The sequence below is a fragment of the Lentibacter sp. XHP0401 genome, assembly GCF_025751535.1.
GTDB lineage: Bacteria > Pseudomonadota > Alphaproteobacteria > Rhodobacterales > Rhodobacteraceae > Lentibacter.
On sequence record NZ_JAOWLC010000002.1, the window covers coordinates 223,034 to 279,053 of the forward strand.

The following is a 56,020-nucleotide window of genomic DNA, read 5'->3' on the forward strand; positions in this document are numbered from 1 at the left end:
TTCGGCCATTGCTGCGCGGTTTGTTTCGAGCTTGCCAACTCTTTGGGAAGACTTTGTGCAAACTTTCATCAAGGGCGCTTTGTCCGGCTATGTTATCGGGTGCTCGGCGGCCTTTCTGACCGCGATTGCTGTTGACCGATCAGACTTTCTGAAGCGCGGGTTGCTTCCAATCGGGAACTTTGTGGCAGCGCTGCCGATCATCGGTATGGCGCCTATTCTGGTGATGTGGTTCGGCTTTGACTGGCAGTCAAAATCAGCGGTTGTCGTGATTATGGTGTTTTTCCCGATGCTGGTGAACACCGTCGCAGGCCTCAGTGCCAAGGATGCGATCCAGACCGATTTGATGAACACTTATGGTGCGAGTTATTGGCAGAGCCTGTTCAAGCTCGGGTTGCCTGCGGCTATGCCATTTATCTTTAACGGACTTAAAATATGCACCACGCTGGCCCTGATCGGGGCTATTGTGGCAGAGTTCTTCGGCTCGCCCATTCGCGGGATGGGCTTCAGGATTTCGACAGAAGTCGGGCGGCTTGCGCTTGATATGGTCTGGGCGGAAATAACAGTGGCGGCTCTTGCCGGGTCGGCATTTTACGGGACGATGGCCCTAATCGAGAAGGCTGTAACCTTCTGGCATCCATCGCAAAGAAACTAGAACGAATAAAACCAACAAGGAGAGAAAATATGAAGAACATGATCAAGGGGGCCCTTACCGGCGCGTTGATGTTTGGAGCCGCGGCGGCCCAAGCGGATGACGATGTCACGCTCCAGCTCAAGTGGGTCACGCAAGCACAGTTTGCGGGCTACTATGTTGCGCTCGACAAGGGCTTTTACGAAGAAGAAGGCCTGAACGTGACGATCAAACCGGGCGGCCCTGACATTGCGCCAGCGCAGGTTATTGCCGGTGGTGGTGCTGATGTTGTGCTGGACTGGATGCCATCGGCTCTGGCCTCGCGCGAGAAGGGCCTTGACCTTGTGAACATTGCCCAGCCTTACAAATCATCAGGTATGATGCTGACGTGCCGCAAAGATGCGGGCATTGAGACACCTGCTGATTTCCCCGATAAAACGCTGGGTGTCTGGTTCTTTGGTAACGAATATCCGTTCCTGAGCTGGATGAGCAAACTTGGCCTCAAAACAGATGGCTCTGAGGGCGGTGTGACCGTTTTGAAGCAAGGCTTCAATGTTGATCCGCTTCTGCAAAAGCAGGCGGCCTGTGTCTCGACCATGACATACAACGAATATTGGCAGGTGATCGACGCAGGGCTCACGCCTGAAGACCTTGTTGTTTTCAAATATGAAGACGAGGGCGTCTCGACGCTGGAAGACGGCATGTATGTTTTGGGATCAAACCTTGAAGATCCGGCATTCAGAGACAAGATGGTTCGTTTTGTACGCGCGTCTATGAAGGGCTGGAAGTATGCGGAGCAGAACACCGACGAAGCCGCAGACATCGTTCTTGAGAATGATGCTTCAGGTGCACAAACCGAGAAGCACCAGCGCCGTATGATGTCGGAAGTTGCAAAGCTGACGGCAGGCTCAAACGGCGCGCTGGACATTGCCGACTACGAGCGCACGGTTCAATCGCTTCTACAAGCAGGTTCGGATCCGGTGATCACAAAAGTGCCTGAAGGCGCTTGGACACATGAAATTTCTGACGCTGCTCTGAACTGAAAATAATGTGGAAAGCGGGGCAACCTGCTTTCCACGCCGCTTGCTTTTGAGCAAGGCGAAATCCGTTTACAGAATAAAAACAGCTTTTTATTCAAGCAACTATCTGCCCAAATCGAAATTGATATAAACGCAAATCTGCTTATGGCGGACTGCAAAAAACGTCGAATGCCGGAAACGTTTTCAGCGGTTTCACTGAAAACGATGAACAGATGCGATGCCTGACGCTCTGAAGAAGGGCTTACTTCCATAGCAAGCAATAAAGGCGCTTGAGCAATGGGAGGGGGGATTGCTACAAGTGGCGGACTTGAAAACAGGCTGGCCACATCCGGCCTCACACAATTTCGGGGTTTTATGCCAAAGACGAATCGACCCATTACCTTGCGGGACCGTTTGGAATACATTTCCATTGTCACGGTGATATCAATCGTGCGCGTCTTGCCCTTTCGCCTACGTAGCGCATTCATGGCATCGGTTATGTCTCGTGTTATCGCTCCTTTGGCAGGATACAGTAAACGGGTCCGGCAGAATTTGAAGCTTATCTGGCCAGATATGCCGCCCCACCAGCGGGACGTTCTGGTGCGTGAGGTCACGCGCCATTCCGGACGTACACTCTGCGAGCTGTTCTCGCCGCAGGACTTGAAGCGCATGGCGGAACAAACCGAACTGACAGGTCCCGGCCTTGCTGCTTTGGAGGAAGCCCGTGCGGCGGGGCGGCCTGCCATAGTGATCTCGGGCCATTTCGGTAATTATGATATTGTTCGCGCTGCCTTGATTGCTCATGGTTTTGATGTCGGTGGACTGTATCGTCAGATGAACAACCCCCTGTTTCATAAGTTCTATCTGGAGAATATTTCAACCATCGGGACACCTTTGTTCGAGCGCGGGCGCTCGGGCCTTGGGCACATGGTGCGCCACCTCAAGGGGGGTGGTGTCCTGGCTGCCCTGATTGATGTGCGGGCAAACAACGGCACGGCTCTGCCATTTTTGGGACAGCCCGCGCTCACGGCGACATCAATGGCAGAGTTGGCCTTGCGGTATAATGCGGTATTGGTGCCGGTCTATGGAACTCGAATGCCGGATGCCGAACATTTTACCGCATCACTCGAAGCGCCGATTCCGCTCACTGATCCTGAAACAATGACGATAGCGCTCAACCAGTCTCTGGAGGCGCGTGTTCAGCAAACACCCGAGCAATGGTTCTGGATACATAACCGCTGGAAAGGGGTTCCCAGTTGAGACGATTGCTGGCCAGGGCCAGCCGATAATACAATATCCCTATCGGGCCTTACGCACAGTGCGATGCCAGTGGAGTTTTACGATATAGTTGAGCCTGAAACGAACTGAACGCCATGCTTGCCGGAGTGCTGTGCGCAGCTTTACCTTGGTCGTATGGCGCCGCGCTTCCGTGATCGTGCCGGTTTCCGTGCTCAAAGTGCCGAAGCGAAGCGGAGAAGGTGACACCATGGAAATCCGCAAACCGAACTCCCAGAAATGTTTCAGGTCTTCGTCGACAGGGCGAGAGACAGGTAAGGTGCACTTCGCAAGCCGCGCCGCTGTTTCTCGACGGATTGCATAGCCCAGCGTGGTATTGGGCACTTTATAAGGCACTGCAATTTCGCGACCAGCCACAAGGGGGCGTTGATCCAGTAGCTTTTGCTCGCCCCGTGCAGAAAAAAGTTTGACGATGTCCCAATGTCCCTCATCGGCAGATACTGCGGCGAGCACTGCTGCAAGGTCTTCTGCGGCGGCAAAATCATCTTCAAGAATGATGCCGCCCGCCGCGTCGCCCGCCGCGATCTTTTCCCAAAGCGCAACATGGCTGAGGTAGCATCCTATTTCGGGGCCGATCATCGGGTGGCGTGCGCGTCTGAGGTTTGCAACAGGGTCATAAACCCTTGCCAGCTCATTTTCTGGAATAGCGCGTCCGTTAACGGCTTCAAAACGGGTAAACGAGATGCCGAGGCGTTCAAGCTCGGCCGCAGCATCGCTCATACGTTTTGTATTACCTGCCATGTTGATGACAAATACAGGCCAAGTCATTGCTTGGGCTCCAGCCAGTGCCGCCAATCGGGCGCAGTTTCGTCCAGTGCGGTGATCAAATCGGCCTGCGGAAACGCTGTTTCAATAGAGGCATCGCGCGCAACGCCAAGCCGCTCTTTCTTGTCAATGGATGCGCGTAGCCGCCGCAAGAGGCCAGGTGTTAGTCTGCTCTTCGTTTCGGAGATATCCCAAAGGGCGCCCGCTTGCAGCCGTTTACGCCGGCGCGCGTAGCGTGAGCCAGGATTGGATTCGAGTTCATAATTTGCAAAGCCACCACCTGATTTCAGGTATTTTAGATGCCAATAGAACCACCCTGCAAAGCAACGCTCGACACCGCCACGGGTAAACCGTTCAAACCGTGGGTCATGGGTAAAATGGGTATCACTGGTGACACGGAAGTACCCGATATCTCCTTTGCCTGAAACAGGGGCCACGGCAGGAACGTAAAACTTGTTATCGGCAGCTCGAATGAGATTGAGCCCGGAAAAACAGTGCATCTTACGGTCGTCGGCAGCCCCTGATCTGATTGCATCAACCATTTTCCGGACGGCGTCCGGAATGGCAAGATGGTCGTCATCGAGCTTTACTGCCCATTGGTGACGCGTCTGGCACAAGGCAAAATTTGAGTAGGTAACGAGTGAATCCGGCGCCTCTCCGGGTGTTTTTGCATGGCCTTCACTTCCGGCTGGGTGAGCTTTGGGAAGGTAGTGGAAGACCCGTAGTTTCGGCTCCAGTTCTTTTGAGAGCCGCAAAAGAATGTCTGCGGTGTCGTCAGTGCACTGGTTATAAACGGCGACAATCTCGTCATACATTTCGGCATGTGTGCGGATTGTCGCTTCGAGAAAATCAGCACCGTTGCGAATGCGCATGAAGGCGGAAATCCCGGGCAGGCGATCAGCGGGCGCCAGCATATCGGGGCTGAAACGGAATGTCTCGATGGTCTGGTTCATTTCAGCGCACCTCTGTTGGTTTATGCTTACACCTATCGGCGGTGCACGCTCGGGTCAACGGCCGTGTCCCGCAGGGATGCAGGGGGGGAGCAGAGTGAGGGACAGCTTGCGAAAGGTGTAAGATCACTCATATACAAGGTCAGCACCCGAGTTGATTTGAAAGGCAAGCTATGCGGATTTCTCTCAAGAAGTGGATACGACAAATTCGTGAGCCTTGGACAAAGGTGTTTTACACTTCATTTCGCCAATGGAGAGCGGACAAAATGGAGAAAACCCGTATGCAATTCTCCAATTTGGAAGCGAGTTCCGTCGTTTTTGATGTTGGCGGATTTCAGGGGAACTGGGCAGCCGATGTTCATGAACGCTATGGGTCTCACATCCATATCTTTGAACCGCACCCGACTTTTGCAGCAGCAATTCGTGACCGTTTCCAGGGAAACCCAGCGATTGTAATGCATGATTTTGCATTGGGTCGCTCGGAAGGGACTTTGACCTTGTCAGATGATGGGGATGCATCCTCGAGCTTCCGAAAGGCAAAGAATGTCGTAACGGGCCATATAAAGCCAGTTGCGCAGTTTTTTGAAGAGGTTGAAATCCCGCGCATTGATCTGATGAAAGTGAATATCGAGGGCGGAGAATATGACCTTCTGCCTGCGCTTGTCGAGAGTGATATCATGCCGCGTATTGGTCTCTTGCAAGTGCAATTCCATCTCTTTTCCGCTGCGGATATAGAACGGCGTAATGTCATCAGAGACATGCTGGCGAAAACCCATTCTTGCGACTGGAGCTATGATTTTGTTTGGGAGCAATGGTCTTTGCGTGCCTGAGGCATTGGCATACAGGTGCTCCTTCCACGACACACTAGGGTATCTTGCAGAGCAATTGTTGTGCAGCCTTGATACAGAATAGAGCAGCAATGATTATAATGCGTATGAAGGGCGGTCTTGGAAACCAGATGTTTCAATATGCTCTGGGCCGGTCTCTCTCGTTGAAAACGGGGTTACCGCTTGTCTTGGACCGGCGGCACTATGACCGCGAGCGTGAGCATGGCTTTGCACTTGATGGCTTCAAACTGGTGGATATGCCTTCAGACCCTGCGCTGCTACCTCCCGTACTAAAAGAGCGTCCGCTGGCCTATTTGTATGCCAAATTGAGCAGGCGTGGACCGTATTTGCTGCGTGAGCAGAGCCTCGGTTTTGACCCGGCGATTGCTGCGGTTTCCGGCCCAGTCTGGCTTGAAGGTTACTTTCAGTCTGAACGGTATTTCAATATGCACGCCGATGTTATCCGGGCCGAACTGACCCCCGCATCGGAACCCGATGCCGAGAATGCCCGTTGGCTTGCAGAGATAGAAGCGGAGCCGAATGCGGTGTCGCTGCATGTGCGCCGCGGCGATTACGTGCGCAACGCCAAGTTTGCGGCCCACCATGGCACCTGCACGCCCGATTACTACACGCGCGCGCTTGACCATATTGCGCAGCAAATGGGGGCCGAGCCTGTGATTTACGCTTTTTCCGACGATCCTGAATGGGTGCACGAAAACCTTCGGCTTCCTGCCGAAATCAGAGTGGTGGGGCATAATGATGCCTCGCGTAATGTTGAGGATTTGCGATTGATGAGCGCGTGCCGACATCACATTATCGCCAATTCCTCGTTTTCCTGGTGGGGCGCATGGCTAAATCCGCGCGCTGACAAGATAGTGACGGCACCTGCTGTCTGGTTTGCAGATCCGACCAATGTCAATCCCGACATCTGGGCGGAGGGCTGGGTGCGCATCGAGGGGTGAGTGGATTTCACCTATGCTTGGGCGCAATGCCTGTTTAGCCTGCCTCAAGAAGCGTTTTGGCCGCGCGTGGGTAGATATCCGCATATCCTATTGCAACATTGCGAGCAGCTTCCAGACCCGGCAAGCGGGAGGTGTAATCTGCCTCTGACATCTGTTCGACCGCGCGCTGTAGATCAGCCATTGTCTCACATAAAATCATGCCGCTGGTGTCAAAAAAATCGGCAATGTTCGGGCAGCCCCAATAAATGGGAACCGTATTGCACAGCAAAGCATCAACCAGCTTTTCAGTGAAGTAATTCTCTTCGCGCGCGTTCTCGATAACGATAGAATACCTGTATGGGGCCAAACCGGCCGATTTTTCCGAGAAAGGTTTGTAGCCCCTTCCCATGATGTCGATATCCTGACCGGTCTCGCGGCACCATTGCACCATGCTATGCCGCAATTTATGGCCTTCTTGTTTTGTCTTGCCTGACGCGATCAATGAACACATTGCGCGTTTGCTCAGGTCGGTTTTATGCCAGTCGGGAACCCAGGAACCAGCCGTCTGGAAGTGCACAGAGTTTGAGTTTTGAGAGAGAAATTTGCGATCTGATGTCAGTATACGGTGAAATCTGCGCCGGAAAAAATGCAACAGGACCATGTGCTTTTTGTGAACGGCCCGGGGTTCCATGATCATGACAGAGACGCGCGCACGGGTCCCGAAAGTCGGGCGGAAATACAATGACGAATGTGGCGGCGTCAGCAGATGATCTGTCGGCAAAAGATCGGCAAGCGTTTGCCCCTGGATGTCTTCGGGCACGCCAAGTGGCCAATGGAGTTCGGACAATGGAAGACGTGACGGGTGCTTACCTAAGCGTTGACCATATGGCAGCACGCACACTCTGGGTCGCCGGGACGTTCGCTTCTGTTGTTCCATTTGGTTTCTAACTTTTAACTCACGAGCGAAGGTGCATCGCTATGCGTCGCTTAATCACGCTTATTCTGCTTTGTATCCGGCCATCAACTCAAGCCAATTTGACTCTTGCCAGAACAACAATGGCTGCTTTGTGAGTTCTTTATCAAGTGATCGTTTCAAGCGCGCAAGGTTCTGCACCTTCCAGCCATCTTTTTCACGACGGCTGCACTTGTCGAAATCAATGAGCCATACGCGCATATCTGCATCCAGCAGGATATTACGGCAGTTCAGATCTGAGTGATGGACTCCCAATGTATGCATCTGGCATATCACAGCGCCGATTTTGGCCCAAACAGTTGCCGGTAACTCTTTTTCCACTAAAATATCTGCCAATGGACGCGAGTCTGGAATGCGTTCTGTGACCAGATCCGCACGATAACACAGGCCGACGGGCACATATCTTGCGGCAACGGGCCTTGGAACCGGTAGGTCGTGCTCAAGCATCCATTCAAGCAAGGAATACTCCTGATAGGCGCGGCTGGCTTTTGCTCCGAGGCGTAGGTACAAATCGGGATTGATCTTGCCGATCAATCCACCTCTTCGAAATGGTCGCAAAACCAACTCGCGTTCTTCAAAGCGTATGAAATGTGCAAAACCTCTGCCTGTCGCCCCCCCCCTGAGTTGGCCGTGTTTCCGATGCCAGTTAAGGTCAAAGAACGAGGGTTCAATCTGCGGCAACACTTGAGGATTAAACCAGATCACTTGCCCGTCGCTTTTTTTCACGGCAGTTGTTTTCATTCTATTGCTTTCCGGTTGTCTCAAACTGAAAACTCCTCTCGATGAAGGCAGTCCTTAAACCAGCGTCCTCTTGGACGCGAGCGGGGATGTACCGAAACCTCCTTCCCGGTGTTTCTACGTTAGCTCCAACAAAATCATAGGCATTTGCACAATGGGCACCACAAAACTCATCCCTGCGTGAGGGCAACAAGCAGATTGCCGGTTTTTGAAGCTGATGAATTGGCCTCAAGCACCAAGGCTCGCCCTTTTTTACCATCGTTCTTGTCATTTCCTTGCGCGATAATCTGAGCGAGGCGTGTGCCCAGCTCTGCTCCACTTGTCACGATTTCGGCCGCCCCCACGCGCGTAAATTCGGCGATGGCATCCTGATGGTTTTGAACATGCGGGCCGGTTAGAATGTAGCATCCGAAACACGCGGGTTCATAGGGATTGTGCCCTCCCTCAGAGCCAAATGAGCCGCCCATGAACACTATTTTGCTACAAGAAAACAGAACCCCCAGTTCACCAAACGTGTCAGCCAAATAGATTTGTGTTTCTTGGGTGATTTTTTGAAGTTTGCTCCGTTGGTGAACCATGAGGTCCGACGTTGCATCAAGTATGTTTTTAGCTCTTTGCGGATGGCGTGGAGCCCAGATCAGAAGCGTATCGCGTTTTTGGCTCAGCACATATCTACAGGCCTCCAGAATTTCGGCCTCGTCATCTGCATGGCTGGAGGCGGCGATCCAGACAGGGCGGTTTGAAATCGCGCTCTGTAATTCTGCCAAGGCTGATTTATCTACCGACAATGCAGGGACTGACGCACGTAGATCACCAAAGTAAAACAGCTTCTCCCGTGCGAGGCCAATTTTTAGAAACCCGTTAAGAACCTGTGTGGACTTGCAGGTGATTGCGGAAAAATTCTGAAGAAGGTAGCGATAGGACTTTGGTGCGCGCTCCCGCGATTTTGACGGGCGGGCGTTGACAAGAGCCAAGGGAATTCGGCGTGACGCCGTCTCTAAAACAAGACGGGGCCATATATCGGCCTCGATGAAAACCGCTAATTCAGGTGACCAGTTTTCCAAGAACCGGCTGACTGCCCGCGGCGTATCAAGTGGCAAATACTGGTGCACAACATTGGGGAGCGATTTTGCCACCCAATTTGCGCCACTCTCAGTGACAGTGGTGACGATCACTTTAAACCCATGCTCTTCTTGTAAATGTGCGACGAGCTGGGTGATCTGGCCGGCTTCGCCGAGACTTGCAGCATGGACCCATATCCAGCGGCCCTTGGTGCGCGCAACAGTGGCAACGCCCAACCTCTCTACAAAGCGCTCTTTGCTTATCCCTTGTTTGCTGTGCAGGCGTTTTGCCAAAACGTGAATAACAAAAGCAAAAACCCTGCTCAGAGCCAGCCAAAGTCGTATTATCAAGGGCATTTGAGGCTCTTTTTTCATGACATGCTTTGCCCTGTGGCTTTGCGAAACGCCAAGTGGCAGTTCTTTGCGATATTGACCCTGTATTCTGCATGAGTTCGGAGGGGAAACCAAGAGAAAGAGCCGGGCCTTCGGTTTCGTATTCCTGAATAGACCGTTGGCATAGATATAATCACCTCTCGTCCGCCCAATTTATGTGGTCCAAGCCGTGTGGCAAAGCGTATGGCTAAGTGTATGGCAACCCGTGGGGCAGGGTGGGGAGACAGAGATGAGCAGGACAGATCTCATTCTGGTCTTGGGTGACCAATTGAGCCACGGTTTGAGCGCGCTCGATGCTACGGCGCCCGAGAGGGCTGTTGTGCTCATGGCCGAGGTTGCCGAAGAGGCTGACTATGTCTGGCATCACAAAAAGAAACTGGCTTTCGTTTTCTCCGCGATGCGCCACTTTGCCGAAGAGCTACGCACGGCGGGCTGGGAGGTGCGCTATCGCAAGCTTGAAGACAAAGACAATAAAGGCTCTCTCGCAAAAGAAGTTGCGGCGCTTTTGGAGACGGGCGGTTTTGCGCGTGTCTTGATGACCGAGGCGGGTGAGCTTAGGGTCAATCGGGCTTTTGAAGAGGCGGGCAAGAGTTGGCCTGTGCCGCTTGAGGTGTTGGCCGATAACCGCTTTCTTGCGTCACATGAGGAATTCAGGAGCTGGGCCGAGGGGCGCAAGCAACTCAGGATGGAATATTTCTACCGCGAGATGCGTCGCAAAACGGGGCTTCTGATGCAGGGAGATACACCTGAGGGCGGGCAATGGAACTTTGATGCCGAAAATCGCAAACCGGCGAAGGCTGATTTATTCATGCCACGTCCACCGCAGACCGAGCCTGACGCGATCACTCAAGAGGTGCTTGAGATGGTCGAACGGGAGCGAGGCGGCCACTTTGGAGCGTTGACGCCTTTCTGGTTTGCGGTGGAGCGCAGTGGTGCGCTGGAGGCTTTGGAGGACTTCGCGCGCGAAGCCTTGCCGCGCTTTGGCGATTATCAAGACGCAATGCTGACGGGAGAGCCGTTTCTCTACCATTCGGTGCTGGCACAATATATTAACATCGGCTTGCTGGAGCCACTTGAGGTGTGCCGCCGTGTCGAACGCGCTTATTATGAGGGGCACGCACCGCTGAATGCTGTGGAAGGGTTTATCCGCCAGATTATCGGCTGGCGGGAGTATATGCGCGGGATCTACTGGCTGAACCCCGAGGGCTACACCGAGCAGAACTTTCTTGGGGCCAACCGCGATTTGCCTGCGTTTTACTGGACGGGTGACACGGATATGGCCTGCATGAAGGCGGCGATTGGCCAGACTATGCAAGAGGCCTATGCGCACCACATCCAGCGGCTGATGGTGACCGGAAATTTCGCCATGCTTGCAGGGATTGAGCCGAAACAGGTGCATGAGTGGTATCTTGCTGTTTATGCCGATGCTTATGAGTGGGTCGAAGCCCCCAATGTGATTGGCATGAGCCAGTTTGCCGATGGTGGCTTTCTTGGCTCAAAGCCCTATGCGGCGAGTGGCAATTACATCAACAAGATGTCGGACTACTGTGGCGGCTGCCGCTATAGTGTGAGCAAGAAGACGGGCGAGGGCGCGTGTCCGTTTAACGCGCTTTATTGGGATTTTCTGGCGCGCAACGAAAGCAAGCTGAAAGGCAATCCGCGCCTTGGGCAGATGTATGCCACTTGGGCGCGCATGAGTGAGGACACGCAGCGCGCCTATCGTGACAGTGCGGCTGCTTTTCTGGAGCGGCTCTGATGCGCAAGAGGACCGATCTGCCACAGAAAACCTGCGCGGCTTGCGGACGGCCCTTTAGCTGGCGCAAAAAATGGGAAAAGGTATGGGATGAGGTGCGCTATTGCTCGGAGCGGTGCAAGCGCGAGGGGCGGCGCAAATGACGCGTTGTTCTGCTCGCTGTCTGCGATAGGATGCCCGAAAAGGGAGACCCACTCATGAAATTATTACGTTATGGTGCCTTGGGGCAGGAAAAACCGGGATGCCTTGATGCGGCCGGAGAGATACGGGATTTATCTTCTGTTGCTGCTGATTTCGAGGGCGTGGGGGTGTCTTGCGAGGCGCTTGAGGCTCTGAAATCTGTTGACCTTGAGGCGCTGCCTGTTGTGGAGGACACCCCGAGGATCGGGGCGGCTGTGGCGCGGGTCGAGACGTTTTATGCTATTGGCCTCAATTATGCACAACACGCGGCAGAAGCGGGAATGAAACCGCCGGAAGAGCCGATTGTTTTTAACAAATCGGCTTCGTGTCTGGCGGGGCCTTATGATGCGCTCTCGTTGCCGAAAGGCAGCGAAAAGAGTGACTGGGAAGTCGAACTCGGGGTTGTCATCGGGCGGCGCGCGCAGAATGTGAGCGTTGAAGACGCGCTGAGCTATGTGGCGGGGTATTGCGTGATTAACGACCTCAGCGAACGCGCCTATCAGATCGAGCGTGGAGGACAGTGGACCAAGGGCAAGTCCGCGCCGGGATTCGGGCCTGTGGGGCCGTATCTTGTGACTGCGGATGACGTGCCTGATCCGCAGGCGCTTGGGCTTAGACTGAGCTTGAACGGGACGGTGGTGCAGGACAATTCAACGGCCGATATGATTTTCTCGGTGGCGGAGATCATCTCGCACATGTCGGAGTTTATGGCCCTTGTGCCGGGCGATGTGATCGCCACAGGAACACCAGAGGGCGTTGGCATGGGGATGAAGCCTCAGCGATTTCTGCGTGCGGGGGATGTGATGGAGCTTGAGATTGACGGGCTGGGGACACAGCGCACAGAGGTTGCCTGAGGGTGTCTGAAAAAACGGAACGCGGCCCGGGGGGCCGCGTGCTGGCCGGGTAAGAATGAGGGGCGCTGCCCCTCAAACTCCCCGGGATATTTTTAGCAAGAAAAAAAAACTAGGCGTTTGCTTCGCGGATCTTTTCGGCGGCGTCTTTGTTGTAAGTGATGCCGTTTTCTTCAAAAAGCGTGTCGAGCTCGCCCGAGAGGGTCATCTCGGTGATGATGTCGCAACCGCCAACGAACTCGCCTTTGACATAGAGTTGCGGCACGGTTGGCCAGTCGGAATAATCCTTTACGCCTTGGCGGATGGCTTCATCGGCGAGCACGTTTACGTCTTGATAGTCGACGCCCATGAAGTTGAGCACGCCAGCCACGCGGGATGAAAAGCCGCATTGGGGCATTTCTTTTGTGCCTTTCATATAAAGCACGACATCGTTGGCTTTGACGGTTTCATCAATCTGGGTTTTTGCATCGGTCATGGTCATCTCGCTTATTCGGGGGCTTTTGTTGTGAGCGCGAGCGCGTGAAGCTCGCCGTTTGATCCGTCCATTTTGCCTTTGAGGGCCGCATAGACAGCGCGTTGTTGCTGAACACGGTTTTTACCGCGGAAGCTTTCATCGACAACCATGGCGGACATATGCACGCCATCATCGCCCGCCACCGCGATTTGGGCATCGGGGAAGGCGGCGCGCAGGATGGCTTCAAGTTCGTCTACATGGATTGCCATTTTTGTCTCCCGTTTTCACTTACCAAAGAAGTAAGCATGGTGTTTCTTTTACGCAAGCCGCTTAGGCGAAGGTTTCTTCGAAGGCGCCGCGGTAGAGCGTTTGCAACTCGCTGAGGGGGGCGGAACTTGAGCCGAAGCTGACATCGGTTCCGGTGAATTTTCCAACTGAAGAAATCGGCACACCTGCGCGGATGGCGGCGCCCATGAGGGCCTCGGCCTGATCGAAGTTACAGGCGACAAGGTAGCGGGCCTGATCCTCGCCGAAGAGCATTTGCGTGCTCTCAGCATCAATTTGAACGCCCACATCAGATGCTTCGGCCATTTCGAAAGCCGCCATTGCGAGGCCGCCATCGGAGAGGTCAAGGCAGGCTGTGATCCATTCGTGGTTCTCGCGGATGAAATCGCCGTTGCGCTTTTCGGCGGCAAGGTCAACGGCCGGCGCATCGCCTTCGACGCGGTTGAAGACTTCTGCGAGCAGGGCGGATTGGCCGAGGTGACCTTCTGTTTCGCCGATGAGCAAGGCCACGTGACCTTCACGTGCATGACCCAGGATAGCTTGGTCTTCATGGGCGATGAGGCCGACTGCGGCGATTGTGGGTGTGGGCAGGATGCCTGTGCCGTCTGTTTCATTGTAAAGGCTGACGTTGCCGGAAACGATGGGCATATCAAGCGCTGCCACGGCCTCGCCGATGCCTTTGATCGCGCCGACAAACTGGCCCATGATCTCGGGTTTTTCGGGGTTGCCGAAGTTGAGATTGTCGGTGCTGGCGAGCGGCTTTGCGCCTGCGGCCGTGAGGTTGCGATAGGCTTCGGCGACAGCTTGTTTGCCGCCTTCAACGGGGTTGGCCATGACGTAACGGGGCGTTACATCGGAGGTGAAGGCAAGGAGCTTGTCTGTGCCGTGCACGCGCACAACGCCCGCGCCGAAGCCCGGTGTGCGCACGGTATCGGCCATGACCATCGTGTCGTATTGCTCGTAGATCCATTGCTTGCCTGCGTAGTTGGGTGAGGCGAGAAGGGCTTTGAGGCCGTCGATTGCATCAACCTGTGGCACATCTTCGTTGGCGAGCGGCTCGGCGGCAGGTGTTTCGATCCACGGGCGGTCGTATTCTGGCGCGGACCCCGAGAGGGTGGCCAGCGGCAGATCGGCTTTGAGGGTGTTGCCGTGCATGATGATGAACCGGTCTTCGGCGATGGTTTCGCCGACGATGGCGAAGTCGAGATCCCATTTTTCGAACACGGCGCGGGCCTCGGCCTCAAGCTCGGGGTTGAGCACCATGAGCATGCGTTCCTGAGACTCGGAGAGCATCATTTCGTAGGCGGTCATGTTGGCTTCGCGCTGTGGCACGTCGTCAAGCTGGAGACGCACGCCGAGGCCGCCTTTATCACCCATTTCAACGGCGGAGCAGGTAAGGCCTGCGGCGCCCATATCCTGGATGGAGATCACGGCACCCGTTGCCATGAGCTCAAGCGTGGCTTCCATCAGGCGTTTTTCTGTAAAGGGGTCGCCAACCTGGACGGTGGGGCGCTTTTCCTCGATGCTGTCGTCAAACTCGGCTGAGGCCATTGTGGCGCCACCGACACCGTCGCGGCCCGTTTTTGCACCAAGGTAAACCACGGGCATGCCGACGCCCGATGCTGCCGAGTAGAAGATTTTGTCAGCGTCGGCCAAACCGGCTGCGAAGGCGTTCACAAGGCAGTTGCCGTTGTAGGCCGGATCGAAGCGGACTTCCCCGCCGACTGTGGGCACGCCGAAGCAGTTTCCATAGCCGCCGATGCCTTCAACCACGCCATGCACGAGCTGGCGGGTCTTGGGGTGATCTTTCTCGCCGAAGCTGAGCGAGTTCATTGCGGCAATGGGGCGTGCGCCCATGGTGAAAACATCCCGCAGAATGCCGCCCACGCCTGTCGCGGCGCCTTGGTAGGGCTCGATATAGCTGGGGTGGTTGTGGCTTTCCATTTTGAAGATGATCGCCTGCCCATCGCCGATATCGACGACACCTGCGTTTTCGCCCGGGCCGCAGATCACTTGGGGGCCTGTCGTGGGCAGCGTGCGGAGCCATTTTTTGGACGATTTGTAAGAACAGTGTTCGTTCCACATGGCCGAAAAGATGCCAAGTTCGGTGAAGCTTGGCTCGCGTCCGATGATTTCGAGAATGCGCTCGTATTCGTCGGGCGAGAGGCCGTGTGCTTTGATGAGATCGGGGGTGATGGCAGGCTCGGTCATTGGCGGCAATCCTAGCAGGGCAGATGTATCGGTCTTTGGGCATGTCATAGGACAAGCGGGGCCGATGTAAAAGATGAAAGCTGCGTTTTTCTTGGGCTTTGGCAGCGGCTCTGCGCCGCAGTGAAGATGGCAGAGCGACTTGACGCGCTGGTCAATATGGCTTTCTGATACGGCTTGAAAACTCGAGGGTGAATTTTGTTTGAAAATCCTTTTCTAAAGACGGGTCTTGCTGACGATAGCCTGAAAGGCATTCCTGCACCGAGCGTTGATGCTGACGCACCGCGAAACTTGCTTAAACGATGCCCCGAAGCGGGGGAAACACCGCTTGTTGCACTTGGCGCATTTGCGGGGGCGGGTGAGGTTTTTGTGAAAGACGAACGCGCGCGCATGGGGCTTGGTAGCTTCAAGGCGCTTGGCGCGGCTTATGTGATTGCTTGTGAGGCCGGGCGCGGGCGAGCGGCGGGGAAAACATTTGTTTGTGCAAGTGCGGGCAACCACGGGCTGTCTGTTGCCGCGGGAGCATCGGCCTTTAAGGCGAAGGCGGTGATTTATCTCAGTCGCGCTGTGCCCGAGGCTTTTGCTGCGCGGTTGCGAGGATGGGGTGCCGAGGTGCGCCGTGTGGACGGGAGCTATGAAGACAGTATGGCCGCGGCGGCAGAAGCGGCGGCCAAGGAGGGCTTCAAGCTGTTGTCGGACAGTTCCTGGCAGGGATACACGGCATATCCGCATCGCCTGATGGAAGGCTACCTTGTGATGGCGGCAGAAGCTGTTGAGCAAATGCCCGAGCCGCCCACGCATATATTTTTGCAAGCAGGTGTTGGCGGGCTGGCGGCAGCATGTGCCGCATATTTCCGCAAGGTTTGGGGCGATGGGCCACGGATTGTTGTGGTGGAACCCGAGGCGGCACCTGCACTGATCGAGAGCGTGAAGGCAGGCAGATTTGTGAGCACGAGCGGGCCGGAGTCCTGTATGGGGCGGCTTGACTGCAAAGACGCCTCCCTGATTGCGTTGAAAGGGCTTGCGCGAGATGCGAGTGCTTTCATGACGATTTCCGAGGCAGAGGCCTTGTCCGTTTTGAAGCCGTTGGAGAACCTAGACCTTAAGACAACGCCTTCGGGCGGAGCAGCCCTTGCGGGGCTCTTGAGCCTGCCACAACTGGGGCAGGAGGCACGGGTATTGTGTATTGTGAGTGAAGGGCCAGAAGCATGAAGCGCGGATTTGAAACGGCGGAATACAAAGCGCGGGTGAAGGCGGCACAACTGGCCATGCAGCATCATGATCTGGCGGCCATCCTACTGACGACCGAGCCTGAAGTGAGGTATTTCACCGGGTTTCACACGCGGTTTTGGGAAAGTCCGAGCAGGCCATGGTTTGTTATTCTGCCCCAGAGCGGCGCGCCTGTGGCCGTGATCCCCTCGATCGGAGAGGCATTGATGCGGCGCGGGTGGATTGAGGATATCCGCACATGGAGCGCACCTGACCCGATAGATGACGGGGTCTCTCTGTTGATTGAGGCGCTGCGCGAAGTGGCTGAAGAGGGCCGTATTGGTGTGCCATCCGGAATGGAGAGTCATTTGCGTATGCCTTTGGCCGATTTCGGACGGTTGCAGGCGGCGGGGCTGGTTTTTGGCGATGATGCGGGGATCATTGCGCAGTTGCGCGCGGTGAAGACCGAAGCCGAGATTGAAAAAATCGGTCGTGCCTGCGCTATTGCAGGGCGCGCTTTTGACCGTGTCGGCGAGGTCGCGCGTCAGGGAGCGAGGCTCGATACGGTCTCTCGCGGCTTTCAGCGGCTATTGCTGGAGGAGGGAGCGGACTGGGTGCCCTATTTGGCGGGCGGGGCCGGGCCAAAGGGCTATGCGGATGTGATCTCGCCCGCCGGTTCGCAACCTTTGGCGTTGGGCGATGTTCTGATGCTTGATACGGGCGCTGTGTGGGACGGGTATTTTTGCGACTTTGATCGAAATTTCTCGATCGGGGTTCCTGCGCGGCAGATGGCGCAGCCATGGTCACAGCTTCTTGAAGCGGCCTTGGCAGGCTTTGAAGCGGCCCGCCCCGGTGCCGAGGCGGCCGATGTCTGGCGGGCTATGGCCTCGGTTGTGGGAGGCGGAGAGACGGCTGGGCGGCTGGGCCACGGGCTTGGCATGCAGTTGACCGAGGGGCTCTCGTTGACCGCGCGTGACCATACGGTGCTTGAGGCAGGCATGGTGATTACGCTGGAGCCAGGAATTGAGACCGCCGATGGCATGATGCTTGTGCATGAGGAAAATATTGTGATCCGGGATGGCGGTGCGCAGATTCTTTCACCTTGGGCCAGCGGGCCGATGCCTGTTTTGTGAGCGCAAAAAAAAAGGCCGAGCACGAAGCTCGGCCGAAGTCCAACAGGGAGGTATGAAAGCGATAAAGTATCGCTGTCATGAGTGGATTTAGGTGTGAGGTGCTGTGTGATCAAGTGAAATAATGCCGCAAGTGCAGCATGTCCGTTATGCCGCTGGCGCATAGCTGGGCAGAGGGTTAGTCAAGCGTCTGATTTTTAACCTGTTTACGATATGCAGTGATTTCTGCCTGAACAAAATCGCGGAAAGCAGCTATGCGTTTTGAGTGCCTGAGCTCTTCGGGATAGGCGAGAAAAACCGGAATATCGCCACTGTCGGCCTCTTCGAGAAGGGGAACAAGATTCGGAAAGTCATTGGCAACATAATCGGGCAGCACGCCTATGCCGAGATTGTTGAGCACCGCCTGAAGCACGCCGAAGTAATTGTTCACTGTCAGGAGCGAGTCGATTTCGTAACTCATGATCATGTTGACCATGCTTGCCGCTGCGCCAACTTGAGTGGAGCGCACATTCTGGCAGATGATCCGGTGCTTTGAGAGGTCTTCCATAGTTTCAGGTGTGCCTCGTTGGGCGAGATACTCTTTCGTGGCAAACAACCGCATATTCACACTCATCAGACGTTTGCGGATCAGATCGGCCTGACTTGGTTCTTTCATACGGATTGCGACATCGGCTTCGCGCATCGGCAAATCGAGAAGGCGTTCTTCCAGCATCAGGTCAATCTTGAGATCGGGGTATTTTTCGTAGAGCCGCGCGAGGCGGGGGGCGAGCCAGAGTGTGCCAAAGCCGACTGTCGTTGTGACACGCAGCTCGCCAAAGACTTCTTCTTCGCTGTCTCTTATGCGCGCGGTTGCAGCATCAAGCCGTTTGATCATCGCGCGGGTGGCATCAAACAGCAATTCGCCTTGCTCGGTGAGAATCAGCCCGCGTGCGTGGCGGTGAAAAAGCGTGGTGTTGAGTGATTCTTCCAGCCCACGCATCTGGCGCGACACAGCGGATTGCGACAGATTGAGCGCCTCACCTGCATGTGTCAGGCTGCCAGCGTCTGCCACCGCGTGAAATATTCTGAGTTTATCCCAATCCATAGCAACAACTTTCTGCTCAATTTATTATAGCGCAAGTAATAATCCTGTTTGTAGCCACGTAGCGTAACGAAACAACAACCGAAACAAATTTTTCTGTTTATAGGTCAATCTTTATGACCTAACATAAGGCAAGAGAATTGCCTATATTGGCAGTAACATCAAGTGACGGGAGGCGCGCGATGAGCAAGCAGAAGGTTTCACTGAACGACAGGTTTGATTTGAGAAAGTCGCCTGTATTGCTGAACGGCACGCAGGCGCTTGTCCGCTTGATGCTGACCCAGAAAGAGCGTGACCGCGAGGCAGGCCTGAACACGGCTGGCTATGTGACGGGCTATCGCGGCTCACCCCTCGGGGCCGTGGATTTGCAGATGAGCAAGGCCGAGAAAATTCTCACCGAGAATGACATTAAGTTTCAGGCGGGCCTGAACGAAGACCTCGCCGCCACAGCCCTTTGGGGAAGCCAGCAGGCAGAACTGCGCGGCGAAGGCAAATATGACGGTGTCTTTGGCCTCTGGTATGGCAAGGGGCCGGGCGTTGACCGCACGGGCGATGTGTTTCGTCATGCGAACATGGCCGGCACAAGTGCCAAGGGGGGTGTGCTTGTGGCGATGGGTGACGACCACACAGGAGAAAGCTCGACTGTGCTGCACCAAAGCGAATGGGCGCTTATTGATGCTTATATGCCTATCGTTTCGCCTGCCGGTGTGCAGGAAATTATTGATTATGGGGTCTATGGCTGGGCCTTGAGCCGCTTTGCGGGTGTCTGGGTTGGCCTCAAGACGATGAAAGATACGATCGAGGCCACCTCGGTGGTTGATGGTGATCCGAACCGCGTGAACCTTGTATTGCCGGAGTTCGATATGCCCGATGGCGGGCTCAACATCCGGCTTGTGGATACACCACACGACCAGGAAGCACGGATGATCGACTACAAGCGCTTTGCGGCAGAGGCTTTCAGCCACGCGAACAAGATGGACAAGCGCATGTGGGGCAAGCCCGGTGCCAAGATCGGCTTTGTTGCTGCGGGCAAGAACTGGCTTGATTTGTGCCACGCGCTTTCGCTTTTGGGAATTGACGAGGCCGAGGCCGAGCGCTTGGGCATCACAACCTATAAGGTCGGGCAGACTTTCCCACTGGATATGCGCGGCTTCAATGACTGGGCCAAGGGCCTCGATCTGATTGTTGTTATTGAAGAAAAACGCAAGCTGATTGAAGTGCAGATCAAGGAGGCGATCTTTGACAAGCGCAAAGGCCGCCGTGTGTATGGCTGGTACAAAGGCGGCGCGGGCGGGATGCACCGTGACGAGCTTTTCCCGACACGCGGTGCGCTTGACCCGATCTGGATTGCCGAAAAGCTGGGGGAAATTCTGGTTGAGGAAGGTCGCGGAACCGACGGTGTCAAAGCCGGGCTTGCCAAGATTGCCGAGTCGCGCCGTGCGGACAACGCCGAGGACATTGCTGCGCGGTTGCCATACTTCTGCGCGGGGTGTCCGCATAACACCTCGACAAAGCTGCCGGATGGTGCACGCGGAATGGCGGGTATCGGCTGTCACTACATGGTGCAGTGGATGGACCGTAACACCATCGGCACGACCCATATGGGCGGTGAAGGGGCGAACTGGATCGGCGAAGCGCCGTTTTCGACCCGCACACATGTGTTCCAGAACCTCGGGGACGGGACATACAACCACTCCGGGGTGCAAGCCATTCGTGCGGCGCTGGCTGCGGGCACGACCATCACCTACAAGGTGCTATATAACGATGCCGTTGCCATGACAGGCGGGCAGCCGAATGAAGGCGAACTTGACGCACCAAGGATCGTGGCCGAACTGCGGGCGATGGGCGTGAAAGACCTGGCTGTTGTTTATGACGACAAAGAAGATGTGGACATGAACCTGTTCCCGCAAGGTCTTGAAATCACTGGGCGTGAAAACCTTATGAGTGTGCAGGAGCGGATGGAGAACACCAAGGGTGTGTCCGCGATTGTCTATATCCAGACCTGTGCCGCCGAGAAGCGCCGCCGCCGCAAGCGCGGGCTGTTTCCCGACCCTGACAAGCGGGTGTTTATCAACACCGATGTTTGCGAAGGCTGCGGAGATTGCGGTGTGCAATCCAACTGTGTGGCCATTGTGCCTGTAGAAACAGAGCTTGGCCGAAAGCGGGCGATTGACCAATCGGCCTGCAACAAGGACTTCAGCTGCCTGAACGGTTTTTGCCCCAGCTTTGTGACGCTGGAAGGCGCAACGCCCAAAAAGTCCGCCACGGCCACGCTTGAGCTGCCGGACATGCCGATGCCGGACCTGCCCGAGATTGACGGCACTCATAATGTGGTGATCACGGGTGTTGGCGGCACAGGTGTTGTGACCATCGGTGCGGTGCTTGCTCAAGCGGCGCAGATTGATGGCAAGGGCGCAGGTATGATGGAAATGGCAGGGCTCGCCCAGAAGGGCGGCGCTGTGCATATTCACTGCCGTATCGCCGAAGAACCAGGCGATATAAATGCGATACGCGTTGCGACGGGTGAGGCGCATGTGCTCATCGGCGGGGATATGGTTGTGAGTGCCGGCGCCAAGACCCTCGGCCTGACACGCACGGGGCAGACAGGGGCTGTGGTGAATTCGCACGAGACGATCACCGGTGATTTTACCCGTGACACCGAGTTCAAGCTGCCGTTTGACAGGCTGGAGTTGCAGCTTGAAGCACGCATGAAAGAGCGGCTCAGCCTGTTTGATGCATCAGATTTGGCCAAGGCTCTGCTGGGCGATAGTATTTTCTCCAACATGATGGTTTTCGGTGGGGCATGGCAGCGCGGGTTTGTGCCTGTGAGCTATGAGGCGATTATGGAGGCGATTGCGCTCAATGGTGCAGCCGTGGAGCGCAACCAGCGGGCCTTTGAAATTGGTCGTTGGGCTGTGCTGTATCCTGAGGAAGTCGGGCGGTATCTGACATCAACTGTGCAAGATAAGCCATTGTCTGTGCAAGAGCAAATCGAGTTCAGAGCAGCGAAACTGGTTGATTATCAGAATGAAGCTCTGGCCGATAAATACCGCAGCTTGGTGGCGCGGTTTGAAGACCCTCGCCTGAAGGAAGCTGTGGCCAAAGGCTATCACAAGTTACTGTCTTATAAAGATGAATACGAGGTGGCGCGGCTTTTGTTGAGCACGCAGGAGAAGGCGGAAGCCGAGTTCGACGGTGATTTCAGGATGAGCTATCACATGGCCCCACCCTTGCTTTCGAAAACGGGGCATAACGGGCGCCCGCAAAAGCGCCAGTTTGGCCCGGGAATGAAGCGCTGGCTCAGGCTGCTTGCGAAGATGAAGACCTTGCGCGGCACGATGTTTGATATTTTCGGCCGCACGGAAGAACGCAAGATGGAGCGGGCTTTGATTGCACAGTATGAGGCCGATATGGAGACGGTTTTGAAGAACCTGTCACCTGATACGCTTGAGATTGCCGTGGCGCTGGCCGAGCTTCCACTCGCTATTCGGGGGTTTGGCCCCGTGAAAATCGAGAACGAGGCAAAAGCTGCGAAGGAACGCGAGGCGCTTCTGGCGCAGTTGCGCTCTGGCGGTAGCCCGCAGTTGCAAGCGGCAGAATGATCGTCGCCGTCATGGTCGTGTCATAAAAACTAGCCAGAATATGCGTGGCGCGATATGACGCCGCGAAACGCGTATTCTGGTGACCCGAGCGATGAACAAACGCCCCAATGCTGCCCGTGATATTTCATATGCCTATTCCGCTTCAACGAGGAGTGGACGTGCGCTGATCCGCATGATGGAAAACAGCACCGGAAGGATCGGGCTGATCAAACGAGCCAAAGGCTACGAGCTTGATGTGGCCAACGGGCAGGACTTTTGGGATGTGATCGTGGCGCGCTACGGGCTTTCGCTCAATATTGTGGGTGGTGCGCTTGAGAATATTCCGCGTGAGGGGCCGCTTATTCTGGTTGCGAACCACCCCTACGGGATTCTGGACGGATTGATGATGGGCCACATGCTGCGCCATGCGCGCGGCGACTTTCGCATTTTGGCGAATTCTGTGTTCAACCGTTCTGAAGATATCAACCGTGTTATTTTGCCTATTTCTTTTGAGGAAAGCAAAGAGGCCATACTCCAGAACCTTGAAACACGGCGAGAGGCGTTGCGGTATCTGGAAGAAGGCGGAGCCATCGGCATATTCCCGGGCGGCACGGTAAGCACGGCTGCAAAGCCCTTTACCAAGCCGCTTGATCCGAGCTGGCGCAACTTTACCGCGCGGATGGTGGCAAAATCGGGTGCGACTGTTGTGCCTGTATTTTTTGACGGAACGACAAGCCGGCTGTTTCAAATTGCCAGTCACATGCACCAGACTTTGCGCATGGGGCTTTTGCTTAAAGAGTTCAAGAACCGTGTGGACAGCCCTGTCGATGTGGTGATCGGAGAGCCGATTGCGCCACAAGAGTTGAAGGCACGGGCAGGGGACAGCAAAGCAATGATGGATTTCCTGCGGCAATCAACGTATGAACTTTCTCCAAGGCCACTTGCAACTCGCGAGTATGGCCATGAATTTGAAGAGAAACATCGCGCTTGAGGCCGTAGCACATGGCAGTTGGTATTTTTGATTCTGGGCTTGGTGGGCTCACTGTTTGGCAGGCTGTGCGTGAACGGATGCCTGATTTGCCGATCCATTATCTCGCAGACAGCGCACATGCGCCTTATGGTGTACGCAATGCCGATGACATTCACGCGCTGACGAAGGCTGCGGTTGAACGGCTCTGGGAGTCGGGGTGTGATTTGGTTGTTCTGGCCTGCAATACGGCCAGCGCGGCAGCGCTGCGGCGGATGCAAGAAGCGGGTGTGCCCGAGGGCAAGCGCGTTCTGGGTGTGTTTGTGCCGCTCATCGAAGCGCTGACCGAGCGGGATTGGGGCGATAATTCGCCGCCCCGTGAGGTTGGTGTGAAAAACGTGGCGCTGTTTGCAACACCAGCGACCGTTTCAAGCCGTGCGTTCCAGCGTGAGCTGGCTTTCCGTGCGATCGGGGTTGATGTTGAGGCACAGGCCTGTGGCGGAGTTGTTGATGCAATCGAAGAGGGCGATATGATTTTGGCGGAAGCGCTGGTGCGCAGCCATGTTGATGCGCTCAAGCGCAAGATGCCCAAGCCTCAGGCTGCAATTTTGGGCTGCACGCATTATCCTTTGATGCAGGATGTTTTTCAGGATGCGCTTGGTGCGGATGTGACCGTGTTTAGCCAGCCTGCGTTGGTCGCGGAAAGCCTTGCCGACTATCTCGAGCGCCGCCCGGAAATGCGCGGGGCCGGAGAAACGAACATGTTTCTCACCACGGGTGACGCCAAGCGTGTGTCTGACCGCGCGACACAGTTCTTGCGACGACAGATCACATTTGAAGCCGCGTAAGCTTCGTTTAGACTCTGTTACAACTATCAAGATATGAAAGTGAGGTCTGTTATGGCCCATAAAATCGCAATTCTCGGAGCATCCGGATACACTGGCGCCGAACTTATCCGCCTTCTGGCGACACATCCTGCCTATGAAATCGCTGCCCTTGGCGCGTTTTCAAAAGCGGGGCAGGATATGGCGGACGTGTTTCCGCATTTGCGCCACTTAAGCTTGCCGCAGCTTGTGAGCTTTGATGAAATCGACTTTGAGGCGATTGACCTTTGTTTTTGTGCCTTGCCGCATAAGACAAGTCAGGAGGTGATCAGCGGGTTGCCCAAGCATCTGAAGATTGTTGATCTTTCGGCTGATTTTCGTCTGCGTGATCCCGAGGCTTACCAGCAGTGGTATGGTAACCCGCACAGCGCTTTGGAGATGCAGGGCGAGGCGGTTTACGGGCTGACCGAGTTTTACCGTGACGAGATTGCCAAAGCGCGGCTTGTGGCGGGCACGGGCTGCAACGCGGCGACAGGGCAGTTTGCATTGCGTCCGCTCGTTTCGGCGGGGGTGATTGATCTCGACGAGATTATCATGGACCTCAAATGCGGCGTGTCGGGCGCGGGGCGGAGCCTGAAGGAAAACTTGCTTCATGCAGAGTTGAGCGAAGGCGCCAATGCCTATGCTGTGGGTGGGACACATCGTCACTTGGGCGAATTTGACCAAGAGTTTTCAAAGCTTGCGGGCCGCGATGTGCGCGTTCAGTTTACACCGCATCTTATACCCGCCAACCGCGGAATTTTGGCGACGGTTTATGTCAAAGGCGATGCGGATGAAATATATAGCACCTTATCAAAAGCTTATGTGGATGAGCCGTTCCTTCAGGTGCTTCCGTTTGGCCAAACGCCGAGCACTCACCATGTGCGCGGCAGCAACTTTTGCCACATTGGAGTGACGGGTGACCGCATTGAGGGGCGAGCGATCGTGATTGCTGCGCTTGATAACCTGACAAAAGGTAGCAGCGGTCAGGCCTTGCAGAATGCGAACTTAATGCTAGGTGAAGAGGAGACATCGGGGCTTATGGGCGTTCCGGTCTTTCCGTAAAGGAGACGGTTATGAAGGGTCTTAAGAAAAAACGGCGGATTCAGGTTGTGGCTCTGGCGGCTGTTGCGCTTGTACTGGCGACCGGCCTCATCGGATACGCTATGAAAGACGGGATCAACTATTTCCGCGCACCGAGCGAGATTGCCGAGAAACCACCTGCTCCAACAGAGACTTTCCGTCTTGGTGGCTTGGTTGAAGAGGGCAGCCTGATGCGGGGGCAGGGCGAGGCGATAACCTTTAATGTGACCGATGGTGGCGCTACAGTTAAGGTGAGCTATACAGGGATTTTGCCCGATCTGTTTGAAGAAAACCAAGGCATGATCGGCACAGGCAAGCTTATGGACGGAGTTTTTGTCGCCTCGGAAATTCTGGCCAAGCATGACGAGACATATATGCCCCGCGAGGTTGTGGACGCTCTGAAAGAACAGGGCGTTTACCAAGACCCGAACGGTAGCTAAGCCAGCCGTTAACCAGTTTTGAGCAAGCTCTTCACATGACCTGTGGAGAGCTTTTTCATGAGAACTGTGCAAGCTATTGCGGAAGAAATTGTTGCCCGTGAGGGCGGCTTTGTGAATGACCCTGATGATCCGGGTGGTGCGACCAATTTTGGTGTGACCATTCACACGATGCGTCGCCTCGGGCTTGATCTGGACCGTGATGGCGATGTGGACCTGACCGATGTTATGGCTTTGAGCCGTGCCCAAGCTGTAGAAATTTTTGTGCGCCACTACTTCTTCAAACCACAGATCGACAAGCTGCCGTTGGCAATACAGCCGAGTGTTTTTGACATGTATGTCAACGCCGGGAGCAACGCTGTGAAAATATTGCAGCGGCTTTTGGGGCAAATGGGCTATCCGCTTGAGGGCGATGGCGTGATTGGGCCTGCAACTGTTGCCGCGTCACAGGCGGCGGCCGGGGCCGCGCCGCATCATCTTGCGGATGCCTACGGAATTGCGCGGCGCAATTATTATTTCCGGATCGCCGACCGCCGTGCGGCGAGCCGAAAATATGCCCGCACGCGGGGCGGCCAGAAGGGGGGCTGGATCCGGCGGGCCGAAGAGTTCATCAACCCGCGCTTTCACTTGAGCGATGCCGATTTTCAAAAGAGGACAAGCGCATGGGGCTGATCGAGAGACTGATGACAATGTTGTTTGGCGGTGGCCGCAATGTGGTGGCCGAGACTGCAGGTATCTTTGTTGAAAACATCGAGGCGCAGGCGGGGCGGGATGCGGCCATGCGGGCAGCGGCGCTGAACCAGTTTGGAAACGAATTCAACATGATGTCCACCTCGCGCTTTGACAGGTTTATTGACGGGCTAAACCGCTTGCCACGCCCTCTTTTGGCATTTGGCACGATCGGGCTGTTTATGTCGGCGATGGTTGAACCCGTCTGGTTTGCTGCGCGTATGCAGGGCATTGCCCTGGTTCCGGAACCACTTTGGTGGCTATTGGGCGCGATCATTTCGTTTTACTTCGGCTCGCGACATCAGGCCAAGGGCCAGGCCTTTCAGCAGCATCTCCTGCTAGGGCTTTCAAATTTACCAAGCGTTACACGCAATATTGCCGCTTTGAAGGCCTTGGAGGAGGGCGCGCTCATTCCTGGCAAGGCCGATGCCGCGACAGATGTGGCGCTCGGTATGGCGACAGAGACCCCGACAGAAAACGCCGCGCTCAATGACTGGACCTCTAAAAGGGGATTTGAAGGGCGCTAAACCGCGACAATGTGATCACTTTTTACGTCCGAATTCCATTGGCGTTGACCACATAAATGTCTAGAAAGCGGTATGGTAGCAGAACTCGGACATTTCACCCTGATCCTCGGATTTGTAGTCGCAATTTTTGTGGCGGTCATACCGCTTGTGGGGGCTTACAAGCGTTGGCCTGGCTGGATGCGGTTTTCGGAGCCGGGTTCGAACGCCCTCTTTTTGCTGACGGCGACATCGTTCGGCGCGTTGACCTATGCTTTCGTTGTGTCGGATTTCTCCGTCAAGCTTGTCTGGATGAACAGCCATACAGCGAAGCCTATGCTTTACAAAATCACCGGTGTTTGGGGCAACCATGAGGGCTCGATGCTGCTCTGGGTGCTGATCCTCACGCTTTTCGGCGCGATGGCTGCGTGGTTTGGAAACGGGCTGCCGCCAACTCTGAAGGCACGTATTCTGGCTGTTCAGGCCTCGATCACAGCTGCCTTTATGGCGTTTGTCTTGTTTACATCGAACCCGTTTTTGCGGCTCGATCCTGCGCCATTGAACGGAAAAGACCTGAACCCGCTCTTGCAAGACCCTGGTCTCGCATTTCATCCGCCGTTTCTATACCTTGGTTATGTAGGCCTCTCTATGGCGTTCAGCTTTGCTGTTGCGGCACTGATCGAGGGCCGCGTTGATGCTGCTTGGGGACGGTGGGTGCGCCCATGGACGCTTGCAGCATGGATTTTTCTCACAATTGGAATCGGTTTGGGCTCTTGGTGGGCTTATTACGAGCTTGGCTGGGGCGGTTTCTGGTTTTGGGATCCGGTTGAAAACGCAAGCTTCATGCCGTGGCTTCTCGCTGTTGCACTTCTTCATTCGGCGATCGTTGTGGAAAAACGCGAAAGCCTGAAAAGCTGGACCATTCTGCTTGCGATCATCGCCTTCAGCTTCTCGCTTTTGGGGGCCTTTATCACGCGCTCGGGCATTATCACCTCTGTGCATGCCTTCGCCACCGACCCCGAGCGAGGCGTGTTTCTCTTGCTTATCATGGGGGTCTTCACGGGCGGAGCGCTTGTGCTTTACGCCGCCCGCGCGGGTGTGATGGAAGCCAAGGGTGTTTTCGGAGTGGTCAGCCGCGAATCTGCGCTTGTTATGAACAACATCTTACTCGCGGTTTCGGCTTTCGTTGTCTTTATCGGGACACTCTGGCCGCTCTTTAGCGAGATGTTTTTTGAGCGGAAGCTCTCGGTTGGTGCGCCTTGGTTTAACGCATCCTTTACGCCGCTGATGGTGTTGTTGGGACTCATCCTGCCACTTGGGGCTATGTTGCCTTGGAAGCGGGGCAAAATCGGGCGTGTTGCAGCGCAGCTTCGGATTGCATTTGTGTTTGCCGTTGCGGTTGGCGCGCTGTTTTGGGCTATACAGACTGGCCGCTCTGCCCTTGGCCCTGTCGGGCTTTTCCTTGGCGCATGGTTGATTGGCGGAGCCGTAACGGACCTTCTCAGCCGCGGTCGTGGGGGAGAGAAACTCTCTCGCCTGCTTCGCCTGCCACGGGCCGATTGGGGCAAGGCTGTCGCGCATGCAGGGCTTGGAGTAACCATGGCAGGTATTGCCGGTCTGCTCGCTTGGGAGCAGGAAGATATCCGGGTTTTGAAGAATGGTGAGAGCTTGGAACTTGCGGGTTACACAGTGCTTTTGAACGGGGTGGAGCAGATTGAGGGGCCAAATTACCTTTCAACGATGGGCGATGTAACCTTGTCGAAAAACGGTCGTGTCGTGTCGACCCTGCACCCTGAAAAACGGGTGTATCCAGTGGCGGCTATGCCAACAACCGAAGCGGCGATTGATATTGGCTTCTTCCGTGATGTTTATGTTGTTGTCGGCGATGCGCAAGAAGGCGGCGGCTGGGCGTTTAGAACTTACTACAAACCTTTGGCGAACTGGATCTGGGGTGGCGCTATCCTTATGGCTCTCGGTGGCGCGCTCAGCCTGTCTGACCGACGGTATCGGGTCGCTGCAGGTGCGCGCCGAGCCACACCTGTCAGGGGAGTTCCTGCGGAATGAGATGGTTCCTTCTGGCATTGGCGCTTTGGGCGGCACCTGCATTGGCAGTGCAGCCGAACGAGGTGCTGAGTGACCCTGTTCTCGAAGAACGCGCACGTGCGCTCAGTCAAGAGTTGCGCTGCCTGGTATGCCGCAACGAGAATATTGATGACAGCAACGCGGAACTGGCGCGCGATCTTCGGCTTTTGGTGCGTGAACGGCTTGTGGAAGGCGACAGTGATGAAGAGGTGCTGTCTTTCATTGTGAGCCGCTATGGTGAATATGTGCTGCTCAACCCGACCAAAGGGGGGAGTAATATGATCTTGTATTATGCTGGCCCTGCAATGTTGCTTTTTGCCTTGCTCATTGGCGGGTTTTATTTGCGCACGCGGGCGCGCTCGACCCCTGAGGGAAGCAACACGCTTAATGAAGAAGAGGCTGAGCGCCTTAAACGTATCATGCGGGATTGACGCTCCGTTTAACTTTTCATTTGGGATGATCTCGGGTTAACTCGGTTTTAAGTAACGCGAGAGATTTCATGAACTTTGAGACCATTACCTATGAGTTGAACACGGATGGGTACGCCGTGATCAGCCTGAATCGCCCTGATAAAATGAATGCGATGACGCCGCAGATGCGTGCCGAAATTCCGGCGGCTTTGCGGGAAGCATTAGCGAACGGCGCACGTGCTATTGTGCTGACCGGAACCGGCAAGGCTTTCTGCTCGGGGCAGGACTTGGGCGATGGCGGCAATGCGGCGCATATCGATTTGGAGCGGATCTTGCGGGATGAGTATAATCCGATGGTGAAAACCATTGTGGATGCGCCTGTGCCGGTGATTGCTGCCGTGAACGGTGCAGCCGCAGGAGCGGGGGCAAATCTTGCGCTGTGTGCGGATGTGGTGATTGCTGCAAAAAGCGCATATTTCATGGAAGCGTTTTCACGCATCGGGCTTATTCCGGATGCGGGCGGAACCTACTTTTTGCCGCGGCTTATCGGCCCTGCCAAAGCTATGGGCGCGGCGCTTTTTGCCGAGAAAATCAGCGCCGAAGAGGCGGACCGCATGGGGCTGATTTGGGAGCATGTTGAAGACGCGGATTTTGAAGCGCACTGGCGCGCCCGTGCGGCTCATTTGGCTCAGGGGCCGACAGAAGCTTACCACCGCACCAAGCAAGCGTTGCATGCCAGTCTGAACAATACACTGGAAGACCAACTCAACCTTGAAGCCCGAGAGCAGGGCCGAGCAGGCAAAAGCCGGGACTTTAAGGAAGGTGTGCTTGCCTTCCTGGAAAAACGCAGACCACAGTTTGAAGGGCGCTAGGCAGTATAGGCTGCAAGGCGAATGTTACTAAGAGAGACTTGTCCGTTGGTGGTGTGAAGCTTTGCCATCAGAAAGCCGTCGGCGCGCAACTCTGCAACGGTTTTGGCTTCATTGTAGCTTAGCTCCACATCCGGTGCATCCTTGTCCTGTAGATAAGCGACGACGAGAACATCCTCATCGCTGTCAAAATCAAGCACCTCTGCGGCAAGTCCTTTGGTGATCCAGTCGCCAATGACAATTTCGTCAGAACCTTCGCCACTTGTCAGACTGTCAGCTTCACCGAGAATAATCGTGTCATCGCCAGCGCCTGTGTCGATGGTGTCGCCCTCGTCATCCGTATTGGAATAATCATAATGGAAGTGAATGTCCTGAAAGTTCTGTGCTGCTTCTGCACTGCTTTCAAGCGCGTTCATATCAACGATATTGGCGGCTTCGACGAAATCCGAACCATCGCCTGCGAGCATGTAGTCGGCGCCTGCACCTCCTACCAAAACATCCTGACCTGTGCCCCCGTGAAGCTCGTCCTTGCCATCCGCGCCAATCAGCCAGTCATTTCCGCTACCACCTATCAGTGTATCGTCTCCGTCTTGCCCGATCATCAATGCGTTGCCGTCCCGGGCGGTGAAAGCATCATCTTCAGGTGTGCCTGAATAGCGGTCAGAGTTGTCAGGCTCTTCTTCTAGCGAGGCCAAATCAAGGCTGAAAGTGCTGGCAAGAGCGAGGCCGAGAAGCATTGTTGTGGCGAGTATGATCACAGGGGTATCCTTTCTGAATGATACCTCACGATGCCCCAGAACCACTTAGAACCGGTTAAACTGAAATACAAAACGGCCTGAAGCGTATGACCAGAACGTAAAAAGGCCCGCACGAGGCGGGCCTTTTGTGTTTGATCGAGACGCTTTGGTTAGCGTTTTTCAACGTCGACATAGTTGCGCTCGGTTTCACCGAGGTAAAGCTGACGTGGGCGGCCAATTTTCTGTTGCGGGTCTTCAAATTGTTCTTTCCACTGTGAGATCCAGCCGACAGTGCGCGACAGCGCAAAGATCGGAGTGAACATCGATGTGGGGAAGCCCATCGCTTCAAGAATGATACCTGAGTAGAAATCAACGTTCGGGAAAAGCTTCTTCTCGATGAAGTATGGGTCGTTGAGCGCGACTTGCTCAAGCTCCTTGGCGACTTCAAGAATCGGGTTGTTCTCAACACCGAGCAGTTCCAACACTTCGTCAGCTGATTGCTTGAGAACCTTGGCGCGCGGATCTGTGTTTTTGTAAACACGGTGGCCAAAGCCCATGAGGCGGAAAGGATCGTTCTTATCTTTGGCGCGCTCGATATACTCGGGAATACGGTCTTTGCTGCCGATTTCCTTGAGCATTTCGAGGCAGGCCTGATTGGCGCCGCCGTGTGCGGGGCCCCAGAGACAGGCGATGCCGGCAGCGATACAAGCAAACGGATTGGCCCCTGAAGAAGAGGCCAGACGCACTGTTGATGTCGAGGCGTTTTGCTCGTGATCAGCGTGGAGTGTGAAGATACGGTCCATCGCGCGGGACAGGATCGGATCGACATTGTATTCCTCGGCCGGCACGGAGAAGCACATGTGCAGGAAGTTTGACGCAAAATCGAGATCATTGCGTGGATAAACAAACGGCTGGCCGATGGAGTATTTGTAAGCCATGGCTGCGATTGTCGGCACTTTGGCGATCATACGGATCGAGGCCACTTCGCGCTGCCATTCGTCATTTACATCGGCGCTGTCCGCATAGAAGGCCGACATGGCACCAACAACGCCCACAAGTGTGGCCATCGGGTGCGCATCGCGGCGGAAGCCACGGAAGAAGTTGTGCATCTGTTCGTGCACCATAGTGTGGCGCGTGACGCGGTTTTCGAAGTCTTCAAGCTCGGGCGCTGTGGGCAGTTCGCCGTAGAGCAGAAGGTAGCAGACTTCGAGGTAATGCGATTTTTCGGCCAACTGGTCGATCGGGTAACCGCGGTGCAGAAGCTCGCCCTTGTTGCCATCAATGAATGTGATGGTGCTGTCGCATGAGGCGGTTGAGGTGTAGCCCGGGTCATAGGTGAACACACCTGCCTGTGCGTAGAGCTTGCGAATGTCGATTACATCGGGGCCGGTTGTCCCTGAGTATATCGGCAGCTCGAAGCTGTTTCCGTCAATAGTGAGCGTTGCGTTTTTGGTGCTGTCTGTCATCTTGGCCTCATCCTCAATAGTCTCGAGCGCGCATCGCCCAAGCGTGTCATATCTTGTCGGGCTTTAGAGACAATTAACGCCTCTAAGCCGCAGCATCCTCGATGCGGGCGATTGTTTCATCCCGACCAAGAACCAGCATCATGTCAAAGACGCTGGGTGTTGCCGACCGTCCTGCAAGGGCTGCGCGGAGCGGTGCTGCAAGCTTGCCAAACTTGGTGTCTCTTTCTTCGGCAAAGCCGTTCAGAAGCGCCTCAAGGTCCAGCCTGCACCAGCTAACATTTTGCAGATGCGGCGTCAATTCTTTCAGTATGCCACGGGATACAGTATCAAGTGCGCCGGCCGCTTTTTCATCGGGAACAATTGGGCGATCGGCCATGATAAAGGTAGCCTTATCAAGAAGTTCCCCGTATGTTTTTGCGCGTTCTTTTAGCTGGGGCATGGCTGCTTCAAGCAGCGTTTTTTTTGCCTCGGGTAGGCTCAGCTGATCTGTTGCTACGAGATATTCCTGAAGTTCATGCAGCAGTGCAGCATTTTCTGTATGGGCAATATGCTGGCCGCAGAGATTCTCGAGTTTTTTGAAATCAAATCGAGCGGGGGATTTGCCGATGCTTGGCAAGTCAAACCACTCAAGTGCTTGAGTGTCGGTGAAAAATTCGTCATCGCCATGGCTCCAGCCGAGGCGGGCAAGGTAGTTGCGCATGCCAGAGGCGGGGTAGCCCATGTGTTGATATTCCTCCACGCCGGTTGCGCCGTGACGCTTGGAGAGTTTCTTGCCATCCGGGCCATAGATGAGCGGAATATGGGCGTAAACGGGCAGGGGCCAGCCCATCGCTTCGTAGATCAGCATCTGGCGAGCCGCATTGTTGAGATGATCGTCGCCGCGGATGACATGGGTGACACCCATATCGTGGTCATCAACCACCACCGCAAGCATATAAACAGGCGAGCCATCCGAGCGCAGCAGGATCATATCGTCGAGCTGCTCGTTCTGGATGGTGACATCGCCTTGCACCTGATCGCGGATCACTGTTTGGCCCTCACGCGGGGCCTTGATACGTATCACATATGGTGCATCCGGGTGTGTGCTTGCATCGGCATCACGCCAGGGGGAGCGATAGTGTGTGCTTGTTCCGGCGGCACGGGCTTCTTCGCGGAAGGCGGCGATTTCGTCTTGGGTTGCGAAACACTTGTAGGCGTGGCCTTCGGCCAACAGTTGGTTGGCGACTTCGGCGTGGCGCGCGCTTTGCTCGAACTGGCTGACAGCTTCGCCATCATAATCAAGCCCGAGCCACTCCATGCCGCGCAGGATAGCGTCTGTCGCTTCGGGGGTTGAGCGTGCGCGGTCGGTGTCTTCAATCCTCAGGAGGAACTTGCCGCCACGTCCGCGCGCGTAGAGCCAGTTGAACAGGGCTGTACGCGCGGTTCCGATGTGCATGAAACCCGTTGGCGAGGGGGCGATACGGGTGACAACTTGCTGCTCGGCGGGCTTTGGCATGGGGCTATTAACCTTTCGGTAACTAAGATTTGGCAAGAATTGTCGCCTGTCTAACTATCTCATGGGGTAAGAACAAGGCATGGCGCTTAGAGCCCGTTTGGAGCAAGTGCTGCTGGCGCAGCGCGGGGCGTTTTACCCTTGGGCTCCTGTGTGCCTTGCTGCCGGGATCGGGGCCTACTTTTCGGTGCGGGAAGAGCCAGATCTTGCGATATTTGCAGTGTTGCTGGGGGTGTCGGCTCTATGTGTTGTGGTGCTCCTAAAGTGGCGAAGTGTGTACATGCCTCTGATATGGGCGGTGGCGCTTGGGTCTGGCGGTTTTATTTTGGCGGGGGGGAAGGCTTATTGGGTTTCGGGGCCTGTTTTGCAGTGGCACTATTATGGACCAGTCGAGGGGCGGATTGTGTTAATGGACCGATCGGCCAGCGGGGCAGTGCGACTCACGTTGGATCAGGTGGTTCTGGAACGAATGCCGCCGACAAAAACGCCAACACGGGTGCGTGTCGCGTTGCATGGTCCAGAGGCCACGCCGCAAGCGGGCAGCACAATCCTGATCACCGCACATCTTTCGGCGCCTTCAGGGCCTGTTGAGCCGGGGGGATTTGATTTTCAGCGCCATGCCTGGTTTATGCAAATTGGCGGGTTGGGCTATAGCCGTATGCCGCTGATGCTGCTTGAGCCGGCAAAGGCCTCGGCCCCCATCAGTCAGGCGCGTTATACGTTCTCCGAATTTGTACGCAGCAAGATCGGCGGCGAGCGCGGCGCTTTTGCCGCTACGATCATGGCGGGCGACCGTTCCAGCATGTCGCAAGAGACCATCGACAACCTGCGCCACACCAATCTGGCGCATCTGCTGGCCATATCGGGCCTGCATATGGGGCTTCTATCGGGTTTTATCTATGCGGCGCTGCGCTATGGGCTTCTGCTTGTGCCCGCGCTGCGGCACCGCGTTCCGATCCGCAAGACAGCGGCAGTGGGCGCGCTGATTGTCTCGTTTTTCTACCTGCTCCTGTCGGGCGGTTCTGTGGCCACGGAGCGGGCGTTTATCATGGCGATGGTGGCGCTTGGGGCGGTGTTTTTCGAACGACGGGTGTTCAGTTTGCGCTCTGTCGCCACGGCAGCATTGATTGTGCTTGTCTGGCGGCCTGAGGCACTCTTGGGACCGGGCTTTCAAATGTCATTCGCCGCGACCACGGCGCTTGTGACAGTTTTCGCTGTGCTGCGGAGCCATGATATCAAGCTCGGCCCCAAGTGGCTCAGGCCTTTTTCAGCGCTGTTGATCACCTCGACAGTGGCAGGGCTTGCCACTGCGCCGATTGCGGCGGCGCATTTCAATCACATCGCTCATTACGGGTTGATCGCAAACCTTCTGGCTGTGCCACTGATGGGGGCAGTTGTGATCCCCTCGGCGGTTGTGGCGCTGCTGCTTTGGCCCATCGGGCTATCGGGTGTCGGCTTTTTTGTTATGGAGCTTGGCATCGCTTGGATTTTGGAGGTTGCGGCCTATTTTGCAGGGCTTCATGGCGCAAGGGGAACAATCATTGCGCCTGATGCAGGCGTGCTGGCGCTGATGGGCTCTGGTGCGCTGGTGCTCGCACTCTGGCAGGGCAAGGCGCGGCTTGTGGGCACTGTGCCGATGCTTGTGTCTGTGCTGCTATGGGCGCAGACCACGCGGCCCGATGTGCTGATTTCGGATGATGGCAAGCTTGTTGGTATTCTGACAAAAGAGGGCCGCGCTTTGAGTGTGGAAAAGGGCAGTGGCTTTGTGGCCAAGGGCTGGTTGGAGAATGACGGGGATATACGCAGTCAGGCAAGTGCTGCGCAGGGCTGGGGGTCGGCCTCGGGCAATGCGATCTTGCCGATTGTTCATGCGCGGCGCAAGTCCGAGGTGGAAGCGGCGGATTGCAAGGAAAACCAGGTGCTTGTCATGGCAGGTAAACGGGCGCGGGAAATGCCTTGCCTGACCTTTGATTTGACCTCGTTGAAGCTGTCGGGCGCTGTTGCGATCTATTTTGAGGACGGTGAGGCCAGAATACGAACGGCCCGCGAGATCACGGGCCGAAGGCTTTGGACGATTGCCCATGATGTAAATCAGGCTCGGTAATAAAGCCTCAGTAAGTGCGGATAAGTCCGACGAGGCGGCCTTGCACTTTGACTTTATCGTCAGGGAAGACGCGTGTTTCATAGGCCGGGTTTGCGGCCTCAAGGGCGATAGCATTGCCACGGCGGAAGAAACGCTTGAGCGTGGCTTCCTGATCTTCGATGAGGGCCACGACGATATCGCCGTTCTCGGCTGTCTGGGTTTCGCGGATGACCACGACATCACCATTGTTGATGCCAGCCTCGATCATGGAATCGCCTTTGACTTCAAGGGCGTAATGCTCGCCGCTTTCACGTATCATGCTGGTCGGCACAGCGACATTGTGTGAGACTTCACTGATCGCGGCGATGGGCACACCGGCTGCGATACGGCCCATGACAGGAATTTCCTGCGCGGGAACATGACTGATGGTTTGAGCACTATCGGGGCGGCTGTCGGGCTTGTCACCGTCGATCACCTTGGGGGTGAAGCCTGTGGAGACGCCGCCGAGGCTTTCGGGCAGTTTTACAACTTCTATGGCGCGGGCGCGGTGTGCAAGACGGCGGATAAAGCCGCGCTCTTCAAGGGCTGTGATGAGGCGATGGATGCCGGATTTGGAGCGCAGATCAAGCGCCTCTTTCATCTCGTCAAAGCTGGGTGGCACGCCATCGCGCTGCACCCGTTTGTTGATGAATGCGAGCAGATCGAGCTGTTTTTTGGTAAGCATCTGCGCGTTCCCTTTTTTGGTTAAACTTCGTTTTGTTCTAGTCATGTTCCCTTTTTGTGTCAACGCTTCTCTGCCAAGCACCCCGAAAGAGAACAAGGAAGTGTTAAGGCTGAGGTCCTTAATATTTACCTAATTGGGCTCTGCTGATTCCAGGGGGGTGCTTTGCGTGCACAGGGCGTGCACCCTGCGTGCACCGCCTGAAGAGCCTGTTTGCTAACAGGAATTAAGGAATGGCGGCGCACGCTGCGATAAGGTGTTTGAAAGCTTCCGTGAGACCGTGTTTCAGGCTTTCACGATCCAGCCGCCGCCATAGATACGGCTGCCTTCGGGATCGTAGAACACGCAGGCCTGGCCCGGGCTCACGCCTTCTTCGGGGGTGAGAAGCTCGACCTCGCCAGTGCTTGGACCAGTCGCGCGCAGGATTGCCTCGCGGGGCGGGCGCGTGGAGCGGACTTTGACGGCGATACGGCGCTCGGGGATTGCCTCAAACGGTTCATCTCCAAGCCAGTTGATCTCGGCGAGGGGAACGTTCCGCGTGGCCAGCGCCTCTTTGGGGCCGACGACGACACGTTTGTTATCAACATCGAGTTTCACCACATAGAGCGGGTCTTCCAGACCGCCGATGCCGAGGCCCCGCCGCTGGCCTATTGTATAGTGAATGACGCCCGTGTGCGTGCCGAGGACATTGCCGTCCATATCGACGATATCGCCCGGCTCGGCCGCGCCGGGGCGCAGCTTTTCGATGACTGCGGCATAGTCACCGTTGGGCACGAAGCAGATGTCCTGACTGTCGGGCTTGTTCGCGACTTTGAGGCCGTATTTAGCGGCGAGCGCGCGGGTTGCATCCTTTGAGGGGAGGTGACCGAGCGGGAAGCGCAGATACTCGAGCTGCTCCGGTGTTGTGGAGAAGAGGAAGTAGCTTTGATCACGGTTGGCATCGGCTGCGGAGTGTAGCTCGGCACCGTGCGCGCCCAATTTGCGCTGTATGTAGTGGCCCGTGGCCATACAATCTGCATCCAGATCACGGGCTGTGGCGAGCAGATCTTTGAACTTTACCCGCTCGTTGCAGCGGATGCAGGGCACAGGGGTTGCGCCGCCAAGGTAGCTGTCGGCGAACTCGTCGATCACCGCGTCTTTGAAGATGTTTTCATAATCAAGGACATAGTGTGGGAAGCCCATTTCTTCGGCGACGCGGCGGGCATCGTGGATATCAATGCCTGCGCAACATGCGCCGGATTTGGCCAGAGCTGCGCCATGATCATAGAGCTGGAGGGTGACACCGATCACGTCATAGCCCTCTTCTGCGAGCATGGCGGCGACAACCGAGCTGTCTACGCCGCCTGACATGGCAACAACCACACGGGTCTCGCTCTCGGGCTTGGCGAAGCCGAGGGAGTTGAGCTTGGTATCTGTTGCGGTTGTCATCGCAGGCTCCGAAAGTTCTCTGAAAACAAGCATAAATTGCGGTGTTTTCTTGGGGTTTGGGTTCATGCCTCTTTAAGTGGTTTGGGCGAGGTTGGCCATGTTCCATAAGAGGTTTATGCCATGTATCTCAAGAAAGTCGATGGTCCAAGGGCTGTTAGCCTGCCTGACGGACAAGTGATTACGCTGGCGGATTTGCCCCCCGCCGACACACAACGCTGGGTTGCTTCACGCAAGGCGCTTGTCGTGCGGGCGGTGCTCTACGGACTGATCACACAGGGCGCGGCCCTGAAAACCTATGCCTTGAGCGAGGAAGAGTTTTTCGAGTGGATTCATGCAGTTCGCACCTATGGAGATGCTGGCCTAAAGGTCACACAGCTGCGCGCGCGCAAACAATCTTAAGTTGTTAAGAAACTTTTTTTGTTTATGGTAACGAGTGGTTAACCAATTTTGTTCACGTTTAGTCCAATGATGTGAATATTGCGGAGAATTTATTAATGCGTGTGTTGCTTGTTGAAGACGACCCGACGACCTCGAAAAGTATCGAGATGATGCTCACCCATGCCAACCTGAATGTCTACACAACCGACATGGGCGAAGAGGGGATCGATCTGGCCAAGCTCTATGACTACGATCTGATTCTGCTGGATCTCGGCTTGCCTGATATGAACGGTCATGAGGTGCTGCGCCAGTTGCGGCTGGCCAAGGTGGAAACGCCTATCCTCATTTTGTCGGGTTCGGACGATACGGAAAACAAGATCAAGGGCTTCGGCTTTGGTGCGGATGATTATCTGACCAAGCCATTTCACCGCGAAGAGCTTGTGGCGCGTATTCATGCGATTATCCGCCGCTCCAAGGGGCATTCCCAATCGGTGATCAAGACGGGGCGCATTATGGTGAACCTCGATGCCAAAACCGTGGATGTGGGCGGCAAGCCTGTGCATCTGACGGGCAAGGAATACCAGATGCTTGAGCTTTTGAGCCTGCGCAAAGGCACGACACTGACGAAAGAAATGTTTCTCAACCATCTTTACGGCGGCATGGACGAGCCTGAACTCAAGATTATCGATGTGTTCATCTGCAAGCTGCGCAAGAAGCTCGCCAATGCCACGGATGGCGCAAACTATATCGAGACGGTCTGGGGACGCGGTTACGTGCTGCGCGATCCTCAGCCAGAAATACTCGATGACAGGCCGATCGCGCTTGGCGCGTAAGGCCTAAAGCAGCATTTCCTCCCGACTGGCGCAGCGGTTTATCTCGCTGCGCCGCTTTTGTTTTGGACCTCGAGCGCTTTTGCATATTGCCCGCCTCTGGCGCAGCGGGCAGACTTGAGGCATGTAGGGGCAAGGCTTTTACAAGGGTCACTGCAAAGGTGGAGCGCGCGTGCTGGAAGAAGACATTTCGCAGATGAACGAAGAGGCGGCGAAGGCCGAACTGGCGCGGCTGGCGGCATTGCTGGCCAAGGCCAATGAGGCCTATCACGGGCAGGACGCCCCCGAGATTTCGGATGCGGAGTATGACAGCTTGAAGCGGCGCAACGCGGAAATTGAGGCGCGCTTTCCGGCGCTGAAGCGGGCCGATAGCGCCAGCGAGCAGGTGGGCGCGGCCCCGAGCGAGGGGTTTGCCAAAGTCAAACACGCGGTTCGGATGCTCTCACTCGGTAATGCGTTTGAAGAGGGAGACGTCGCCGAATTTACCGGCCGCGTGGCGAAATTTCTGGGCATTGAGGAAAGCGCGCTGAGCTTTACGGCGGAGCCGAAGATTGACGGACTGAGCCTTTCGCTGCGCTATGAGCGGGGCGAGCTTGTGCAAGCGGCGACGCGGGGCGACGGCGAAACAGGCGAGAACGTGACCGAAAATGCGCGCACGATTGCGAACATCCCGCAGAAGCTGACAGGTGCACCCGAGGTTCTGGAAGTGCGCGGCGAAGTGTATATGCGCCACGATGATTTTGAGGCGCTGAACGTGGCGCAAGAGGCGCGGGGAGCCAAGACATTTGCCAATCCGCGCAATGCCGCCGCCGGCTCTTTGCGCCAGCTTGATGCAACAATCACCCGTGCGCGGCCACTGGCATTTTTTGCCTATGCCTGGGGCGAGGTTTCAGACCCGCTCGCCGACACGCAGATGAAAGCTATTTTACGGCTGAAAGACCTTGGCTTTGAAACCAACCCGCTCACGGCGCTTTGTGCCGGGACGGATGAGTTGATCGAGCATTACAACAAGATCGGCACGGCGCGGCCTGAGCTACCTTATGACATTGACGGGGTGGTTTATAAGGTTAACGACCTTGCGCTGCAGGAGCGCCTCGGCTTTCGCAGCACCACGCCGAGATGGGCTGTGGCGCATAAATTTCCCGCCGAGCTGGCCTGGACACGGCTTGAGGCGATTGACATTCAGGTGGGCCGCACAGGCGCTTTGAGCCCTGTGGCGCGGCTGGTGCCTGTGACGGTGGGCGGGGTTGTTGTGTCAAACGCGACGTTGCACAACGAAGATTACATCAAGGGGCGCGACAACAAGGGCGAGGACATTCGCGGCGGTAAAGATATCCGGATCGGAGATTTGGTGCAGGTTTACCGCGCTGGAGATGTGATCCCCAAAATTGCCGATGTCGACCTGAGCCAGCGGCCGGAAAGCGCTGTGCCTTATGCTTTTCCGACGGTTTGCCCCGAGTGTGGCTCGGACGCGATCCGCGAGGAGGGGGACGCAGTGCGCCGTTGTATGGGCGGGCTGATCTGCCCTGCACAGGCGGTAGAAAAGTTGAAGCATTTTGTGAGCCGCAAAGCGTTTGATATTGACGGGCTGGGCGCAAAACAGATCGAGATGTTTTACGGAGATGATCAACTGCCCATTCGCGAGCCTGCGGATATTTTCACGCTTGAGAGGCGCGATGCTGACAATCTGACCAAGTTGAAAAACCGTGAGGGCTGGGGGGCGCGCTCGGCAGAAAAGCTGTTCGAGGCGATAGACGAGAAGCGCAAGATCGGTTTTGCGCGGCTTTTGTTTGCGCTTGGCATTCGCCACGTGGGCGAGCAGGCGGGCAAGCTGTTTGCCAATTATTACCTGAGTTGGGAGGCATTCGTGAATGCCGTGCGTGCGGCGGAGGACGAGAGCAGTGCTGCATGGGCAGAACTTTTGAACATTGATGGCGTCGGCGAGGTGATGGCGCGGGCGCTGGTGACGGCTTTTGCGCAGGAGTATGAGCGCGAAAGCATCGAGCGGCTGGTGGCCGAGCTTGAGATTGAAGATGCTGAAGCGGTGAGCAGTGACAGCCCTGTGGCGGGCAAAACGCTTGTTTTTACCGGCGCGCTCGAGAAGATGACACGCGCGGAAGCAAAGGCGCGTGCCGAGAGCCTTGGCGCGAAAGTGTCGGGTTCTGTTTCGGCCAAAACCGACCTGCTGATCGCGGGGCCGGGTGCGGGAAGCAAGGCGAAAAAGGCAGCGGAGCTTGGCATTGAAACAATAGATGAAGATGGCTGGATCGCGCTGGTGGCGGGGCTATGAGCAGTCGACCGCCCGAGCTGTTCCCGCTGTTTGCCGAGCTTGAAACGCTGGAAGGCGTGGGGCCGAAGACGGCCAAGCTTTTGGAGCATCTGCATGTTTTCAAGCCGCGCGATCTGGTGTTTACGCTGCCCTACACGGGCGTTGACCGTGCTTTGAGGCCGACTGTTCTGGGGCTGGATTATCCTTGCGTTGCGACAGTTGAAGTTGAGGTGATCAAGCATCATGAGGCGCGTGCGCGGGGGCGGCCAACGCGGGTGCAGGTAGAAGACAGCGGGACGAGTTTTGAGCTCGTGTTCTTTCATGCGCGGGGCGATTATCTGCGCAAAATTCTGCCCGAAGGTGCGCGGAGGGTCGTTTCCGGCAAGCTCGAGATGTTTGATAACATCATCCAGATGACCCATCCTGACCATATTCTGGAGCCGCATGAGGCGGCAGATTTGCCGAGCTTTGAGCCTGTCTATCCGCTCACTGCAGGCGTGAGCCAGAAGGTGATGTATAAGGCGACGCGCGCGGCTTTGGGGCGGTTGCCTGAGGTGGCCGAGTGGGCCGATGCGGAGCAGATACGACAGGCGGGCTGGCCAAGCTGGGGCGAGGCGGCGCAGGCGGCGCATTCGCCCAAGGGGTTTGCCGATTTGGCGAGCACGGCGCCCGCGCGGGAGCGGCTGGCTTATGACGAGTTTTTCGCCCATCAGGTGACACTGGCTTTGGCGCGAATGACACGGCGGAAGGGCAAAGGGCGGGTGAGCGAGGGAAGCGGAAAGTTGCGCGCGCGTGTTCTGGCGAGCCTGCCATTTGAGCCGACGGGGGCGCAGCGCCGCGCGATCGGTGAGATTGCAGAAGATATGGCGCGGCCTGCGCGGATGAACCGTTTGTTGCAGGGCGATGTGGGCGCGGGCAAGACACTTGTGGCGTTGATGGCGCTTCTGGTTGCGGTTGAGGCCGGTGGGCAGGGGGTGATGATGGCGCCTACGGAGATATTGGCGCGGCAGCATTTGGCGGGCTTGCAGCCTTTGGCGGCGGCGGCGGGTGTGCGCCTTGAGTTGCTGACAGGGCGTGACAAGGGCCGCGCGCGTGCCGAGAAGCTGGCGGCTCTGGCGAACGGCGAAATTGCGATTTTGGTCGGCACACATGCGGTGTTTCAGAAGGATGTAGAGTTTGCCGACTTGCGGCTGGCGATCGTCGATGAGCAGCACCGCTTCGGGGTGCGCCAGCGGCTGGAATTGGGAAAAAAGGGTGTGAGTGCGGATGTGCTTGTGATGACGGCAACGCCTATTCCGCGCTCTCTGGCGCTGGCACAATATGGCGATATGGATGTGTCTGTGCTGGATGAAAAACCGGCGGGACGGCAGCCTATCAAGACCGCTCTGGTGAGCACGCAGCGGATGGACGAGGTGATTGACCACCTCAAGGGCGCTGTGGCCGAGGGCAAGCAGGCGTATTGGGTGTGCCCTCTGGTGGACGAGAGCGAAAGTGTTGATCTGGCGGCGGCAGAAGAGCGCTTCAAGGCGCTGCGCGCACGGCTCGGAGACGGGCGCGTGGGGCTTGTGCACGGGCAGATGCCACCCGAGGAGAAAGACGCGGCAATGGCGGCGTTTCAAAGTGGTGAGCTGAGCGTTTTGGTGGCAACCACGGTGATTGAGGTGGGGGTTGATGTGCCCAATGCGACCATTATGGTCATCGAGCGCGCCGAGAGCTTTGGCCTTTCACAACTGCACCAGTTGCGTGGGCGCGTGGGGCGCGGGACGGGGGCATCGACCTGTTTGCTGATGTATCGCGCACCGCTGAATGAGGGCGGTGAGCGGCGGCTGACGACACTTCGTGACACAGATGATGGCTTCCGTATTGCCGAGGTAGACCTAGAAATGCGCGGCGCCGGTGATTTGATCGGGACGGCGCAATCGGGGGTTCCGAAGTTCCGCGTGGCGGATATGGAAAGCCAGACAGGATTGATGAAAGTGGCGCAAAGTGATGCGCGAAAGCTCCTGAATGAAGATCCTAAGCTTGAAAGCCCCCGCGGAAAGGCCGTGCGTGTTCTGGTTTGGCTCATGGAGCAGGATCAGGCAATTCGTTTGATATCAGTAGGTTAACTGTTTTGTTCTCATTTTTACCCTAAATGTTCTCAAAAAGTTCTTTACAGTGCGTTAAGAGTATGAGAACAAAGGGGCAACAAAGAGAACAAACAATCCTGAGCAGGAGCCCACCATGATCAAAGATGTAAAAGATGTTATCGCCCGTTCGCACTCAACCATGCTTGCCGATGCGCTTGGTGCGATTGCGCTTCTCACGATCCTTGTTGTGGCCCTGCATGTGCCGAGCCTGACTTAATCTTTTTCCAGTTTTCTGCCCCGTATGCTTCACCCAATTCCGGCGCGCACTGTCCCAATCAAGCGCGCTGAAAGACTAACCTGCCTGTCCCAAACCGAATAAGTCCTGCCTTTCTTGTTCGTCGCCGGTTTTCAGAAGCATACGCACTTCACCGCCGCCTCCTTTTGGAGCGCGGCGGTTTTTTTATGCGGGCTGCTCTGCGGCGTCGATGGCATCAAGCGCGGCGTCGAGGCAGAGCATGATGGAGGCGTGGCGGTTTTTGTATTCGCGCGCAGGGAGCAGAACTTTGAGCTCGTTAAACGGCGCGTCGGGCTCGGGGCCGCTCTCTTTGAGCATGGCGAGAAGCTGGTCGTGGGCCTTTTGGATCTGCTCCCGGGTGCAGCCGATTGCATTGGCGGCAACCACTGAGGCTGCGGCCTGACCGAGCGCACAGGCTTTGACATCCTGGCCGAAGCCGGAGATTTTGCCAGCCTCCACCGCGACATCGACAGTGATGTTTGAGCCGCACAGTGGCGCGCGGCGATGGGCTGTGCCGGAGGGATTGTCCAGCCTGTCAAGGTGGGGAATGTCAGCGGCGAGCGCCAGGATACGGGCCGAATAGAGTTTGATCAGATCGGTGTCATTGCTCATGGTATTCTCTCCCGTAACTTGGCATAGATAGCCACATTGGACCTCTATGAAAAGGATAGATCATGCGCTTTGATGCACAGTCACTCAAGTTTGATGACAAAGGGTTGATCCCTGCAATTGCGCAGGATGAGGGGACCGGAGAAATTTTGATGATGGCATGGATGAACGCCGAGGCTGTTGAAAAAACACTTGAGACCCGGCGCGTAACCTATTGGTCAAGATCAAGAAAGTCATTCTGGATCAAGGGCGAGACCAGCGGACATACGCAAGAGCTTATAGATATGCGGGTGGATTGTGACCGTGATGCGCTGCTTCTGGTGATCAAGCAGGTCGGTGCTGCGTGCCACACAAACAGACGGTCGTGCTTTTACACTTCGGTGATTGATGGCAGCGAGCGTGAATTGATGAAGCCGATGGACGATTAGAGGCCAACCATGGCGCGAATATCTGACGGTGTTTTGCCCTCGTCCCGGTAGAGGCTGATGGCGCGGGCATCATCGCGTTTGGCAAGGCGCTTGCCTGCCTCGTCGCGGATCAGGCGGTGGTGATGATACGCAGGTGTAGACAGGCCAAGCAGCTTTTGTAGCACAACATGGATGTAGGTCGCCGTGAAGAGATCCTGACCGCGCGGCACAAGAGTTATGCCTTGGTGGTCATCATCCAGAACCACGGAGAGGTGATAGGATGCCCCCATCTGTGCGCGGGCCAAGATGATATCACCGACCTCGGAGAGGAGCATGGCGTGCGGCAGGGTGATCTGGCCCGTTTCTCCGTTTGGTCCTGCGCCTGTTTCAGTGAAGGTGAGCGGATCGGGCAGCCCGGCGAGTGCGCGGGCCATGTTGAGGCGCAGCACCGCGTTTGGCAGAGGGGATGCGGGGTTGGGCACATGGCGGCAGGTTCCCGGGTAGATCAACCCGTCGGGTCCGAAGGCGGGCGCAACGCCTTCTTGCGGGGCGGAGGCGGCCTCGGCAATGTCGCGGCGGCTACAGGTGCAGGGATAGATGAGGCCAAGCGCCCAGAGGCGGGTGAGCACTGCGCGGTAGGCAGGCAAGCGTGCGGATTGGCGCAGCACGGGCTTTTCCCAAGTGAGACCAAGCCACGCCAGATCATCATAGATTTGCGCTTCCCATTCGGGACGGGCGCGGGAGCTGTCGATATCTTCAATGCGTAACAGGAATCGGCCCTGTGCGGCCTGTGCCATGTCGTGCGCCAGAATGGCCGAGTAGGCATGGCCAAGGTGCAGCGGGCCAGTGGGGCTTGGAGCGAACCGTGTTGCGAATATCACGTTTTTTCAAGCACATATACGTTGGAGTTGAGGTTGATAGCCGTGATGTGTGGCCCATATTCCTTATGCAGCAGGCGCGCGCTTCCGCAATCGAGATACTCGTTGAGCTTGCCTTCAAAATTTGGGTCTTCGAGCGCGTGATCATTGAGGCTGACCACTGTGAGGCCGCCTTTGGCGAGGCCTTTCATGATCAGATCAAACACAGATACAGGCGCGGCACCCGTGCCGATCACGCCTATGGCGGTGATGGCGGCGTAGGTTCCCGGAGCGTGGGGGAGCGGCTTGCCCGGCTCGATTTGGGTGAGGTTTCGGTAGATCTGCTTTTCGGCCGCGACTTTGAGCATGTCTTCGGTGACATCGACACCGTCGATCACTTCAAAGCCTGCCAGTTTGAGAGCGAGGCCCGAGAGGCCCGTGCCGCAGCCGAAATCGAGGATCGGGGCGGATTTGTCCTTGCTGTGTTTGGCGAGGGCTTTGGCGCAGCGCTCGGGGGTGGCGTAGCCGTTGGACCCGAGCTCTTCATCATAGGATTTGGCCCACGCACTATAGAGCTCGCGCGTGTCGCCTGTTGTGCCGTAGGCTTTATCAAGAAACTTGTCTGTCATGGGACAAGTTTAGCAATGGTTATGCCTGCGCGTCCAGCCAGTCTTTCCAGAGTAACTTGGCGCGGTCTGTGTAGGCTTTGTAGCGGTCCTTGCGGCCACGGCGGCCTGATTTTAGGCCATCGACCGGCGGGAAGAGGCCGAAATTGACGTTCATCGGCTGGAAGGTCTTGGCCTCGGCGCCGCCTGTGATGTGGGTGACCAGTGCGCCTGTGGCTGTTTCGGGTGCCGGGGCTTCAAGCGTTTTGTCCATCATTTCGGCGGCGGCTAGGCGGCCCGCGAGAAGGCCCATGCCTGCGCTTTCGACATAGCCTTCGACGCCGGTGATCTGGCCTGCGAAACGGATGTGCGGCGCGAAACGCAAGCGGAGTTGGTTATCCAGCAGCGTGGGCGAGTTGATGAAGCTGTTGCGGTGAATGCCGCCGAGGCGGGCGAAGCTGGCCTCTTCGAGGCCGGGAATCATCGCGAAGACTTCTTTTTGCGCGCCGTATTTCATCTTGGTTTGAAAGCCGACCATGTTCATCAGCGTGCCGAGAGCGTTGTCAAAGCGCAGTTGCACAACGGCGTGGGCCTTTACATCGGGGGCGTGCGGGTTGGTAAGACCGACGGGTTTCATCGGGCCGAAGCGGAGCGTTTCGCGGCCCCTCTCTGCCATAACCTCGATCGGCAGGCAGCCATCAAAGTAACCAGCGGTCTCGCCCTCGCGGAATTCGGTTTTCTCGGCAGCCAGCAGCGCGTCGATGAAGGCGTTGTATTGTGTTTCGTCCATCGGGCAGTTGAGGTAGGCTTTCTGCTCTTCCTCGCTGTCTCCTTTGTCGTAGCGCGACTGCATCCATGCCACGTCCATGTTGATACTGTCGGTGTAAACAATCGGGGCGATGGCATCAAAGAAGGCGAGCGCATCAGCGCCTGTGGCCTTGGCGATGGCTTTGCTCAGCGCGTCGGAGGTGAGCGGGCCAGTGGCGATGATCCAGTGGCCGGATGTGGGCAGCTCGGTGATTTCTTCGTAGGAAACCTCAATGAGCGGGTGCGCTTTGAGCGCAGCTGTGACAGAGGCGGCGAAGGGGTCACGATCAACCGCCAGAGCCCCGCCCGCGGGGAGGCGGTGTTTGTCTGCGGTTTGCATGATGATGCCGCCAGCGGCGCGCATTTCCCAGTGGAGAAGGCCCACGGCGTTTTGCTCGCTGTCATCGGAACGGAAGGAATTGGAGCAGACCATTTCGGCGAGATCGCCTGTCTGGTGCGCGAATGTGCCGACCTTTGGGCGCATTTCATGAATGGTTACGGGCACGCCCATTTGGGCGGCCTGCCAGGCGGCTTCAGAGCCTGCGAGGCCTCCGCCGATGATGTGTAATCTCTCTGTCATGCCCGCGATGTAGGGCAAGTGCGGCGCGAATGAAAGAGGCTTAGTCGAGGATTGAATCCACCTTTAGGCCAGACGGCACACTTGCGGGCGCACCGAGCTTGCCGCCGATGCTGCTGCGGTCCGTCAACGCATGGAGGAATGAGATAATATCATTCACCTCGGCGTCGGTGAGCGGGGGGATGTCGAGTGTGATCGCGGCGGCGATGCGGGCGAGTTCTTCGGCGTCGGGCATTTGCGGTGTGACTGTGCCGTAGCCTGACAGCGCAGGGACGGGGGCTTTGGACGGATCAAAACGCATAAGGCTTTCACGCGGGGCGAGATGGTGGCGCACCACGGCTTCGAGAGAGGCGTAAGCACCCGAGTGGCCGTAAGGCGCAGTGAGGGCGACATTGCGTAAGCTGGGCGTGCGAAAGCAGTATTTATCCTTGTCGATGCCAGTGATGGCGCTGCGGCCAAAGTCGGCGCGGGTGACACCGTTCTCTTTTCCGTGGTCTTTCCCGGGGCCGATCTGGGGGATGCCTATGGCGTGAAAACCATGATCTGTCTGAAAGCGGCCAGCGTGACAACTTGAGCACGTGGATTTGCCGTAGAAAAGCTCCATGCCGCGGGCCTGAGGCGCCGTGAGGGCCGATTTATCACCCCGCAGGTAGGCATCAAAAGGGCTGTTGTCGGCGCGGAACTCTTGCGCAAGAAAAGCGCCGATGGCGTTGCCGATATCGGTGATGTGGAGTGGTTCGCTGTTGCCATTGAGGGCTGTGAAGCGCCTGCGGTAGGCAGGAATGGCCTCGATACGGGCAGCGAGTTTGGCCCAAGCACCATTTGGCCCGCGAATACGGCCTGCAAAAACATCGGAACCTATCTCGTTTTCGCCATTGGCGCCTGCCATTTCCTCATGGCTGAGGATGGGCAACAAGGCTTGCGCGCCGAGGATGTTGACCACTCCGCGCTCGAGCGCGTGCCCTTCGGGCATGAGGATGCCGAAGGGCGCGTCTGAATCGACAGAGACACGACCATCGTGAAACAGCGTGGTGAATTCGGTTGCGCCAAGGTTGAAAATGGCTGGCGCATTGCGCGGGATGTGCCGCTCGGCGGGCGCATCGCCCGAGCCGCGGCGGCGTTTGCCAAGGCCTGTGCCGCCTTCTCCGACAGAAAGGGGAACCGCATCGGCAGAGCCGAGCACACCATGATGACAACTGGCGCAGGATATGTTGCGGTTGCCTGACAAGAGCGGATCAAAGAAGAGATCACGACCCAACAGGACTTGCTCATCAGGAAATCGGGGGAAGTCGGAGTGGGTCACCGGCGATAATGTGTCGGCGGCCAGAGAGAGATTGGCCTGGAGGGACAAAAGGCCGACGGTGACCCACTTCAGAAACTTTGCAACTCGCGGCAGGCGATCCTTGGAGGGCTGAGCCATGCGCTGTTGCAGTTCATGGCTTAAATGAACCCGAATTATGGCGAGATTATGGCAAAAACGGTAAAAGTTGGGCATCGGTCACAAAAAAATCCAAAAGGCATACAGCAAGCAGTGTTGGCAGGAGTCTACATCAGGTTTGTGCGGGCTGGAACTGTGGTTTTCAAGCTGCCTGTTTTGTAGCGAATTTCACTCATTGTGCATCATCGGAAACCACCGCTCCGATTGACCCCATAAGTGATGTCAAAAACCTGATGGAGGCGTTGCCTCTCGGCTTGACGGGATAAACGGTGTGAGAAACAGCTTTTTCCGGAAAGCAGACGCAACCCACCATCCTGACAGGACCAGCACCATGAGCAAATACGCCCTTACCGTCACATGCCATTCGACACGGGGGATCGTTGCGGCGATTGCCAATTATCTTGCGGATAACGGCTGTAATATTTCCGACAGCGCCCAGTTTGACGACAAAGAAACCGATAATTTCTTTATGCGGGTCAGCTTCGAGAGTGATGGCAGCGTTGATCTTGCCAAACTGTCAGACGGGTTTGCCGCAACGGCGGGCTCTTTCGGGATGACATACGAGTTTCATGACGAGACCGTGAAAATGAAAGTGGTGATCATGGTGTCGCGCTTCGGGCATTGCCTGAATGATCTGCTGTATCGCTGGCGCATCGGGGCGCTGCCGATTGATATTGTCGGGGTGATCTCGAACCATATGGATTACCAGAAGGTTGTTGTGAACAATGACATACCGTTTCACTGCATCAAGGTGACGCCCGAGAACAAGCCCGAGGCGGAAGCGCGGATTATGGCTGTGGTGGAAGAGGCGGGGGCTGATCTGATTGTACTGGCGCGATACATGCAAATTCTGTCTGATGAAATGTGCCAGAAGATGTCGGGGCGGATTATCAACATTCACCACTCGTTTCTGCCGAGCTTCAAAGGCGCAAACCCTTACAAGCAGGCGTTCCAGCGGGGCGTGAAGCTGATCGGTGCGACATCGCATTATGTGACAGCTGATCTGGATGAGGGGCCGATTATCGAGCAGGACATCGTGCGGGTGACACATGCGCAATCATCAAACGATTATGTGGCCTTGGGGCGCGATGTGGAAAGCCAGGTGTTGGCGCGTGCCATTCACGCGCATATTCACCGCCGCGTGTTTTTGAACGGCAACAAGACGGTGGTGTTTCCGGCCTCGCCCGGATCTTATGCTTCCGAGCGCATGGGCTGAGATGTTACTGCTCCCATGTGGGCGGGCGTTTTTCCAGAAAGGCACTGATGCCTTCTTCGGTGTCGCGGTAGAGCATGTTTTGCACCATGGCATCGCCTGTGTAGCTGTAAGCGTCTTCCAGCGTCATCTCTGATTGTTTGTAAAAGCCTTCCTTGCCGATTTTGACAGCGGCGGCGAGTTTGCCGGCAACTTTTTCGGCCAAGGCCAGCGCATCAGCTTCGGCGTTTTCGGAGACACTGTTGATGAGGCCGAGCGTTTCGGCGCGCGGGGCGTCGATAAAGCTGCCTGTGGTGAGCATTTCAAACGCCTGTTTGCGCGGGATATTGCGGCTCAGCGCCACCATGGGTGTTGAGCAGAAGAGGCCGATGTTGACCCCGTTGACGCCAAAGCGCGTGCCTGTCTGGGCCACAGCCATGTCGCAGGTTGCGACAAGCTGGCAGCCAGCGGCGGTGGCGATGCCATGGGGGGCTGCGATGACGGGCTGGGGCAGGGCGCGGATGCTCAGCATCATCTTGGTGCAGCGGTTGAAGAGATCGGCAAAGTAGGCTTTGCCGCCATCTTCGGCCTGGCGACCTGCTGTCATTTGCTTGAGATCATGGCCCGCGCAAAAGGCTTTACCTGCACCCGAGATGACAACGGCGCGGATGCTGCGGTCTTCCTTGAGGTGTTCAAGTTCGGCCTGAAGGGCGGCGAGCATTTCATCGGAGAGGGCATTGAGCCGCTCCGGCGCGTTCATCCGCAGATGCGCGACTGCGTTTGTGTCGTTACGTTCCAGAATTGCCATCTTGCTCTCCTCCAGGCTCATGGGCAGTCTAGTGCGGAAGATTGGATGAGGTAAAGTATGGCATTGGCATTGGACAAAGAAGAATTGCAGGGGTTTCTCGACGAGGTTTTCCCGCAGGTGAAGGGCGAGTTTGTCGTGGAGCATGTTGAGGACATGTATTCCGAGATACGCATTCCGATCAGTGACAAGCATTTGCGCCCCGGCGGGACAGTTTCGGGGCCGACGATGTTTATGCTGGCGGATGTGGCTGTTTATGCCACGATATTGGCGATGATCGGCAAGAAGGCTCTCGCTGTCACCACAAGTTGCAGCCTTGATTTTATGCGCAAGCCTGCGGCGGGCAAAGACCTTATGGCCAAATGCAAACTGCTCAAGCTGGGCCGTGTGCTGGCAGTGGGCGATGTGCTGATTTACTCGGTGGGCGAGGACAAGCCCGTGGCGCGTTCGACAATGACTTATTCTATTCCGCCAAAATAAGTGAGCTGCGCGCAGTGCGGAAAAAAAAGGGCCAGAGTGAACTCTGGCCCAGGTAGGAAGAGGGCTGACACAGGGGAGTCAGAACCTCTGATCGGGACGATATCAGGGCCGCCAGAACCATTTACGGGACTCGATGTGTGCTTGTCTGCGAGTCAATCCGATATCGGTGAGTTGTTCGTGTGTGAGGCGTTTCAGGTCCGAACGGGTGCGGCTGCGCTCTGACCAGAGAAATGTGACATAGGCGATATGCAACGCAAGGCGCGACGTGAGCGGCAGCGTGTTGATTTGTCCTAGCTTTGTAAGGCTGGAGGGATCGTATTGTGTCAATGTAAGCATCGGAACCTCCTTAAAAATTGATACAATGCTATGTGTTGTTGTGATACATTTAGGTAGAAATGCCGATTCTTGCTAGGAAAACATTGTGACTGATACAATTTGGCCACCGAACTTTGCGAAATCTCGCGGTGCGAAGTATCTTGTATTGATACAATCTCTCAGGGCGGCTGTCAGATCGGGAGAATTGTCACAAGGCCAACGCTTGCCGCCCGTGAGAGATCTGTCGTGGCAGCTCGGGATTACGCCCGGCACAGTCGCACGGGCTTACAAGCTTGCGGCGGAAGAAGGCCTTGTTGATACGGCTGTCGGGCGCGGCACATTTGTGACGGGCGCGCGGGCGGTGAGCGATATCCCCGAGCCGCTGATCAACCTGACAGGTGTGAATATGGTAAATTTTCGCTCGGCGCAGGTTGTGAATGTTGGTCAATCCGGGGCTATTTCGGCGCAGTTGCGTGCGCTTGGGGCAGAAGGCGCACATGAATATGTGACTTATCCGACTGAAGAGACGGACTACGCCGCGCGTGAAGCTGTGGTGGACTGGATCGGGGAGGGGCGCGCGGGGCGGATTGCGGCGGATGATATTGTGTTGGCGATGGGGGCGCAAAACGCGACGATTATCGCCTTGCAGGCGATATTGCATGGGCCTGCGCCTATTATCCTGACGGACGAGCTGGCCTATCCGGGCGTGCGCCATGCAGCGAAGCTTTTACGTGCACGTTTGATTGGTGTTGAGATGGACGCGGAAGGGCTGCGGCCTGACCGGCTTGAGCACTTGCTGCGCGAACATGGGGCGCAGGTTTTGCTGACTTCGGCAGAAGCGCATAGCCCGACAACCACACGCACAAGCCTTGCGCGGCGCAAAGAGATCATCGACATTGCACGCCGCCACCAACTTCAGATTATTGAGGACGATTGCCATTGTATCTGGTGGGAGGGGCGGCCAGCATACCGCGAGCTTTGTCCCGAATTGTGCTGGTATATCTCCTCGCTCACCAAGTCTGTCTCAAGTGCTTTGCGGTTTGGCTATATTGTGCCACCACAAGGGCAGGCGCGGCTTGTGCGGCAAGTTGCGCAATCATCGTTTTACGGGATACCGCAGCCTATGATCGACCTGGGCGAAGCGCTGCTGCGCTCGGGGGATGCAGCCAGGATCAGAGCCAAGGTGCGCAGCAAGATCAACGAGCGGGTGCAGGAGGCGCTGAACTGCCTTGGAAGCTGGGATATTGCCTATCATCATGATGTATCGTTCTTCTGGCTCAAGCTGCCACAGGGTTGGCGAGGCTCAAGTTTTGCGCGGGCCTGTGAGCGGGTGGGCATTTCACTTAAGGCAGCGGATGAGTTTGCGCTTGCGGACGGGGCCTCGCCAAATGCTGTGCGCATTGGTATTTCGGTTGATATTGATCACGAGACCTACCGCGCGGCGCTTGTGAAGATGTCCGATATCCTCGCGAAGCCGCCATCAAACGCGGAAATTTGATGGGGTATAATAATACCTAATTTTTAAGCTATTGTTTTTTCTCGGTTAATTTGATTTTTGCGCAGTTGACTGTGCGTTCAGGCGCTATATAAACCGCCCATCCCGCAAGCAGAGAGCGGTTTTCTCTCTGCCCAACCCGATTATCAGGATTTCAAACATGAAAACCTTTACTGCGACACCCGCAGATATCGACAAGAAATGGATCATCATCGACGCTGAAGGCGTCGTGCTGGGCCGTCTCGCCTCGATCATCGCGATGCGCCTTCGCGGCAAGCACAAGCCGTCTTTCACACCTCACATGGACATGGGTGACAATGTCATCGTGATCAATGCCGAGAAAATCCAACTGACAGGCAAGAAGCGCGAAGAAAACTTCTACTGGCACACAGGCCACCCCGGTGGCATCAAGAGCCGCACCAAGCAGCAGATCCTTGAGGGTGCATACCCCGAGCGCGTTGTGACCAAAGCGGTCCAGCGTATGCTTCCAGGTGGTCCACTGAGCCGCAAGCAGATGACAAACCTGCGCGTATACGCGGGCACAGAGCATGGCCACGAGGCGCAAAACCCAACTGTTCTTGACGTTAAGTCGATGAACAAGAAAAACACACGGAGCTGAGCGACATGGTTGATCAAGTGAACTCACTCGAAGAGCTGGGCGCTGTAGCAAGTGACGCAGCCCCCGCAGCAGAAGCTGTTGCAGAACCCCGTGAGCCTATGCGCGATGCGCTTGGCCGCGCTTATGCCACAGGCAAGCGTAAAGATGCGGTTGCCCGTGTCTGGATCAAACCGGGCTCAGGCAAGGTTGTGGTCAACGGCAAAGAGATGAACAAATATTTTGCGCGTCCCGTTCTGCAAATGATCCTGCGCCAGCCCTTCCAGGTTGCCGGTGTTGAAGACCAGTTTGACGTGATGGCAACTGTTAAAGGCGGTGGCCTCTCGGGCCAGGCCGGCGCGGTTAAGCACGGTGTTTCAAAAGCGCTTCAGCTTTATGACCCCAGCCTGCGCGGCGCTCTGAAAGCCGCCGGCTTCCTGACACGCGACAGCCGCGTTGTGGAACGTAAGAAATTCGGTAAGCGCAAGGCGCGCCGGAGCTTCCAGTTCTCCAAGCGTTAAGCTTTACTTACAGTATTGTGAAAAAGGGCTGCCTTCGGGTGGCCCTTTTTTGTGCCTTGCTGTGCTTATGAATTAGGCATCCTTCAACCTTGGGTTACATCACCGTCATATAGGGTTGACCATTAGGGCGCAGTTTTATCATCATGGATAAACGCGAACGAAGGGACACCGAGATGAAACGGATTTGGAAACCGGCAGTATGTGCTGTGTTTATGGCAACTGCCGCAACGAGTGTATTGGCGCAAAGTGTTCCCGAGCCAGTGCAACTGAGCAAATTTGCAGTGGCACGCGCCGAGGCGAACCGCCTGTTTAGCTTGGTGTGTGACGGAAACGGGAAGTCCGCGACAAGCAAGGCGGGAGCAAAACAAGTCAACGACGCGCTGAACCAACTTAGAAAAATTGGCTTTGAATCCAAAAATTATTTAGAGGTTGCCACAGCGGCGACTGCACTGGGAAATGCCCAAGGTTATAAGGAGTGTTACGCCCACCAAGTGTATCGTGAGCAATTCTCAAAAAATTCATACAGCGAGGAATTGGCTGCAAGATTGCATAAAGCCGCGGCTGGTTATGGCTATCCCGTCGGGATGTCAAATTATGGCAACAGGCTTTTGCTTGGAAAAGGTGTTTCCGTGAATGCCGAGCTTGGGCTGGCTTATTTGGAAGCAGCGTTTGAAGGGGGCTTCAATTACGCGACCATTTATCTTGCGAACACCTATATGGATTCTAAATCGGTCTCGCGCGATCTCAAGAAAGCCAGATACTGGCTGACCAAGGCCGAGCAGGCAGACGATGGAATCAGCCTTGCCGCGTATAGCAAAGCCTTGAAACGTCTGGATGACTTGACGGTTGAGGCGCAAAAGGCAGCAAAGCCTGTTGCCAAAGCCAAACCGGTAAAAGCGGGCAAATTGCAGGTTTATCCGATGAGCCTTTTTGAAAAAGAGCGCAACTCTGTGACTGAGCTCTACTATACAGTCTGCGACGACATTCCCGGCTATGACCCAGACGATATCGTATCAAAGTCGATGGCGAATGGCGTTCAGCACACTTGGAGTAGCCTGCACAGATATGTGTTCAAGAAGGGAGACCCTCGGAACGCAGTCGCGATCCATACGCGCGGACGCGTGCTCGCGAATGAGGGGTGCTTCCTCAACAAGTTGCGCGATAAGCCTGATAGACCCCGAGATCTTAAGACGGCGGCTGAGTATATTATGATAGCCGCAGAGATGGGCTATCCCGTTGCGATGAACGACTATGGCCTGCGTCTGGTTCAAGGCAAAGGCGTG

Annotated in this window: 54 protein-coding genes (2 of these 54 cut by a window edge); 33 read left to right on the top strand and 21 right to left on the bottom strand. The window is 56.2% G+C overall.

Annotated elements, in window-relative coordinates; translation table 11 throughout:
* The 3 genes from OE750_RS03995 to OE750_RS04005 form a co-directional block, all read left to right on the top strand.
* On the top strand, positions 1 to 652 hold the 3' portion of the coding sequence (locus OE750_RS03995; protein WP_263761640.1) for an ABC transporter permease. It extends 188 nt beyond the left edge of the window; only the last 652 of its 840 coding nucleotides appear in the window; the start codon falls outside the window, past its left edge; its stop codon occupies positions 650 to 652.
* 29 nt (positions 653 to 681) lie between these two features.
* A complete protein-coding gene (locus OE750_RS04000; protein WP_263761642.1) occupies positions 682 to 1,671 on the top strand; it encodes an ABC transporter substrate-binding protein in 990 nt (329 codons plus the stop codon).
* Positions 1,672 to 2,022: 351 nt separating this feature from the next.
* Entirely contained in the window at positions 2,023 to 2,907 is an 885-nt protein-coding gene (locus tag OE750_RS04005; protein WP_263761644.1) for a lysophospholipid acyltransferase family protein, read from the top strand.
* 39 nt (positions 2,908 to 2,946) lie between these two features.
* Here the strand turns inward: OE750_RS04005 and OE750_RS04010 are convergent, their stop codons facing one another.
* Together OE750_RS04010 and OE750_RS04015 are read right to left on the bottom strand one after the other, a co-directional pair.
* The gene (locus tag OE750_RS04010) at positions 2,947 to 3,711 is read right to left on the bottom strand and encodes a glycosyltransferase family 25 protein (RefSeq protein ID WP_263761646.1); all 765 of its coding nucleotides are present in this window, start codon (positions 3,709 to 3,711) and stop codon (positions 2,947 to 2,949) included.
* The gene (locus tag OE750_RS04015) at positions 3,708 to 4,661 is read right to left on the bottom strand and encodes a glycosyltransferase (protein ID WP_263761648.1); all 954 of its coding nucleotides are present in this window, start codon (positions 4,659 to 4,661) and stop codon (positions 3,708 to 3,710) included. The genes OE750_RS04010 and OE750_RS04015 overlap by 4 nt, the downstream gene beginning before the upstream one ends.
* 170 nt (positions 4,662 to 4,831) lie before the next feature.
* On the opposite strand from OE750_RS04015, the gene OE750_RS04020 reads away from it, so the two are divergent.
* Together OE750_RS04020 and OE750_RS04025 are read left to right on the top strand one after the other, a co-directional pair.
* On the top strand, positions 4,832 to 5,488 hold the full coding sequence (locus OE750_RS04020) for an FkbM family methyltransferase (RefSeq protein ID WP_263761650.1): 657 nt from the start codon (positions 4,832 to 4,834) through the stop codon (positions 5,486 to 5,488).
* Between the two features lie 89 nt (positions 5,489 to 5,577).
* Positions 5,578 to 6,447, top strand: coding sequence for an alpha-1,2-fucosyltransferase (locus OE750_RS04025; protein WP_263761652.1), 870 nt, complete (start codon positions 5,578 to 5,580; stop codon positions 6,445 to 6,447).
* A gap of 34 nt (positions 6,448 to 6,481) precedes the next feature.
* Here OE750_RS04025 and OE750_RS04030 read toward each other — a convergent pair whose 3' ends face one another.
* From OE750_RS04030 to OE750_RS04040, 3 genes are all read right to left on the bottom strand, one after another.
* The gene (locus tag OE750_RS04030; RefSeq protein WP_263761654.1) at positions 6,482 to 7,363 is read right to left on the bottom strand and encodes a glycosyltransferase family 10 domain-containing protein; all 882 of its coding nucleotides are present in this window, start codon (positions 7,361 to 7,363) and stop codon (positions 6,482 to 6,484) included.
* A gap of 60 nt (positions 7,364 to 7,423) precedes the next feature.
* The gene (locus OE750_RS04035) at positions 7,424 to 8,140 is read right to left on the bottom strand and encodes a 3-deoxy-D-manno-octulosonic acid kinase (RefSeq protein WP_263761657.1); all 717 of its coding nucleotides are present in this window, start codon (positions 8,138 to 8,140) and stop codon (positions 7,424 to 7,426) included.
* 167 nt (positions 8,141 to 8,307) lie between these two features.
* The gene (locus tag OE750_RS04040; RefSeq protein ID WP_263761659.1) at positions 8,308 to 9,573 is read right to left on the bottom strand and encodes a 3-deoxy-D-manno-octulosonic acid transferase; all 1,266 of its coding nucleotides are present in this window, start codon (positions 9,571 to 9,573) and stop codon (positions 8,308 to 8,310) included.
* 247 nt (positions 9,574 to 9,820) lie between these two features.
* Here OE750_RS04040 and OE750_RS04045 point away from each other — a divergent pair, with 247 nt between their 5' ends.
* Genes OE750_RS04045 through OE750_RS04055 form a run of 3 tightly spaced genes read left to right on the top strand, consistent with a single transcriptional unit; the run spans position 9,821 to position 12,378 of the window.
* Complete coding sequence (locus OE750_RS04045; protein WP_263761661.1) at positions 9,821 to 11,347, top strand: cryptochrome/photolyase family protein; 1,527 nt, start codon at positions 9,821 to 9,823, stop codon at positions 11,345 to 11,347.
* Positions 11,347 to 11,487, top strand: coding sequence for a DUF2256 domain-containing protein (locus tag OE750_RS04050; protein ID WP_263761663.1), 141 nt, complete (start codon positions 11,347 to 11,349; stop codon positions 11,485 to 11,487). Before OE750_RS04045 ends, OE750_RS04050 begins: the two co-directional genes overlap by 1 nt.
* Before the next feature lie 54 nt (positions 11,488 to 11,541).
* Positions 11,542 to 12,378: a fumarylacetoacetate hydrolase family protein gene (locus OE750_RS04055; RefSeq protein WP_263761665.1), complete on the top strand. Its 837-nt coding sequence runs from the start codon at positions 11,542 to 11,544 to the stop codon at positions 12,376 to 12,378.
* Between the two features lie 109 nt (positions 12,379 to 12,487).
* Here the strand turns inward: OE750_RS04055 and grxD are convergent, their stop codons facing one another.
* The 3 genes from grxD to purL form a co-directional block, all read right to left on the bottom strand.
* Complete coding sequence (gene grxD / locus OE750_RS04060; protein WP_263761667.1) at positions 12,488 to 12,850, bottom strand: Grx4 family monothiol glutaredoxin; 363 nt, start codon at positions 12,848 to 12,850, stop codon at positions 12,488 to 12,490.
* 11 nt (positions 12,851 to 12,861) lie between these two features.
* Positions 12,862 to 13,098, bottom strand: coding sequence for a BolA/IbaG family iron-sulfur metabolism protein (locus OE750_RS04065; protein WP_263761669.1), 237 nt, complete (start codon positions 13,096 to 13,098; stop codon positions 12,862 to 12,864).
* Between the two features lie 61 nt (positions 13,099 to 13,159).
* Entirely contained in the window at positions 13,160 to 15,325 is a 2,166-nt protein-coding gene (gene purL, locus OE750_RS04070) for a phosphoribosylformylglycinamidine synthase subunit PurL (protein WP_263761671.1), read from the bottom strand.
* Between the two features lie 192 nt (positions 15,326 to 15,517).
* On the opposite strand from purL, the gene OE750_RS04075 reads away from it, so the two are divergent.
* Both OE750_RS04075 and OE750_RS04080 read left to right on the top strand, forming a co-directional pair.
* Positions 15,518 to 16,534, top strand: a complete 1,017-nt coding sequence (locus OE750_RS04075; RefSeq protein WP_412176199.1) for a pyridoxal-phosphate dependent enzyme — start codon at positions 15,518 to 15,520, stop codon at positions 16,532 to 16,534.
* Positions 16,531 to 17,664, top strand: coding sequence for a M24 family metallopeptidase (locus OE750_RS04080; protein ID WP_263761673.1), 1,134 nt, complete (start codon positions 16,531 to 16,533; stop codon positions 17,662 to 17,664). Before OE750_RS04075 ends, OE750_RS04080 begins: the two co-directional genes overlap by 4 nt.
* A gap of 175 nt (positions 17,665 to 17,839) precedes the next feature.
* Here OE750_RS04080 and OE750_RS04085 read toward each other — a convergent pair whose 3' ends face one another.
* A complete protein-coding gene (locus OE750_RS04085) occupies positions 17,840 to 18,745 on the bottom strand; it encodes a LysR family transcriptional regulator (protein ID WP_263761675.1) in 906 nt (301 codons plus the stop codon).
* Between the two features lie 179 nt (positions 18,746 to 18,924).
* Here OE750_RS04085 and OE750_RS04090 point away from each other — a divergent pair, with 179 nt between their 5' ends.
* The 10 genes from OE750_RS04090 to OE750_RS04135 all read left to right on the top strand — a co-directional run bounded on the left by OE750_RS04090 (position 18,925) and on the right by OE750_RS04135 (position 30,269).
* Positions 18,925 to 22,344, top strand: coding sequence for an indolepyruvate ferredoxin oxidoreductase family protein (locus OE750_RS04090; protein ID WP_263761677.1), 3,420 nt, complete (start codon positions 18,925 to 18,927; stop codon positions 22,342 to 22,344).
* 91 nt (positions 22,345 to 22,435) lie between these two features.
* Complete coding sequence (locus tag OE750_RS04095; RefSeq protein ID WP_263761679.1) at positions 22,436 to 23,314, top strand: lysophospholipid acyltransferase family protein; 879 nt, start codon at positions 22,436 to 22,438, stop codon at positions 23,312 to 23,314.
* An 11-nt stretch (positions 23,315 to 23,325) separates the two neighbouring features.
* The gene (locus OE750_RS04100) at positions 23,326 to 24,138 is read left to right on the top strand and encodes a glutamate racemase (RefSeq protein WP_263761681.1); all 813 of its coding nucleotides are present in this window, start codon (positions 23,326 to 23,328) and stop codon (positions 24,136 to 24,138) included.
* A gap of 51 nt (positions 24,139 to 24,189) precedes the next feature.
* Positions 24,190 to 25,218 carry an N-acetyl-gamma-glutamyl-phosphate reductase gene (gene argC / locus OE750_RS04105; protein WP_263761683.1) on the top strand — a complete coding sequence of 343 codons (1,029 nt, stop codon included), beginning with the start codon at positions 24,190 to 24,192 and terminating at the stop codon, positions 25,216 to 25,218.
* An 11-nt stretch (positions 25,219 to 25,229) separates the two neighbouring features.
* A complete protein-coding gene (gene ccmE, locus OE750_RS04110) occupies positions 25,230 to 25,676 on the top strand; it encodes a cytochrome c maturation protein CcmE (protein ID WP_263761686.1) in 447 nt (148 codons plus the stop codon).
* 57 nt (positions 25,677 to 25,733) lie between these two features.
* A complete protein-coding gene (locus tag OE750_RS04115; RefSeq protein ID WP_263761688.1) occupies positions 25,734 to 26,345 on the top strand; it encodes a holin-associated N-acetylmuramidase in 612 nt (203 codons plus the stop codon).
* Complete coding sequence (locus OE750_RS04120; protein WP_263761690.1) at positions 26,336 to 26,929, top strand: holin family protein; 594 nt, start codon at positions 26,336 to 26,338, stop codon at positions 26,927 to 26,929. The genes OE750_RS04115 and OE750_RS04120 overlap by 10 nt, the downstream gene beginning before the upstream one ends.
* Positions 26,930 to 27,001: 72 nt before the next feature.
* On the top strand, positions 27,002 to 28,969 hold the full coding sequence (locus OE750_RS04125; RefSeq protein WP_263761692.1) for a heme lyase CcmF/NrfE family subunit: 1,968 nt from the start codon (positions 27,002 to 27,004) through the stop codon (positions 28,967 to 28,969).
* On the top strand, positions 28,966 to 29,418 hold the full coding sequence (locus OE750_RS04130) for a cytochrome c-type biogenesis protein CcmH (protein WP_263761694.1): 453 nt from the start codon (positions 28,966 to 28,968) through the stop codon (positions 29,416 to 29,418). The genes OE750_RS04125 and OE750_RS04130 overlap by 4 nt, the downstream gene beginning before the upstream one ends.
* Before the next feature lie 68 nt (positions 29,419 to 29,486).
* A complete protein-coding gene (locus OE750_RS04135) occupies positions 29,487 to 30,269 on the top strand; it encodes an enoyl-CoA hydratase-related protein (protein WP_263761696.1) in 783 nt (260 codons plus the stop codon).
* On the opposite strand, the gene OE750_RS04140 is transcribed toward OE750_RS04135, so the two are convergent.
* The 3 genes from OE750_RS04140 to gltX all read right to left on the bottom strand — a co-directional run bounded on the left by OE750_RS04140 (position 30,266) and on the right by gltX (position 33,964).
* Positions 30,266 to 31,024, bottom strand: a complete 759-nt coding sequence (locus tag OE750_RS04140; protein ID WP_263761698.1) for a calcium-binding protein — start codon at positions 31,022 to 31,024, stop codon at positions 30,266 to 30,268. The two genes, OE750_RS04135 and OE750_RS04140, sit on opposite strands and share 4 nt — an antisense overlap.
* A gap of 149 nt (positions 31,025 to 31,173) precedes the next feature.
* A complete protein-coding gene (locus tag OE750_RS04145; RefSeq protein ID WP_263761700.1) occupies positions 31,174 to 32,469 on the bottom strand; it encodes a citrate synthase in 1,296 nt (431 codons plus the stop codon).
* 82 nt (positions 32,470 to 32,551) lie between these two features.
* Positions 32,552 to 33,964: a glutamate--tRNA ligase gene (gltX, locus tag OE750_RS04150; protein ID WP_263761702.1), complete on the bottom strand. Its 1,413-nt coding sequence runs from the start codon at positions 33,962 to 33,964 to the stop codon at positions 32,552 to 32,554.
* A gap of 79 nt (positions 33,965 to 34,043) precedes the next feature.
* Between gltX and OE750_RS04155 the strand changes: the two genes are divergently transcribed.
* Complete coding sequence (locus tag OE750_RS04155) at positions 34,044 to 36,065, top strand: ComEC/Rec2 family competence protein (protein ID WP_263761704.1); 2,022 nt, start codon at positions 34,044 to 34,046, stop codon at positions 36,063 to 36,065.
* 7 nt (positions 36,066 to 36,072) lie between these two features.
* Here OE750_RS04155 and lexA read toward each other — a convergent pair whose 3' ends face one another.
* Positions 36,073 to 36,768 carry a transcriptional repressor LexA gene (gene lexA, locus OE750_RS04160; RefSeq protein WP_263761706.1) on the bottom strand — a complete coding sequence of 232 codons (696 nt, stop codon included), beginning with the start codon at positions 36,766 to 36,768 and terminating at the stop codon, positions 36,073 to 36,075.
* A 282-nt stretch (positions 36,769 to 37,050) separates the two neighbouring features.
* Complete coding sequence (mnmA, locus tag OE750_RS04165) at positions 37,051 to 38,193, bottom strand: tRNA 2-thiouridine(34) synthase MnmA (protein WP_263761708.1); 1,143 nt, start codon at positions 38,191 to 38,193, stop codon at positions 37,051 to 37,053.
* A 120-nt stretch (positions 38,194 to 38,313) separates the two neighbouring features.
* On the opposite strand from mnmA, the gene OE750_RS04170 reads away from it, so the two are divergent.
* The 5 genes from OE750_RS04170 to OE750_RS04190 all read left to right on the top strand — a co-directional run bounded on the left by OE750_RS04170 (position 38,314) and on the right by OE750_RS04190 (position 44,016).
* A complete protein-coding gene (locus OE750_RS04170; protein ID WP_263761710.1) occupies positions 38,314 to 38,592 on the top strand; it encodes a DUF1153 domain-containing protein in 279 nt (92 codons plus the stop codon).
* Positions 38,593 to 38,687: 95 nt separating this feature from the next.
* Positions 38,688 to 39,404 (top strand): response regulator transcription factor CtrA, encoded by a 717-nt coding sequence (gene ctrA, locus OE750_RS04175; RefSeq protein WP_263761712.1) that lies wholly within the window; start codon positions 38,688 to 38,690, stop codon positions 39,402 to 39,404.
* 193 nt (positions 39,405 to 39,597) lie between these two features.
* Entirely contained in the window at positions 39,598 to 41,691 is a 2,094-nt protein-coding gene (gene ligA / locus OE750_RS04180; RefSeq protein ID WP_263762018.1) for an NAD-dependent DNA ligase LigA, read from the top strand.
* On the top strand, positions 41,688 to 43,778 hold the full coding sequence (recG, locus tag OE750_RS04185; RefSeq protein WP_263761714.1) for an ATP-dependent DNA helicase RecG: 2,091 nt from the start codon (positions 41,688 to 41,690) through the stop codon (positions 43,776 to 43,778). Before ligA ends, recG begins: the two co-directional genes overlap by 4 nt.
* Positions 43,779 to 43,893: 115 nt before the next feature.
* Positions 43,894 to 44,016, top strand: a complete 123-nt coding sequence (locus OE750_RS04190; RefSeq protein WP_263761716.1) for a hypothetical protein — start codon at positions 43,894 to 43,896, stop codon at positions 44,014 to 44,016.
* A 183-nt stretch (positions 44,017 to 44,199) separates the two neighbouring features.
* On the opposite strand, the gene OE750_RS04195 is transcribed toward OE750_RS04190, so the two are convergent.
* The gene (locus OE750_RS04195) at positions 44,200 to 44,646 is read right to left on the bottom strand and encodes an iron-sulfur cluster assembly scaffold protein (protein ID WP_263761718.1); all 447 of its coding nucleotides are present in this window, start codon (positions 44,644 to 44,646) and stop codon (positions 44,200 to 44,202) included.
* Positions 44,647 to 44,708: 62 nt separating this feature from the next.
* On the opposite strand from OE750_RS04195, the gene hisI reads away from it, so the two are divergent.
* Positions 44,709 to 45,071: a phosphoribosyl-AMP cyclohydrolase gene (hisI, locus tag OE750_RS04200; protein ID WP_263761720.1), complete on the top strand. Its 363-nt coding sequence runs from the start codon at positions 44,709 to 44,711 to the stop codon at positions 45,069 to 45,071.
* Here hisI and gluQRS read toward each other — a convergent pair.
* The 4 genes from gluQRS to OE750_RS04220 are packed head-to-tail and all read right to left on the bottom strand — an operon-like array spanning position 45,068 to position 49,316.
* Complete coding sequence (gluQRS, locus tag OE750_RS04205) at positions 45,068 to 45,931, bottom strand: tRNA glutamyl-Q(34) synthetase GluQRS (RefSeq protein ID WP_263761722.1); 864 nt, start codon at positions 45,929 to 45,931, stop codon at positions 45,068 to 45,070. The two genes, hisI and gluQRS, sit on opposite strands and share 4 nt — an antisense overlap.
* Entirely contained in the window at positions 45,928 to 46,536 is a 609-nt protein-coding gene (locus OE750_RS04210) for a class I SAM-dependent DNA methyltransferase (RefSeq protein WP_263761724.1), read from the bottom strand. Before OE750_RS04210 ends, gluQRS begins: the two co-directional genes overlap by 4 nt.
* Before the next feature lie 19 nt (positions 46,537 to 46,555).
* A complete protein-coding gene (gene trmFO / locus OE750_RS04215) occupies positions 46,556 to 47,899 on the bottom strand; it encodes a methylenetetrahydrofolate--tRNA-(uracil(54)-C(5))-methyltransferase (FADH(2)-oxidizing) TrmFO (protein ID WP_263761726.1) in 1,344 nt (447 codons plus the stop codon).
* A gap of 40 nt (positions 47,900 to 47,939) precedes the next feature.
* Positions 47,940 to 49,316, bottom strand: a complete 1,377-nt coding sequence (locus tag OE750_RS04220; RefSeq protein ID WP_263761728.1) for a cytochrome-c peroxidase — start codon at positions 49,314 to 49,316, stop codon at positions 47,940 to 47,942.
* 349 nt (positions 49,317 to 49,665) lie between these two features.
* On the opposite strand from OE750_RS04220, the gene purU reads away from it, so the two are divergent.
* Positions 49,666 to 50,550, top strand: a complete 885-nt coding sequence (gene purU / locus OE750_RS04225) for a formyltetrahydrofolate deformylase (protein WP_263761730.1) — start codon at positions 49,666 to 49,668, stop codon at positions 50,548 to 50,550.
* A 4-nt stretch (positions 50,551 to 50,554) separates the two neighbouring features.
* Here the strand turns inward: purU and OE750_RS04230 are convergent, their stop codons facing one another.
* Positions 50,555 to 51,334 (bottom strand): enoyl-CoA hydratase, encoded by a 780-nt coding sequence (locus OE750_RS04230; protein WP_263761732.1) that lies wholly within the window; start codon positions 51,332 to 51,334, stop codon positions 50,555 to 50,557.
* A gap of 57 nt (positions 51,335 to 51,391) precedes the next feature.
* On the opposite strand from OE750_RS04230, the gene OE750_RS04235 reads away from it, so the two are divergent.
* Complete coding sequence (locus OE750_RS04235) at positions 51,392 to 51,811, top strand: PaaI family thioesterase (protein WP_263761734.1); 420 nt, start codon at positions 51,392 to 51,394, stop codon at positions 51,809 to 51,811.
* A 102-nt stretch (positions 51,812 to 51,913) separates the two neighbouring features.
* On the opposite strand, the gene OE750_RS04240 is transcribed toward OE750_RS04235, so the two are convergent.
* Entirely contained in the window at positions 51,914 to 52,147 is a 234-nt protein-coding gene (locus OE750_RS04240; protein WP_263761736.1) for a DUF1127 domain-containing protein, read from the bottom strand.
* Between the two features lie 85 nt (positions 52,148 to 52,232).
* On the opposite strand from OE750_RS04240, the gene OE750_RS04245 reads away from it, so the two are divergent.
* From OE750_RS04245 to OE750_RS04260, 4 genes are all read left to right on the top strand, one after another.
* Positions 52,233 to 53,624, top strand: a complete 1,392-nt coding sequence (locus OE750_RS04245; protein ID WP_263761738.1) for a PLP-dependent aminotransferase family protein — start codon at positions 52,233 to 52,235, stop codon at positions 53,622 to 53,624.
* 157 nt (positions 53,625 to 53,781) lie between these two features.
* On the top strand, positions 53,782 to 54,240 hold the full coding sequence (gene rplM, locus OE750_RS04250) for a 50S ribosomal protein L13 (RefSeq protein WP_263761740.1): 459 nt from the start codon (positions 53,782 to 53,784) through the stop codon (positions 54,238 to 54,240).
* Positions 54,241 to 54,245: 5 nt separating this feature from the next.
* Positions 54,246 to 54,737: a 30S ribosomal protein S9 gene (rpsI, locus tag OE750_RS04255; protein ID WP_263761743.1), complete on the top strand. Its 492-nt coding sequence runs from the start codon at positions 54,246 to 54,248 to the stop codon at positions 54,735 to 54,737.
* A gap of 212 nt (positions 54,738 to 54,949) precedes the next feature.
* Positions 54,950 to 56,020, top strand: the 5' portion of a protein-coding gene (locus tag OE750_RS04260) for a tetratricopeptide repeat protein (protein WP_263761746.1). Its footprint extends 222 nt past the window's final position; 1,071 of the gene's 1,293 nt are visible here — the first part of the coding sequence; it begins with the start codon at positions 54,950 to 54,952; its stop codon lies off the right edge, out of view.

What these genes read in the sequence shown, in the direction of transcription:
- OE750_RS04000 (WP_263761642.1), top strand. Translation starts at nt 682, where the DNA reads ATGAAGAACATGATCAAGGGGGCCCTTACCGGCGCGTTGATGTTTGGA.
- OE750_RS04005 (WP_263761644.1), top strand. Translation starts at nt 2,023, where the DNA reads ATGCCAAAGACGAATCGACCCATTACCTTGCGGGACCGTTTGGAATAC.
- OE750_RS04010 (WP_263761646.1), bottom strand. Translation starts at nt 3,711, where the DNA reads ATGACTTGGCCTGTATTTGTCATCAACATGGCAGGTAATACAAAACGT.
- OE750_RS04015 (WP_263761648.1), bottom strand. Translation starts at nt 4,661, where the DNA reads ATGAACCAGACCATCGAGACATTCCGTTTCAGCCCCGATATGCTGGCG.
- OE750_RS04020 (WP_263761650.1), top strand. Translation starts at nt 4,832, where the DNA reads ATGCGGATTTCTCTCAAGAAGTGGATACGACAAATTCGTGAGCCTTGG.
- OE750_RS04025 (WP_263761652.1), top strand. Translation starts at nt 5,578, where the DNA reads ATGATTATAATGCGTATGAAGGGCGGTCTTGGAAACCAGATGTTTCAA.
- OE750_RS04030 (WP_263761654.1), bottom strand. Translation starts at nt 7,363, where the DNA reads ATGGAACAACAGAAGCGAACGTCCCGGCGACCCAGAGTGTGCGTGCTG.
- OE750_RS04035 (WP_263761657.1), bottom strand. Translation starts at nt 8,140, where the DNA reads ATGAAAACAACTGCCGTGAAAAAAAGCGACGGGCAAGTGATCTGGTTT.
- OE750_RS04040 (WP_263761659.1), bottom strand. Translation starts at nt 9,573, where the DNA reads ATGAAAAAAGAGCCTCAAATGCCCTTGATAATACGACTTTGGCTGGCT.
- OE750_RS04045 (WP_263761661.1), top strand. Translation starts at nt 9,821, where the DNA reads ATGAGCAGGACAGATCTCATTCTGGTCTTGGGTGACCAATTGAGCCAC.
- OE750_RS04050 (WP_263761663.1), top strand. Translation starts at nt 11,347, where the DNA reads ATGCGCAAGAGGACCGATCTGCCACAGAAAACCTGCGCGGCTTGCGGA.
- OE750_RS04055 (WP_263761665.1), top strand. Translation starts at nt 11,542, where the DNA reads ATGAAATTATTACGTTATGGTGCCTTGGGGCAGGAAAAACCGGGATGC.
- grxD (WP_263761667.1), bottom strand. Translation starts at nt 12,850, where the DNA reads ATGACCGATGCAAAAACCCAGATTGATGAAACCGTCAAAGCCAACGAT.
- OE750_RS04065 (WP_263761669.1), bottom strand. Translation starts at nt 13,098, where the DNA reads ATGGCAATCCATGTAGACGAACTTGAAGCCATCCTGCGCGCCGCCTTC.
- purL (WP_263761671.1), bottom strand. Translation starts at nt 15,325, where the DNA reads ATGACCGAGCCTGCCATCACCCCCGATCTCATCAAAGCACACGGCCTC.
- OE750_RS04080 (WP_263761673.1), top strand. Translation starts at nt 16,531, where the DNA reads ATGAAGCGCGGATTTGAAACGGCGGAATACAAAGCGCGGGTGAAGGCG.
- OE750_RS04085 (WP_263761675.1), bottom strand. Translation starts at nt 18,745, where the DNA reads ATGGATTGGGATAAACTCAGAATATTTCACGCGGTGGCAGACGCTGGC.
- OE750_RS04090 (WP_263761677.1), top strand. Translation starts at nt 18,925, where the DNA reads ATGAGCAAGCAGAAGGTTTCACTGAACGACAGGTTTGATTTGAGAAAG.
- OE750_RS04095 (WP_263761679.1), top strand. Translation starts at nt 22,436, where the DNA reads ATGAACAAACGCCCCAATGCTGCCCGTGATATTTCATATGCCTATTCC.
- OE750_RS04100 (WP_263761681.1), top strand. Translation starts at nt 23,326, where the DNA reads ATGGCAGTTGGTATTTTTGATTCTGGGCTTGGTGGGCTCACTGTTTGG.
- argC (WP_263761683.1), top strand. Translation starts at nt 24,190, where the DNA reads ATGGCCCATAAAATCGCAATTCTCGGAGCATCCGGATACACTGGCGCC.
- ccmE (WP_263761686.1), top strand. Translation starts at nt 25,230, where the DNA reads ATGAAGGGTCTTAAGAAAAAACGGCGGATTCAGGTTGTGGCTCTGGCG.
- OE750_RS04115 (WP_263761688.1), top strand. Translation starts at nt 25,734, where the DNA reads ATGAGAACTGTGCAAGCTATTGCGGAAGAAATTGTTGCCCGTGAGGGC.
- OE750_RS04120 (WP_263761690.1), top strand. Translation starts at nt 26,336, where the DNA reads ATGGGGCTGATCGAGAGACTGATGACAATGTTGTTTGGCGGTGGCCGC.
- OE750_RS04125 (WP_263761692.1), top strand. Translation starts at nt 27,002, where the DNA reads ATGGTAGCAGAACTCGGACATTTCACCCTGATCCTCGGATTTGTAGTC.
- OE750_RS04130 (WP_263761694.1), top strand. Translation starts at nt 28,966, where the DNA reads ATGAGATGGTTCCTTCTGGCATTGGCGCTTTGGGCGGCACCTGCATTG.
- OE750_RS04135 (WP_263761696.1), top strand. Translation starts at nt 29,487, where the DNA reads ATGAACTTTGAGACCATTACCTATGAGTTGAACACGGATGGGTACGCC.
- OE750_RS04145 (WP_263761700.1), bottom strand. Translation starts at nt 32,469, where the DNA reads ATGACAGACAGCACCAAAAACGCAACGCTCACTATTGACGGAAACAGC.
- gltX (WP_263761702.1), bottom strand. Translation starts at nt 33,964, where the DNA reads ATGCCAAAGCCCGCCGAGCAGCAAGTTGTCACCCGTATCGCCCCCTCG.
- OE750_RS04155 (WP_263761704.1), top strand. Translation starts at nt 34,044, where the DNA reads ATGGCGCTTAGAGCCCGTTTGGAGCAAGTGCTGCTGGCGCAGCGCGGG.
- lexA (WP_263761706.1), bottom strand. Translation starts at nt 36,768, where the DNA reads ATGCTTACCAAAAAACAGCTCGATCTGCTCGCATTCATCAACAAACGG.
- mnmA (WP_263761708.1), bottom strand. Translation starts at nt 38,193, where the DNA reads ATGACAACCGCAACAGATACCAAGCTCAACTCCCTCGGCTTCGCCAAG.
- OE750_RS04170 (WP_263761710.1), top strand. Translation starts at nt 38,314, where the DNA reads ATGTATCTCAAGAAAGTCGATGGTCCAAGGGCTGTTAGCCTGCCTGAC.
- ctrA (WP_263761712.1), top strand. Translation starts at nt 38,688, where the DNA reads ATGCGTGTGTTGCTTGTTGAAGACGACCCGACGACCTCGAAAAGTATC.
- ligA (WP_263762018.1), top strand. Translation starts at nt 39,598, where the DNA reads ATGAACGAAGAGGCGGCGAAGGCCGAACTGGCGCGGCTGGCGGCATTG.
- recG (WP_263761714.1), top strand. Translation starts at nt 41,688, where the DNA reads ATGAGCAGTCGACCGCCCGAGCTGTTCCCGCTGTTTGCCGAGCTTGAA.
- OE750_RS04190 (WP_263761716.1), top strand. Translation starts at nt 43,894, where the DNA reads ATGATCAAAGATGTAAAAGATGTTATCGCCCGTTCGCACTCAACCATG.
- OE750_RS04195 (WP_263761718.1), bottom strand. Translation starts at nt 44,646, where the DNA reads ATGAGCAATGACACCGATCTGATCAAACTCTATTCGGCCCGTATCCTG.
- hisI (WP_263761720.1), top strand. Translation starts at nt 44,709, where the DNA reads ATGCGCTTTGATGCACAGTCACTCAAGTTTGATGACAAAGGGTTGATC.
- OE750_RS04210 (WP_263761724.1), bottom strand. Translation starts at nt 46,536, where the DNA reads ATGACAGACAAGTTTCTTGATAAAGCCTACGGCACAACAGGCGACACG.
- trmFO (WP_263761726.1), bottom strand. Translation starts at nt 47,899, where the DNA reads ATGACAGAGAGATTACACATCATCGGCGGAGGCCTCGCAGGCTCTGAA.
- OE750_RS04220 (WP_263761728.1), bottom strand. Translation starts at nt 49,316, where the DNA reads ATGGCTCAGCCCTCCAAGGATCGCCTGCCGCGAGTTGCAAAGTTTCTG.
- purU (WP_263761730.1), top strand. Translation starts at nt 49,666, where the DNA reads ATGAGCAAATACGCCCTTACCGTCACATGCCATTCGACACGGGGGATC.
- OE750_RS04230 (WP_263761732.1), bottom strand. Translation starts at nt 51,334, where the DNA reads ATGGCAATTCTGGAACGTAACGACACAAACGCAGTCGCGCATCTGCGG.
- OE750_RS04235 (WP_263761734.1), top strand. Translation starts at nt 51,392, where the DNA reads ATGGCATTGGCATTGGACAAAGAAGAATTGCAGGGGTTTCTCGACGAG.
- OE750_RS04240 (WP_263761736.1), bottom strand. Translation starts at nt 52,147, where the DNA reads ATGCTTACATTGACACAATACGATCCCTCCAGCCTTACAAAGCTAGGA.
- rplM (WP_263761740.1), top strand. Translation starts at nt 53,782, where the DNA reads ATGAAAACCTTTACTGCGACACCCGCAGATATCGACAAGAAATGGATC.
- rpsI (WP_263761743.1), top strand. Translation starts at nt 54,246, where the DNA reads ATGGTTGATCAAGTGAACTCACTCGAAGAGCTGGGCGCTGTAGCAAGT.